Below are 43,165 nucleotides of genomic sequence, written 5' to 3'. Positions count from 1 at the left end.
ATATCTGGCGTTGACTTTTGGCACGCTGTTGAGTTCTCAAGGAACGGACGCTTCCTTTGTACTCACCCTCTCGGGCTTTCCTCCGGGCGCTTCCCTTCGTTGTTCCCAACTCTATCAGTGTTTTTCCGGCTCTCTGACCACCATCCTGCAGGCATGCAGAAGATGACCCCGAGATAGGATCTGACAAGTTGGATGCTGCCAGGCAAGGACGCTTGGTTGCGTCGCTCAGCCCCAGGCAGGGTTACGACTGTACACGGAGCCGCCGAGCGGGTGCAAATCGATTAGGGTTGGGGCCTAGACTGGTCTAGACCTCTATCGGGAGTACCCGGCGGAACCGGTACTTCCTATGACATATGGATCTCCACCCCTGGGAGGTTTCCCATGACCACCGTGACGTCCCCACTCGCAGGACGCGCCATCGGACTGGCAGCTGTGCCGGATCCGGTCTTCTCCGGGGCCATGGTCGGCCCCGGTACCGCGATCGATCCCGTGCGTGAGCCGTCCGAGGCCGTCTCGCCCGTGGACGGAGTCATCGTCTCTCTTCATCCGCACGCCTTCGTCGTCGTCGACGCGAACGGACACGGTGTACTCACCCATCTAGGCATCGACACGGTGCAGCTCAACGGCGAGGGCTTCGAGCTGCTCGTGAACAAGGGCGACACCGTGACCCGCGGCCAGGCCGTGGTGCGCTGGAACCCTGCAGCCGTCGAGGCCGCCGGAAAGTCCCCGGTGTGCCCGGTCGTGGCGCTGGAGGCCACGGCCGACGCCCTCTCCGACCTCCGCGACGACGGCGATGTGAAGGCAGGAGACAGTCTCTTCCTCTGGAAGTGACGTCAGCGCTGTCCTAGGACGGCTAGTACGACAACCACCGCGGCGGCGGGACCCGCCGCACTACCGGAGACGGGTGAGAAGGTGACAACGCTGCGAGGCGTCGGCGTGAGCCACGGTGTGGCGATCGGCGAAGTTCGGCACATGGGAACGGCGGTCCTCGAACCGCCTGCCAAGCAGATCCCGGCGGAGGACGCGGAGCGTGAACAGGGGCGCGCTCACAAGGCCGTGGAAGCGGTGGCCGCCGACCTGACAGCACGGGGCAATCTGGCGGGAGGCGAAGCACAGGCGGTGCTCGAGGCCCAGGCGATGATGGCCCAGGACCCGGAGCTGATGGCGGACGTGGAGCGCCGTATCGCGGTGGGCAGCACCGCCGAGCGCGGCGTGTACGACGCGTTCGCCGCGTACCGCGAGCTGCTGGCGGGTGCCGGAGAGTACCTCGCCGGCCGTGTGGCGGACCTGGACGATGTGCGGAACCGAATCGTCGCTCGTCTGCTCGGCGTTCCCATGCCAGGTGTCCCGGACAGTGACGAGCCGTACGTCCTTGTCGCGCGTGACCTCGCGCCGGCCGACACGGCTCTGCTGGACCCCACGCTGGTGCTCGGTTTCGTCACGGAGGAGGGTGGGCCCACCAGCCACAGCGCGATTCTGGCGCGGGCTCTCGGTGTTCCGGCCGTCGTCGCCCTGCCCGGCGCCGGTGAACTCGCCGAGGGAACGCTGATCGCCGTGGACGGCAGCACCGGTGAGATCTTCGTGGACCCGAGCGAGGAGAAGAAGGCCCAGCTGGAGGCCGCCGCCTCGGAGCGCAGGGCAGCGCTGGCCGCGTCGACGGGGCCGGGTGCCACAGCCGACGGTCACAAGGTGCCGCTGCTCGCCAACGTCGGTGGGCCGTCGGACGTCGAGGCCGCCGTCGAGGCGGGGGCGGAGGGCGTCGGACTCTTCCGTACCGAGTTCCTGTTCCTCGACGACAGCAAGAACGCGCCGTCCGAGGAGAAGCAGGTCGAGGCCTACCGGAAGGTGCTCGAGGCCTTCCCCGAGAGCCGCGTCGTCGTGCGTGTGCTGGATGCCGGTGCGGACAAGCCGCTCGATTTCCTCACCCCTGCCGACGAGCCGAACCCGGCCCTCGGCGTGCGTGGTCTGCGGACTCTGCTGGACCACCCCGATGTGCTGCGCACGCAGCTGACGGCGCTGGCGAAGGCCGCCGAGGGGTTGCCGGTCTATCTCGAGGTCATGGCCCCGATGGTCGCGGACCGTACGGACGCCAAGGCGTTCGCGGACGCCTGCCGTGAGGCGGGGCTGCGGGCGAAGTTCGGCGCGATGGTCGAGATACCGTCGGCGGCGCTGCGGGCGCGTTCGATCCTGCAGGAGGTGGAGTTCCTGTCGCTGGGCACGAACGACCTCGCTCAGTACACCTTTGCCGCCGACCGTCAGGTGGGCGCCGTGTCTCGTCTTCAGGATCCGTGGCAGCCCGCGCTGCTCGACCTGGTGGCGCTGTCCGCGGAGTCGGCAAAGGCCGAGGGCAAGAGCTGTGGTGTCTGCGGTGAGGCGGCGTCCGATCCGCTGCTCGCGTGTGTCCTGGCCGGACTCGGTGTCACCTCCCTCTCGATGGGTTCGGCGTCCATTCCCTACGTGCGAGCCACGCTGGCGAAGTACACCCTCGCCCAGTGCGAGCGTGCCGCGTCCGCCGCCAGGGCGGCGGACAGTGCGGGCGAGGCGCGGAATGCTGCTCAGGCGGTGCTGTCCGGCGAGTAGCCGTCGTGCGCCGTTGGTCCGGTGCTCCCGAGGGGCGCTCCACCTGCGGGTGGGGCGCCCCTCGCGTGTTCAGTGCCGGTGTCCGGGCAGGCGCTTGTCCTCTCCGAGGTCGGGCGGCGCGCCGTAGTCGACGTCGGACTCCGGGGAGATGAGGTCCCCGGATTCGATGTCGGTGCAGTAGGCGTCGAAGACCTCGCCGGCTGTCAGGGGTTCCAGACGGTCCCCGCGCAGGCGCCAGCCGTAGACACGGTCGGGGGTGCCGGGCGCGCTGGTGCGCATGACGAGTCCACCCGGGCTCTGCGTGGCGAGGCCGACGGCGAGGACGGTGGTGAATTCGAGGACCTCGGCCTCGTCGAGTTGTGCGATGCCGTCCGCTCCGTCGTCGGCGTGGAGGACGGCGACGAGCGCCTCCGGTGTCCCCGAGACACTGCAGACGAGGTGACTGCTGCCGGCGGGCGCGGTGTCGATGATGCGGTCGAGGAGGATCGAGGCGCGGGCCAGAGAGGCGCGTCCGATGTCCGCACCGCAGGTGGCGCAGGCGCCGCGGCGGGCCAGGAGTGTGGCGGCGTATTCCCAGGTCGCCTGTCGGATGGCTTCGTCGACGAGGGCGGGTACCAGGGCGGCGAGGGGCTGCCCCTCGTAGGGGACGCTGGGGCCGGTGGTCGCGAGTTCGGCCGTGAAGCGGGTGCGGCTGGCGGGGAGGTCGGGGTCGAGGCCCTTGTCCGCGCAGTACTCGGCGTACTCGAGTGGGTCGAAGAGGGCCACCGTCGTGTGGTTGCCCTGGGCGTCGCGGACCTTCAGAAGGGCCTCGACCTGTTGTAGGTAGGTCTCGTGGTCGTCGAAGGTGAAACTGCGGTAGCGCCGCATGGCGCGGAAGTCGTGTTCGTCTGTGAGCAGGCCGATGGTGCCGGCGATTTCGCGCCGCAGGACGCGCCGCATCGTCTGATGGTCGATGTGCGTCATGGATTCCCCCTGTGAGCGAGCAGTCGATCAATGCTCACTCACAGTAATCGGCGGCACTGACAACGGGCTCCCGGGTGGGGTGTTCCGGGGTCAGCCGCGCTTGCGGGCGAGGTCCTCGTAGAAGTGGAGCAGGCCGAGGTTGTCGATGGATCCGGGGTTGACGGCCTTTTCCAGGGGTGTGCCCTGGAGCAGGCGCTTGACCGGGACTTCGATGCGTTTTCCGGTGAGGGTGTGGGGGATGCCGGGCACCTCGATGACCTCGTCGGGGACGTGGCGTGGAGAGAGCTGTTCGCGGATGGTCTGCTTGATGCGTTTCAGGAGGGTCTCGTCGAGGGCGGCGCCGGGGGCCAGGTGCACGAAGAGGGGCATCCAGTAGCCGCCGTCGGGCTGTTCGATGCCGATGACGAGTGATTCCTTGATCTCCGGGAGCCGTTCGACGGCTTCGTAGATGTCGGCGGACCCCATGCGGACGCCCTGGCGGTTGAGCGTGGAGTCGGAGCGGCCGTGGATGACGACGGAGCCACGGGAGGTGAGGGTGATCCAGTCGCCGTGGCGCCATACGCCCGGGTAGGTGTCGAAGTAGCTGTCGTGGTAGCGGCTGCCGTCGGGGTCGTTCCAGAAGTGGATCGGCATGGACGGCATGGGGTTGGTGACGACGAGTTCGCCGACCTCGTCGACGAGTGGTTTGCCGCTGGGATCCCAGGACCGCAGGTCGGTGCCCAGCCCGGGTGCCTGCAGTTCACCGGTGTACACCGGGAGGGTCGGTACGGCGCCCGCGAAGCAGGAGCAGACGTCCGTGCCGCCGCTGACGGAGGCGATCCACAGATCGTCGCGGACCTCGTCGTGCAGCCAGCGGAAACCGTCGGGCGGCAGGGGCGAGCCGGTGGTGGCGACGCACTGGACGCGGGAGAGGTCGAAGTCGCGTGACGGGTGTACCCCTGCCTTGCGGCAGGCCATGACGTAGGCGGCGGAGGTGCCGTAGAAGGTGGCTCCGGTGCGTTCGGCGACCCGCCACTGGGCGCCGGTGTCCGGGTACCCGGGGCTGCCGTCGTAGAGGACGATCGTGGTGCCGGTCAGGAGGCCGGAGACGAGGAAGTTCCACATCATCCAGCCGGTCGAGGTGTACCAGAAGAAACGGTCCTCGGGGCCGAGGTCGCAGTGCAGGCCGAGCTGTTTGAGGTGCTCGATCAGGATGCCGCCCTGGGACTGGACGATGGCCTTGGGCAGGCCGGTGGTGCCGGAGGAGTAGAGCACCCACAGGGGATGGTCGAAGGGCACCTGCGCGAAGTCGGGTTCCTCGTCCGCGGCCGTGAGGGCCGACCATTCGAGGGCGTCCTCGGGGGCCTCGGTGCCCAGGATCGGGATGTGCACGACGGCGCGCAGGGTGGGCAGCTCGCGGCGCAGTTCGGCGACGGTCTCGCGTCGGTCGTGTTCCTTGCCGCCGTAGCGGTAGCCGTCGACGGTGAACAGGACGACGGGTTCGACCTGCTGGAAGCGGTCCAGGACGCTGCGGGCGCCGAAGTCGGGGGCGCAGGATGTCCAGACGCCTCCGACGGCGGCCGTGGCGAGGAGGGCGACGACCGCTTCGGGGATGTTCGGGAGGTAGCCGCTGACGCGGTCTCCGGGACGCACGCCCAGGGCACGCAGCTCGGCGGCGAGGGAGCCGACCTGGCGGCGCAGCTCGGCCCAGGTCATCGGGTGGGGATCGTGGGTCTCGTCGACGTGGAGGAGGGCTGGTTCGTCGGGGCGGGTCGCGGCGGCGCGCAGGGCGTGCTCGGCGTAGTTGAGGGTGGCTCCGGGGAACCACTGGGCGCCGGGCATCGCGCGATCACCCAGCACGCGCGCGTAGGGGGTGGAGAACCGTACGTCGAACCACTCCGTCACTGCTCTCCAGAACGTCTCCAGTTCGTCGACGGACCAGCGGTGGAGGGTTGGGTAGCCGCCTTCGGAGGGGGCGCCGTGGTGCTCGGCCGCCCAGGTCTGGAATGTGGTGACCTGTGCCCGGGCGATGCGTCCCGGATCGGGCTGCCAGAGCGGTTGGGGGTTCACGGTCGGCATCGGGCGGCTCCTGGACTGTGCGCGTCGTGGGCGTCGCTCGCGCACGGGCGGGGGTGTGCGCGTGACGCGGCTGACACGGACGATGCCATGTGATCGACTTGTACACCAGGGCGCGCCCTACATAGTCCGTGTCGTGAAGATGTGGTCCCGAGCTAGGTGAACGACAGTTGAACGACACGCATGTGGGGGGCGTTCGATGGCAGGGTGAGCAGCATGAACGGTCGTGACCTGGTGCGTTCGGTGAGGATGGTCGGTTCTGTGGGGGCGGCCCAGGGGTTGCGGACCGTGCGGGCCGCGTGGCGCAGGCGGCGAGCCGATGCCACCGGGTTGCCGTCGCGGAAGGGTGAGCGCGCACGGGTGCCCGGGCTCGTGCAGGACGTCGAGCCTGGCCCTGGCGGCGGGGTCATACGATTCAGCCGCTCGGAGTTGCGGATCACCGTCACCGTGAGCGGAGCCGTCTTCTGGGGCTGGGACGGAGCCGGTCCGGAGCCGTCGTACGCGCTCTCCGGCCGGAGTCCGGAGCCGGATCCGCGGGCGGTGCTGGAGCCGGACAAGGACGGGGGCTGGCGGGTCGTCGCCGAACGGGTGACGGTCGTGGTCTCGCGGCACGGGGCTGTCGAGGTGTGCACGCCCGGGGGCGTGATGCTGCGCCGCGACCTGCCGCCGCGCTGGTGGGAGCCGGACGGCGGGGGCGGTGCTCGCTGGATGCAGCGGTCCGAGGTCGCGGCGGACGCCAGGTTCTTCGGTCTTGGCGCGCGGGCGTCGGGGCCCCGGTTGCGCGACGGGACGTACCGGCTGTGGAACACGGACCCGGGTGGGGCGTTCGGTCCGGGTGACGACCCGCTGTACCTCACCATGCCGGTGCAGTTGGTCGTGGCCGACGCCGCCACGCATCTGGTGTTCCACGACACCTCGTGGGACGGGAGGGTGACGCTGCGGGAGGGCGAGGAAGGGGCCGGTTCCGGGCACGACCGGGCGGGGACCTGCGAGTTGCGCATGGATGGTGGTCCGTTGCGTTGCTGGGTCATGGTAGGCACGCCCGCGCGCGTGCTGCTCGCCTGGGCGTCGCTCACCGGTGCACCCGCGCTGCCGCCGGCGTGGGCGCTGGGGCACCATCACGCGCGGTGGGGCTTCGGCACGGAGCAGGAGGTGCGGCGGATCGTCGCCGGGTATCAGGAGCGCGGCCTGCCGCTCGACGCGGTGCACCTGGACATCGACCACTACGACGCCCATCAGGTCTTCACCGTCGACGAGGAGCGCTTCCCCAAGCTTCCGGTCCTGGCCGACGAGTTGCGACGGCACGGCATCCGGCTGGTGTCGATCGTCGACCCGGCGGTCAAGGCCTTGCCGGGCAACGCCGTGTACGACGGCGGGACGGCCGAGGACGCGTTCGTGCGGGACGCCTCGGGGCGGCTGGTGCGGGGGGTGGTGTGGCCCGGGGACGCCGTCTATCCGGACTTCACGCACGCGCGCGTGCGGCAGTGGTGGGGCGGCCTGTACGCGGAACGGCTCGCGCAGGGGTTCTCCGGGTTCTGGCACGACATGAACGAACCGACCTCGTTCGTCGCCTTCGGGGAGTCGACCCTGCCCCGTTCCGCCCGGCACGCCCTGGAAGGGCGCGGCGGTGATCACCGTGAGGCGCACAACGTGTACGCGCTGTGCATGGCCCGGGCCGGCTACGAGGGTCTGCGCGAGCTGATGCCGGAGGAGCGGCCGTTCGTCTTCTCGCGCTCGGGGTGGGCGGGCATGCAGCGTTACGGGGGCAGCTGGTCGGGTGACGTGGCCACGGGGTGGCCAGGGCTGAGGGCGTCGCTGTCGCTGGTGATGGGGCTCGGCCTGTGTGGGGTGCCCTACTCGGGGCCTGACGTGGGCGGTTTTGCGGGCAGCCCCTCGCCGGAGTTGTACCTGCGGTGGTTCCAGCTGGCCGCGTATCTGCCGCTGTTCCGCACGCACGCGAGCATACGTGCGGGGCGAAGGGAGCCGTGGGAGTTCGGCGAGGAGGTGCTCGAGCATGCGCGCGTGGCACTGCTCGAACGGCGTCGTCTGCTGCCGTACTTCCTGACGCTGGCGCATCTGGCGCGGCGTACGGGTGCTCCTTATGTGCGTCCGGTGTGGTGGGGCGCGCCCAGGGATCGTGCGCTGCGTGACTGCGAGGACGCCTTTCTGCTGGGCGACTGTCTGCTGGTGGCGCCGATCCTGGACCCGGGAGCGGACCGGCGTGCGGTGCAGCTGCCGCGGGGGTGGTGGTACGACACGGCCACGGGGAGGGCGTACGAGGGGCCGGGGCGGGTTCTCGTGGACGCTCCCTTGTCGCGCATTCCGGTGCTCGCGCGTGCGGGTGCCGTTCTTCCGGTGCGCGGCGCGGACGGTGGGCTGGAGCTGGAGGTGTGGGCGCCGGCTCATGGGCGGGCCGGGCGTGGGCTGGTGGTGGCGGAGGCGGGCGACGGCTGGGACGAGCCAGAGATCGAGCGTTACGTCGCCCGCTGGGAGGGCACGCGCGTGGTCGTCGAGCGCGAGGGTGAGGACGGCGTGTACGAGCCGTCCCACCCGGTGCGGGTACGGGGACTCGCGGAGCGCTGAGCTCAGTACCGTCCCTCGAACCACGCGCGTACGGCCACGGTGTGCAGAGGGAAGGCGAGCTCCTCCGGCCTGCGGAGCAGGTGCCAGCCCTCCGTCTCGCCGGTGGCCGTCGAGGTGGGAAGGCCCGCTGCGGGGCGTTCCGGCAGGAGGCCGAACAACAGGAGGTGGCCGTCGGGGGAGCTCATGGCGTCGACGAGCCGCACGTCCCGGCTCGCGGCGTCGATGCCGGTCTCCTCGTTCAGTTCGCGGACGACCGCGTGCCGCCAGTCCTCGCGGTCGTCGATGAAGCCGCCGGGCAGAGCGATGCCCCCGCGCGCGGGCGCGATGGTTCGGGTGATGACGACGAGGGCGGTGCCCTGTGTGTCGTACACGGGCTGGAGTGCGACCGCCACGGGCAGCGGGTTGCGGTAGGCCACGGTGTGGCAGGCCGGGCAGGTGCGGGGCCAGCCGGAGACGCCCTCTCCGTAGGGCGCGCCGCAGCTGGAACAGTGGGAGCCCGCTGCGGAGTTGGGGGTGGAGTGCTGAGTTTCGGACACGCGGCGGACTGTATCCGATCACGGGGAGGGCGTTTCGCTCAGGCGGCCGAATGACGTTTCTTCGCAGGTCAGGGGAGCTTGGGGAGGGATGAGTAGGCCACGGGGAAGTCGAAGTAGGTGTCCGGGTACGGCTCCGGTTTGAAGGTGTAGTGCCACCACTCCTCGGCGAGGTTCACGAAGCCGAGCCCCTCCAGGGTGGTCCTGAGGAGCAACCGGTTGGCGCGTTGCTGTCCCTGGATGCGCGGATCGAGGGTGTGGGCGAGGGTGTCGAAGCAGTCGAAACCGGTGCCCATGTCGACGGAGTTGTCGGGGAAGCGCTGGTCCCGGGGTGCGTAGCAGGGCACCAGGGGTTCGCCGGGAACGTAGGGCCGGGTGGGCCGGGCGGGGAGTTTCACGATGGTGAGGTCAAGGGTCGAGCCGCGGCTGTGTCCGGACTTCTCGGCGATGTATCCGTCGTCGAACAGCCGGCTCTTGTCGACGTTCGGGTAGAACTCGGGCTTCATGGCCTGGTCGTCGAGGTTCTCCGCCCAGCGGACGAAGTGGTTCACGGCGCGCTGCGGCCGGTAGCAGTCGTAGACCTTGAGGGTGAAGCCCTTGTGCGTCAACCGCGTCTGCGCCTGGTGAAGTGCTTCGGCGGCGGGGCGGGTAAGGAAGCAGAGGGGTTGCCGGTAGCCGTCGATGCGCTCCCCCACGAAGTTGTGCGGGGTGAAGTAGCGCATCTCCTGGAGGATCGTCGGGTCGACGGTTCTCAGGGCCACGAAGCCTCGGGGCGCCTTGGGGTCGGTCGTGGCCCGGGCGGTGGTGGAGGTCGCCGTCATCGCCAGCAGGGCGGTGAGGGCGGTGATCAGACCGCGTGCTGCGCGAAAGCGTCGTGTCATGTCTCCTGCCTGCCCAATTTCCTGGGCCGGTGGCACACTTCTGTCGTGGAGCAGTTCTGACGCATCGTCAGTTTCCGCTTTTCAGGAGGTGCTTTGGTGCGGATTCGCAAACCCGTGGTCACCGGATGGTTCGCCGGCGACGGGGACGACTTCAGGCTCCTCGGTACCCGCTGCTCGGCCTGCGCCTCGGTGTTCTTCCCGCGCGAGGAGGTGCACTGCCGCAACCCCGGGTGCCCGGGCGGCGCTCTGGAGGAGGTACCTCTCTCCCGGCACGGGCGTGTCTGGTCGTACACGGACAGCCGGTATCGCCCTCCGTCACCCTATGTGACCAATCCGGAACTTCCTTGGGAGCCGTACGCGTTGATCGCTGTGGAGCTGGAGTCCGAGCGGATCGTGGTGCTGGGACAGGCGGTTCCCGGGGTCACCGTCGCCGGTCTGGCGGTGGGCATGCAGGTGGAGGCCGTCCCCGGCGTGCTCTTCGAGGACGCGGAGACGGTCTGGACGACCTGGCAGTGGCGGCCGACGGGGGTGGAGGCATGACAGGTGAGGTGGCGGTGCTCGGCGCGGGCATGCATCCCTGGGGCAAATGGGGACGCGGTTTCGTCGAGTACGGAGTGGCGGCGGCCCGCGCGGCGCTCGCCGACGCCGGCCTGGACTGGCGGGACGTCGACTCGGTCGTCGGCGCGGACACCGTTCGCGGCGGCTACCCCGGGTATGTGGCCGGGGCGACATTCGCGAAGGCGCTGGGCTGGCAGGGAGCTCGCGTCGCGAGTGTCTACGCGGCGTGCGCTTCGGGCGCACAGGCGATCAACACAGCGCGGGCGCAGATCCTCGCGGGCCTGGCAGACGTGGTGCTGGTGGTGGGCGCGGACGCCGCGCCCAAGGGGTTCTTCAGGCCGGCGGGCGGGGACCGGCCCGACGATCCCGACTGGCTGCGCTTCCGAGTGCTCGGGGCGACCAATCCGGCGTATTTCGGGCTGTACGCGCGCCGGCGTATGGCGGTCCACGGGGACACTCCGGAGGACTTCGCCCAAGTGAAGGTGAAGAACTCCGCCATGGGGGCGCTGAACAGGTACGCGCGTTACCGCGCGCGGGTGACCGCCGAGGAGGTCGCCGCCTCGGCGGTGGTCGCCGATCCGCTGCGGCTCCTCGACATCTGCGCGACTTCGGACGGCGGCGCGGCGCTGGTCCTTACCGGCATGGAGTTCGCCCGCCGGCACGGCGCGGCCGATCCCGTGCGGATCCGCGCGGTGTCCACCGTGACGCCGCGCTACCCCAACACGGTGCTCGACCTGCCGGACCTGGCGACGGACTCCGCGGTGGCGGTGGAGCCCGCCCCCGAGACGTTCCGGGCCTCCATCGCGCGGGTCGCCTACGAGGAGGCCGGCATCGGGCCCGAGGACCTGTCCCTGGCGGAGGTCTACGACCTGTCCACCGCCCTGGAGCTGCAGTGGTACGAGGATCTGGGGCTGTGCGGTGAGGGCGAAGGCGCGAAGCTCCTGCGGGACGGCGCTACGGCGCCGGGAGGCCGCATACCCGTGAACATGAGCGGCGGACTGGCATCCTTCGGGGAGGCGGTGCCGGCGCAGGCGATCGCTCAGGTCTGCGAGGTGACCTGGCAGTTGCGGGGCACCGCCGGCGACCGACAGGTGGCGGGCGCGCGGGTGGGCATCACGGCGAACCAGGGGCTCTTCGGGCACGGGTCGGCGGTGATCGCCGTGCGATGAGGCCGACGGCGGACCTACGCTGTGTGACTGAGCGAGAGTGGTGCGTGAACATCCCGCGAACTGCGCCCGGGCGGCCGGCGGACGTCATGTTGTCCACGCCAGTGTTCCGTGCGCCCCCGGCAGCGTCGCGGACCACCGATAGGCGGAGGCTTGTCTGGCGCCCCTGAAGCAGGCCTGGAAGTCGCTGCCCAGGCCCGGCACCCCGTCACAGACTCGAACGATCACCGGAAAGGCCCTCGTATCGGCGGCCTCATGCTCGGCAGGCGCCCCGCCGCCGTCTGTGCGAATCTGAGAAAAAAGCGTCCGTCCTCTGCCTCTCGACCGTTGGTGTCGGCGACCTTGACGCCCTTTGGGCGCGCCGATGTCGAACGCTCCCGGTGTCAGTGGAATCGCCATCCAGATTCGGCGCATTCCGCCACTGCGCCGCACGGGCCCTCTGCTTTCGGGCCCGTCTCCCACGGGCGAATTGCGGATGCGACGGCACGCTCGTCACGGACGCCGGGCGGGATGCGAGGAACCCTGCCTTCGGCTGAAGTCGCCATGGAAAACGCACCCTGCACGAGGAATCGGGCCGATTGCCCCGGGTCGGGGCGAAGGAGCCGCCATGAGCAACGGAGACATTCGCGTCGGCGAGTCGATCGGAACAGCGATCCTGTTCCGCTTCGGTGTGCTCGCGGTTCCCGGTGCTGCCCACTCCGGCGCCGGTCGGCGACAACCGACACGTCGCGGGCATGGGCATCGTGCACACCTTCCTGCCGATTCCGAAATCCACAACGCAGCCATCTGACTCAGCCAAGGGGTAGCCATGACGGACAACGCCGAGAAGTACGTCGCCGCGATCGACCAGGGCACCACCTCGAGCCGCTGCATCGTCTTCGATCAGAACGGTGCGATCGTCGCAGTGGACCAGCGCGAGCACCGCCAGATCTTCCCCAAGCCCGGCTGGGTGGAGCACGACGCCACCGAGATCTGGGCCAAGGTGCAGGCGGTGGTCGCGGGGGCGATAGCCAAGGCCGGGCTGCGCGCCGACCAATTGAGCGCGCTCGGCATCACCAACCAGCGCGAGACGACGGTCCTGTGGGACCGTGCGACGGGCAAGCCCGTGCACAACGCGATCGTATGGCAGGACACGCGCACTGCGGCGCTGTGCAACGAACTGGGCGGATCGGACGGACAGGACCGTTTCCGCGAACAGACCGGCCTGCCGCTGGCCAGCTACTTCTCCGGGCCCAAGGCCGCGTGGCTGCTCGACAACGTGCCCGGCCTCAGGACCCGTGCGGAGAACGGCGAGATCGCCTTCGGCACCATCGACTCCTGGCTCATCTGGAACCTCACCGGCGGCACGGACGGCGGACATCACGTCACCGACGTGACCAACGCCGGCCGGACCATGCTGATGAACCTGGAGAGCCTCGAGTGGGACGAGTCCATCCTGAACGCGATGAACGTGCCCGCGGCCGTACTGCCCGAGATCAAGTCGTCCTCGGAGGTGTACGGGACGGCCGTGGGCCAGCTCGCCGGCGTCCCCGTCGCCTCGGCTCTGGGCGACCAGCAGGCGGCCGTCTTCGGGCAGGCCTGCTACGACGTGGGAACGGCGAAGAACACGTACGGCACCGGCAGCTTCCTGCTGCTGAACACCGGCAGCCGCCCGGTGCCGTCGAAGAGCGGGCTGCTGACGACGATGGGGTACAAGATCGGCACGGAACCGCCCGTCTACTGCCTGGAGGGAGCGATCGCCATCACGGGCGCGCTGGTGCAGTGGTTCCGCGACCAGCTGGGCATCATCCGTACCGCCGACGAGATCGAGCCGCTGGCGGAGAGCGTCGAGGACAACGGCGGCGCGTACATCGTGCCCGCCTTCTCGGGACTCTTCGCGCCGTACTGGCGCTCCGACGCGCGCGGCGTCATCACCGGCCTCACCCGGTACGTCACCAAGGCGCATCTCGCGCGCGCGGTGCTCGAGGCGACCAGCTGGCAGACCCGTGAGGTCGTCGACGCCATGTTCCAGGACTCCGGGGTGCACATCACCACCCTGAAGGTGGACGGCGGCATGACGAAGAACAACCTGCTCATGCAGCACCAGGCGGACGTGCTCGACGTGCCGGTGATCCGTCCGAAGGTCTCCGAGACGACGTGCCTGGGCGCCGCCTACGCCGCTGGGCTCGCCACCGGGGTGTGGAACGACCTCGACGAGCTCAAGGCGCACTGGAAGGAAGACGTCACGTGGACGCCGTCGATGGAGGCGTCGGTGCGTGACCGTGAGTACCAGAACTGGAAGAAGGCCGTGGAGAAGAGCTTCGGCTGGCTGGAGGACGGTCAGAGCTAGACACGCGCGCGGGTCGTTTCCGGGACGCGGCCCGTACCCCGGTCGTCGGGGTACGGGCCGCGGCCGTGTGGTTGTGCCGGCACGTCGGCTCAGCTCGTGACGCTCTGACGGCGCTCGGCCCCATATTCCATCGCGTGCTCGACGACGCCGATGAGCACGTCCTTGACCGACTCACGGTCGCGGGCGTCGCACAGCAGGAGCGGTACGTCGTCGTCCAGGTCGAGTGCCTGGCGGATGTCCCCCGCCGGGTAATGGGCGGCGCCCTCGAAGCAGTTGACGCCGATGACGAAGGGTATGGAGCGCCGCTCGAAGTAGTCGACCGCGGCGAAGCAGTCCTCCAGGCGGCGGGTGTCCGCGAGCACGACGGCGCCGAGCGCTCCCTCGGAGAGTTCGTCCCACATGAACCAGAAGCGCTCCTGGCCGGGGGTTCCGAAGAGGTACAGCACCAGGTCCTCGCGCAGCGTGATGCGACCGAAGTCCATGGCGACGGTGGTGGTGTGCTTGCCCTCCACGCCGCTGGTGTCGTCGACCGGGCGGCCGGCCTCGGTGAGGTACTCCTCGGTGCGCAGCGGTCTGATCTCGCTGACCGCGCCGACGAGGGTGGTCTTGCCCACTCCGAATCCGCCGGCCACCAGGATCTTGAGCGTGACGGGCTCGACCGGAGGCTTGCCGCGCTCAGAACGCCCGAAGATCATCGATCTGTTCTCCTGCTTGATGGGGGTCGTGCGGCGGTGGGCCATAGCCTCCGCCGCCGGGGGTTTCGATGACGAGTACGTCGTCGGGGCCGACGTCCGCCGAGTCGCTACCGCGCAGTTCGACCACGGTGCCGTCCGCCCGTTCCACACGGTTGGCCCCCAGGGCGCCGGGCCCACCGCCCGCCATGCCGTACGGGGGGACCCTGCGGTGCTGGGAGAGCGTGGAGACGGTCATGGGTTCGTGGAATCGGATGCGTCGGACCGCTCCGTCCCCGCCTCGCCATCGTCCATCGCCGCCGCTGCCGCACCGGAGGGCGAACTCGTCGAGCTGGACGGGCAGTCGCGACTCCAGGACTTCGGGGTCGGTGAGCCGCGAGTTGGTCATGTGGGTCTGGACGACGCTCGCGCCGGGGAAGCCGTCGCCCGCGCCGGAGCCGGAGGCGACGGTCTCGTAGTACTGGTGGTTCTGGTTGCCGAAGGTGACGTTGTTCATGGTGCCGGATCCCTCGGCCTGGACGCCGAGCGCCGCGTAGAGGGCACCGGTGATCGCCTGCGAGGTCTCGACGTTGCCTGCGACGACGGCGGCGGGTGGCTCGGGTGCCAGCAGGGAGCCGGCCGGCACGATGATCCGCAGCGGGCGCAGACAGCCGTCGTTGAGCGGGATGTCGTCGTCCACCAGGGTGCGGAAGACGTACAGGACGGCCGCGTTGACGACTGCGGAGGGCGCGTTGAAGTTGGTGTCCAGCTGTGCTGACGTGCCGGTGAAGTCGACGGTCGCCGACCGGTTCTCGCGGTCCACGCGCACGCGTACGCGGATGACGGCACCCGAGTCGGTCTCGTAGGCGTACTCACCGTCGTCCAGGGCGTCGATGACGCGGCGCACGGCCTCCTCTGCGTTGTCCTGGACGTGCTTCATGTAGGCCTGGACGACATCGAGGCCGAAGTTCTGGATCATGCGGCCGACCTCGTCGACGCCTTTCTGGTTGGCGGCGATCTGAGCCCTCAGGTCGGCGAGGTTGGTCCTGGGGTTGCGGGAGGGGTGGGGCGCCTCGCTGAGCAGGCGAAGCGTCTCCCGCTCTCGGAGGCGGCCGTTCTCGGCGAGCAGCCAGTTGTCGAAGAGCACGCCCTCCTCCTCGATGGTGCGGCTGTTCGCCGGCATCGAGCCGGGGGCGATGCCGCCGATCTCGGCGTGATGGCCGCGGGAGGCAACGTAGAAGAGGATTCGGTGACTCTTTGTGTTCGAGGAAGCTGTGGGGCTGTGCGTCTCGAACACGGGGGTGATGACGGTGACGTCCGGGAGGTGGGTGCCGCCGTGGTACGGGTCGTTGACCGCGTAGGTGTCCCCGGGCCGCATTCCGGTACTTCGGCGCCGGATGACCTCTTTGACGGTCGTGCCCATCGAGCCCAGGTGGACGGGGATGTGCGGGGCGTTGGCCACCAGGTTTCCGTCGGGGTCGAAGAGGGCGCAGGAGAAGTCCAGCCGTTCCTTGATGTTGACGGACTGGGCGGTGGACTCCAGTCGGGCACCCATCTGCTCGGCGATCGACATGAAGAGGTTGTTGAAGACCTCAAGCAGAACCGGGTCGGCTTGTGTGTCGAGACCGGAACTCTCCGTGATCGCCGCGCGTTCCATGACCAGATGCCCGTCGTCGGTCGCCGCGGCCTGCCAGCCGTCGTCGACGACGGTCGTCGCACTGGCCTCGGTGATGATCGCGGGTCCGGTGACGGTCTCGCCGGGAGGCAGTTCCTCGCGGCGGTGGAGGGGTACGTCGCGCCAGGCGCCGCCCGTGTGCAGGTGGACGGTTCCGGGCGTGGCGAAGTGGCCTTCGTACGGGGCGAGGGCGGAGAGATCGGGGGTTGGGGTGATGCCGGTGGCTTCCACGGAGAGCGCTTCGACGACGATCGGGCGGTCGAGCGTGAAGGAGTACGTGGCGCGATGACGTTCTTCGAAGGCGTGCCTCATCGGGTCGGGCTCGGTCAGCTCGACGGTGAGGGTGGTGTCGGTGCCGTCGTAGCGCAGCTGGGCGCGGCGGGTGACGTGGACGGAGCCCCCTGGGACGTCCTCGGCGAGGAGCTCGGCGCGGGCCGCGGCCTCGAGGTCGTCGGCCGTCTTGAGGACGGCGGGCATCGTGGCGGGCTCGAGGGGTGCCTCCACGGACTGTTCGCGCATGGCCGTGGTGTCGGCGAGGCCGATGCCGAGGGCGGAGAGGACACCGGCCATGGGCGGCACGAGGACGGTGCGGATGCCGAGCGAGTCGGCGACCATGCAGGCGTGCTGGCCTCCGGCTCCGCCGAAGGTGGTGAGGGCGTAGCGAGTGACGTCGTGCCCCTTCTGCACGGAGATGCGTTTCACGGCGTTGGCGATGTTGGCCACCGCGATCTGGAGAAAGCCCTCGGCGACCTGCTCGGGGGTGCGGTCGTCGCCCGTGCGGTCGCGGATCTCGCGCGCCAGGGCGGTGAAGCGGTCGCGGACGAGTCCCTCGTCGAGGCGCTGATCGCCGTCGGGGCCGAAGACCTTGGGGAAATGCGCGGGCTGGATCCGCCCGAGCATGACGTTGGCGTCGGTGACGGCGAGCGGGCCGCCGCCGCGGTAGCAGGCGGGGCCCGGGTCCGCGCCCGCCGAGTCCGGCCCCACCCGGTAACGGGAGCCGTCGAAATGGAGGACGGAGCCTCCTCCGGCCGCGACGGTGTGGATGTCCAACATGGGCGCGCGCAGCCGGACTCCCGCGATCCGCGTGGTGAAGACGCGTTCGTACTCACCCGCGAAATGGGAGACGTCGGTGGAGGTTCCGCCCATGTCGAAGCCGATGACGCGGTCGAAGCCGGCGAGCTGCGACATGCGGGCCATGCCGACGATGCCGCCCGCGGGCCCGGACAGGATGGCGTCCTTGCCGCGGAACTGCCCGGCTTCCGTGAGTCCGCCGTTGGACTGCATGAACATCAGCCGTACGCCTTCGAGCTCGTCGGCGACGTGCTGGACGTAGCGGCGCAGCACGGGCGAGAGGTAGGCATCGACGACTGCGGTGTCCCCGCGCGGGACGAGCTTCATCAGCGGGCTGACCTCGCTGGACAGCGAGATCTGCGGGAAGCCGATCCGGGCGGCCAGCGCGCCGACGGCCTTCTCGTGGGCGGGGTGGAGGTGGCTGTGGAGACAGACCACGGCGACGGCGCGGATGCCGGCGTCGTAGGCGTCTTCGAGGGGGCCGGCGAGGGCGTCCAGGTCCGGTGGACGCAGGACGGTGCCGTCGGCGGCGATGCGCTCGTCGACCTCGACGACCCGTTCGTGGAGCAGTTCGGGGAGGTCGATGCGGCGGGCGAAGATGTGGGGCCGGTTCTGGTAGGCGATGCGCAGGGCGTCGCGGAAACCGCGGGTGACGACCAGCACGGTCCGCTCGCCCTTGCGCTCCAGGAGGGCGTTGGTGGCGACGGTGGTGCCCATCCGCACCACGTCGACGGGCTCGGAGGAGCCGTCCAGGAGTGCGTGTACTCCCGCGACCGCCGCGTCGGCGTACCGCGCCGGGTTCTCCGACAACAGCTTGTGCGTCAGGAGCCGGCCGTCCGGGCGCCGCGCGACGATGTCGGTGAAGGTGCCACCCCTGTCGACCCAGAACTGCCAGCCCGTCACGTCCTCACCCCGCTTCCGCGCCGCTCACAGCGCTCGCAGGCCGTTGATCACGTCGCGCAGAATACTCTCGTCCGGCAGTTCGGCAGGGGGCACGGGCCGGTTCACATGGACGAGTTCCGCGTCCACGAGGTCCCCGACGAGGACCCGTACCACGCCGATGGGCAGGTTGAGGTCGGCCGCCAGTTCGGCGACCGACTGCGGAGTGTCACGGCACAGGTCGACGATGTCCACGTGTTCCGGGGACAGGCTGGGGTCGGCCTCCGGATCGTCCACATGAGGTTCCGCGACGACCACCGCGATCAAGTCGAGGCGGTGCTGGCCCGCACTGGTGGTGCGGCCGCGCGTCATGGCGTACGGGCGGACGACCGGTCCGGCTTCGTCGTCGAACCAGTGACTTCTTCCCTGACCGTCTGCGCTCATGCCATCCCACTACCCGCCCGAGGGCAGATCGGTACGCGGGGCGGCAGCCAGATGTACGCCGACCCGCTTGACCAGGAGGGTCATCTCGTACGCCACCTGGCCGACATCCGAGTCGGCGTCGGCCAGGACGGCGAGGCAACTGCCGTCACCGGCGGCCGTCACGAAGAGGAAGGCCTCGTCGAGTTCGACCACGGTCTGCCGGACGTTGCCCGCCTCGAAGTGGCGTCCCACGCCCTTGGCGAGGCTGTGGAAGCCGGAGGCGACGGCGGCGAGGTGCTCGCTGTCCTCCCTGGTCAGGTCCCTGGACACCCCGGTCGGCAGGCCGTCGCCGGAGAGCACGAGGGCCTTGCGGATGCTGGCGACGCGGTCGACGAGGTCGTCGAGAAGCCAGTTCAGCTCGCCCGTGTTGGTCGCGCTGTGGCCGGTCGCCTTTGGTGCGGTCATCGACCGTCCCCCTTGTTCGTTCCTTGTGGTGCTGTGCCGCTGTGGGCGTCGTCGCCCGCGGCGTTCTCTGCGCGGCCGCGCTGCCAGCCGCGCTGGAGCGAGGCCATTCGGCTGCGCACCTCGTCGGCGTCGCGCTCGACGAGCTCCGCGCTCTCCTCGGTGCGTCGTCCGGTGCCCTTCTTCAGCTGCGGGGCCAGGTTCGCCTGGCGTACGCGTCGGGGCAGCGCCCCTGGGCCGGAGCCTGCCTCGTGAGGCGCGGGCTCCCCTCCGGCCGCTTCGGTCGCGGGCCGGTGGCCGGTCCCGTACGAGCCGGATCCGTGGCCGGTCTCGTACGGCGCGCGCTCGGGGCGGTGGTTCGTTTCTTCCGAGGCGCCGGGCGCGATCGCGGGACGCCTGGTGCGACTGGGCGGGGAGGGGGCCTCCGAAGGCTCTTCCGCGCCGCGGCCGGGGTAGGCCGACTCGGCGCCCTGAGCGGTGCGGTCGGGCCCCCCGGGCCCTCGACGGAGGGACGCCTCCGCGCCGCGTCGGCGGGTCGGCAGCGGAGCGGGCATCCCCGCCCCTGTCTCCGCCTCCGGGCGTCGGGGGCCGGGATGCGTCGCGGCCTCCTCGGCCGCCTCCTCCCGGCGGGACCGCTGGTCGGTGACCGGGCGTCCGTGCGAACTGACGAGCTTGGGCGTTCGCCGTTGCGGCAGCGGTACGGGGGCACCGGCACCCGAGTCGGTGCCGGCTGCCCCGGCCGAACCACTCGTGCCGGGGAGTCGTCGACCGGGCTCGTCGGGGTGGCCGGTCGACGTCGCGTCGACGTGGGCGTCGGAGTGGCGCGGCCGGAAGAGCGCGCCGCGCTCCCCGTCCTCCTCGTCGAGGGGGTCGGGGAAGCCGGCGAGGGCGTCCAGGTCGACCGGGGCCTCCAGTTCGACGGGGCCGTCGAGGAGCGAGGCGGGCAGGCCGGGGCGCAGGCCGGGCACCTGGGTGAGTGCGGCCCTGCGGCTCTCGACGGGCTCGGCCTCCTTGGCGGGCCGGGGCCGGTCGAGGCGAAAGCCGATGCCGTTGGTGTCCGGGACGTCGTCGGTGAGCAGCGCGTCGGGAATGAAGACGACGGCGGTGGTCCCGCCGTACGGGGACGGCTGGAGCGAGACCCGGACGTTCTGTCGCTGGGCGAGCCGGCTGACGACGAACAGTCCGAGCCGGTCGGTGTCGGAGAGTTCGAACTCAGGGGTCTCGGCGAGGCGGAGGTTGGCGTCCATGAGTGCCTCGGCCGCCATGCCGAGACCACGGTCGTGGATCTCCAGGGTGAAGCCGTTGGCCACCCGCTCGCCCAGGACCTGGACTGCTGTGTGTGGCGGGGAGAACACGGTGGCGTTCTCGAGAAGTTCGGCGACGAGGTGGGTGAGGTCCGCGACGGCCGGTCCGGTGACGGCGACCCGCGGCAGACGGCGGACCTCGATGCGTTCGTAGTCCTCGACCTCGGCGACCGCGGCCCGGACGACGTCCATGAGCTGGACGGGCTTGCGCCACTGCCGGGAGGGGGCGGCGCCCGAGAGGATGACGAGACCCTCGGCGTGCCGGCGCATGCGGGTGGTCAGGTGGTCGAGGCGGAAGAGGTCGGCGAGTTCCTCGGTGTCCTCGGTCCTGCGCTCCATGGTGTCGAGCAGGGTGAGCTGCTTGTGCAGGAGGACCTGGCTGCGGCGGGCGAGGTTGACGAAGACCTCGGAGACGCCGGAGCGCAGCTCGGCCTGCTTGACGGCGGCCTCGACGGCGGCGCGTTGCAGGGTGTTGAGGGCTTGGCCGACCTCGCCGATCTCGTTCCTGTCGTACTCCAGACGCGGAACCTCGGTCTCCACGTCGACCTGTTCACCGGCGGAGAGGCGGCGCATCACGCTGGGCAGCCGGATGCCCGACGCCTCGTGTGCCTCAAGACGCAGCTGCCGCAGGTCACGGATGAGGGTGCGGCCAATACGTACGGACAGGAAGAGCGAGACCAGCAGGGCGATCAGCCCGAGGACGCCCACGGCGACCGCCTGGACGATGACGCCGATGGCAACGGGGCGGACACGGTCCTGGTAGCGGTCGTTGGCCTGGTCGTCAAGGGTGGCGAGTTCGTCGAGAACGTTTCCGGCCGTGGTGTCCCAGATCTTGGCGGTGACGCCGCGGGGCATGCTGCCGGGCTTGGCGGCGATCGCGGACTGCTCGGCCGTCCGCAGCGGGGCGGTGGTGGCGTTCTTCCAGAAGCGGTCGTACCGTTCGCGCTCCGCGGTGGGCAGTTGCGTGAGGCTGACGTCGTAGACGGCTTCTCGCTGTGCCTCGAGGTCCGAGACGTGACGGATCTCGTCGCGGGTGAGCCGGCCCACGACCAGGGCGGAGCCGAGGAGGGCGTCTTCCTGGGAGAGCAGTTCACGGGCCCGGGCGATGTTCACGAGGGCGCGGTACTGCTTGTCCATCTCCACGCTGTCGACGACGTCCAGGTTGGACAGCAGGGCGTAGCAGGGATCGATCAGACGGTTGTAGAGGTCCAGGGCCTGGGAGCGGGTGACGGTGCCCTCCTCGACGCTGCGGCGCAGGGAGTCGAGGCCGTCGAAGGCGTCCAGGACGGCGGTCAGGCTTTCGCCGTCATCCTGGTCCAGGGCGTCGCGCACATCCGAGTCCTTGGAGTTGCGGCGGATCTCGGCGACGGCTTCGTCCGTGCCGGTCCGGGTGTGACGGAGTGCGGCGAGGGCGTTGGCTGCCCTGGGGTCGGCCAGGTAGACGAGGGTCTGGCGGCGTTCCTCCTGGATGTCCCGGACGGTGTCCTCGACCGGGTAGCTGATCTTCTCCACCACGTCGGAGACGTTGAACAGCCGCCCCGCCTCTCGCCCCGTGAGTACCGTGGCGAAGCCCCAGATGGCCGTCAGGGACACCAGCGGCACGAGAAGCAGCGCCACGATCTTCCGGCGGATGGACTTCCCGCGAAAGCGCATGGCCTCCCCCAGCTCAACCCCCACCATCCAGGGGGTACACATGTGCGTCAACAAACGGCGCGAGCCTACTACCGACGCACAGGTAACTCGAAGGGCGGTCCGGAACCTGAACTTCCGCACCCGCGACAAGACATACGGAGTTGTCCCGCCATTACGGGAGATTACGGCCCCGAATCGGGCGACTGTCACGTGTCCGGAACCGAGCGGCTCGTCCGAGCAGTTGGCCAGAATTTTTCCTTCCGCGGGAATCATCAGGTCGCGTTGTTCGTCCTTCTCTACGGGAGTTGGGGGCGGAATCGGCCACAGGTGCCGTGTGCCGCACCCGGGCGGCGTAAAACAGCGCAAGCCGGGCAGCCACTGGGGAGCCGGTCCTTTCGGGCCGGGGCGAGCGGTCTGCTGGCGGTGGGGAGTGACACCTTGATGGGCACGGCGGAGCGGCACGAGGCGCCGACGCGCGGCGTGACGGCGCATGCGACGGCAGAACGGATGACCGAGGCACCGGATCGCGACATTCCAGCATCCGGCCGCGGGCAGCGGAGTGTGAGTCAGGCCAGGCCGTCCTACCGGCCGTTGTGGGTCGAGGAGCCCGCACGGCGACGTCGGCTGCCCGACCCGGTACGCACGGCGGCGGTGCGCGCGGTGCTGATCATCGCCGTGACACTGCTTCAGGCGATGGTGGCCTTCCTGTGCACGATGGCGGGCTCCTGGCTGGCGTTCCCGATGGTGATCAGCAGCGTGGTGAGCACGGTGGTGGCCACCTGGGGCGCGCTGGACGTGTGGGTGACGCGGCAGGTCTGGAAGCAGCGCAACGGCGTGGTGTCGGCGCCCAGCAGCACGGCGCGGGCCCTGCGCCGCGAGCGGCGCCGCGCCCATCGGCAGGAGCGTGCCGCCGAGCGGGCCCAGGAGCGGATACGCCGGTCCGGCGGGGCGGGACAGTTGTCACACCCCTGACGCGCTGCACCGGTTACGGGGCGCTCGGCGCCGGGCGCTTGTACATCCGCGTCGCGGTGATCTCACTGTGGCCTGCTTCACCGGCGGCAGCCTGAGGCAGCCCGGGACGGAGGTGCTCCTCGACGCTGATGTACTTCAGGCCGGCCCGCAGGTCGGCATCGTTGCGCAGCCGGATGACCAACGGGAACTCGGCCAGCGCGGTCGTGTCGAACAGGCCGGTGGTGTACAGGAGTTGCACGCCGAGTGCGTCCGAGACCGCGCGCTGGAGCTCCAGCAGGTAGGTCGCGTTGGCTCGCCCGATGGGGTTGTCCAGGAACAGCGTGCCGGCGTGACGGTGCTTGTCACGGCCCCGGTCGTTGCTCCTGAGGGCGGCCATCGTGCAGTACAGGGCGATGGCGGCGGTGAGCAGCTGACCGCCGGAGAACACGTCGCCCATCTGCCCGACGGGTACGCGCTCGGCGCGCAGTACGGCGTCCGGCTTGAGGATCTCGACGGCGACGCCCTTCGGCTGGAGCGCGGCGGCCACGCCCCGCAGCAGCATCGACATTCCGTCGCGCCGCAGGTCGGAGTTCTTCTTCACGGCCGCGCGGGTCGCCTCGTCGATGACCTCGCCGAGCCGTTCGATGAGGGTCGCCTGGTCGGGCTCCTCGAAGCGGATGCGCAGGAACTCCTGTCCGGACCACTCGCCGAGGCCTTCCGGAAGGCGGGAGAGCCGCTGGGCGGACCTGAGCGTGGCGAGTGCCGACTCGACCAGCCCTCTGAGACGGTCGACGATCGAGTCCCGGTTGCGCTCCAGCTGCGCCAACTCGTCGGTGAGGACGCGCAGTCGGGGTGCGAAGGCATCGGCCCACTTCTGGGCGTGCTCGGGCAGGGCGGAGGCGGGCAGCTCACGGATCTGCTGTCGCGCGGGGGTGCGGACCTGTTCGTAGCGCGTGGAGTTGGCGTGGCGGACGAGGACGTCACTCGCCTCGCGCACCGCCGATTCGGCGGCGGACAGGTCGGCGGCGCAGCCACGCAGGGAACGCCGGGTCTCGGCGGCCGAGTGCCGGGCCTCATCGAGGGTGCCGGGGTAGGGCTCCGGCGTCTCCTGATCCTCCTCCGGAGTGTGCTCGCGCAACAGATCGCGGAGCATCACGGCGGTCTCCTCGAAGCCGCCGACGGCGTCCTCGGCGGCGCGGTGGGCGTCGAGCAGCTCACCGTGCGCGTCCCGCGCCTGCGCCAACGCCTCGGTGCGGGAGGCGAGTTCGGCGGTCGCGGTGCGCAGGAGTGCCTGGGCGTGTTCGGCGTCGCGCGGCTGCTGGTCATCGGGGAGCTCGGTGTGGGCCTGGCCGTCCTCGGGCGCGTGCCGCTCGGCCTCGCCGCGCAGCCGCCCGAGCTGCTCGCTCGCGCTGGACATGCGGGTCTCCAGGAGCTGCACCAGTTCCTCCGCGCGTGCGGCGGCGGCCTGCCGGGACGGTCCATCGGACCCGTCGGGCGACTGGAGCAGTTGCTCGGCGCGGGTGCGGACCTTGTTGCTCAGCCGGTCCAGTTCGGCCCGCGCCGCGCTCTCGTCGCTCTCCGCGCGGGCTTGTTCGGCCCGCAGATCGGCGCCGACGCCGACCTTCTCGTAGACCTGTGAGGCGGCCCGGTAGGCCTCGCGGAGGGCGGGCAGCGACCCCTTCGGGCCGTCCGTGTCGTCTTCCGGTACGTCGTCCGGGGCACCGGCGATCTCGGAACGCTCGGCGCGCAGCGCACGCGCGGTGCGGCGGGTGTCGTCGGCGGCGCGCTGGGCGGCGCGCCGGTCCTCGTCGGCCGCGCGCGCACGCTCCAGGCAGGACTGGGCACGGGCCTCCGACTCGGTGGCCTCGTCGGCGAGTTCGCGCAGCTTGACCTGCCAGCCGGCCCGCTCACGCAGCCGGAAGGCGAGCCCTGCGAGGGCGTCGGCGGCGCGCCGGGCCTTCTGCGCGGCCTCCTGGCGCTCGTCCCGCACCTGGGCGGCCTCGGCGGCGGCTTCGTCCGCCTCGGCCCGCACGGTCCGTGCCTCGGCGAGCTCTGCCTCGGCCTCCTCCGCGAAGGCCCGCGCCTGATGGGCGGTCTCGGACAGTTCCAGCAGCCGGCCCGCGGGGCAGCCGGTGCGCCACGAGGCGAGTCGCGCCGCCAGCTCACGGTCCTTGCCGAGCCGTGCGGCCAGCGTGCGGATCTCCTCGTCGCGCTCCGTCGCCCGCGCGCGCAGCGCCTGGCGCTCCTCGTCGGCGGCGTGTTCGTCGTGCATGGCCGGGTTCGGCGGCACGAGGAAGACGTCGCCGGTGTCCGAGTCCGGTGCCGGGGTCGGTGCGAGCAGGGCTGCCGCCGTACCGACCGCCACGGCGGAGCGCGGCAGCAGCGCGGCGTCGCCCAGCGCCTCGCGGGCTCGCGCGTGCGAGTCCGGGTCGGTGATGATCACGCCGTCGACCAGCTCGGGGCGGGCGGCCAGGACGCGCGCGTGGTCGGTGGGGTCGACGGCCTGGGCGAGGTAGCGCCAGCCGGGCAATGCGGGGATGCCGTGCTCGCCGAGGAACTCGACGGTGGCCAGCACGTCCGGGCCGGGCGGCAGCAGTCCGCCGTCACCGAGGGCGCCGAGGATGCGGGCGTCGTCAGCGGCGGCGGTGCGCAGCTCGAACAGCTGGCGCTCGGCGGAGGAGACGCCGTCGTCGAGGAGTTCGCGCAGCTCGTCGGCGAAGCGGTCCAGGTCTTCGGGGGTGAGCAGGCCTTCGGCGGGGCGGGGAGTGCCTGAGGCGCCTGCCGGATGGTTGGAGCCGTCGCCGCCGATCCGCCCGGCCGTGGACCGGGTGTCGGAGTGGCGGTCGGCCGACGCGTCCTCCGCCCCTCCCGCAAATGCGGCCTGCGTCCCTTCCGCCGGGTCGCCCGGTCCGTCGGCCCCGGCACCCGTGCGGGTGCCCGTGCCGCCCCTTACGCCGTCGGCCTCGGACCTGGGGGCGGGTACTCCGCCCCGGCCCTCCCCGGAGCCGCCGGGCAGGCTCAGCAGCTCTGCCAGCCGTTCCTCGGCCGCCAGCCCCTCGGCGGTCCGCCGCTCGGCCTCGTAGGACCGTTCGGCCGCGGTCGCCGCGTCGGCCGCGCGGGCCGCCGTGAGCTCCGCGCGGGACTCGGCCGAGGCGGCCTCGCGGGCGTGCTCGGTGGCCCGGCGGGAGACCTCCCGCGCGGTGTCCCAGGCGGCGACGGCGGCCTTCTCGGCGTCACTGGCCGCGAGGGCCGCGCGCGCGGGGTCGGCGTCGGGCGCGCTGTCGTCGAGCCAGCCGGCGCGCACCGCCTCGGCGGTCTCCTGCTCGACCTCGGTCAGGCGCTGGCGCAGATGGCCGACCTCGCTGCGGGCGCGCTGGGCGTCGGTCGCGGCGGACGTGGAGTCACGGTAGGCCGAGTCGCTGACCTCCTGGAGGGAGGCGGACCGCTCCTCCTCCTCGTTGGCGTGGCTCTCGGCCCGTTCGGCAGCCGCGTGCAGGGCTCGTACGAGGTCGACGGCGGCTTTGGAGCGCGCGGCGAGCGCCGGGGCGGCGTCCCGCTCGGCCTCCTGGATCGCGGCGGACACCCGGGCGACGCGGTCGGCGGCGGCGCGATGGCGCAGGGCGGCCTCGGCGGCCTGCCAGGCGGAGTGCAGGGTGCGCGCGTCGGCGAGTTCGCGCTTCTGGGCAGCGGCGGACTTCTCGGCGGCGGCGAGCGCCAACGAGGCGTGACGGTAGGCGATTTCGGCGGCGATCAGCGCGCTGCGCTCACGGGCCCCCTCGGCCTGTGTGACGGCGTAGGCGGCGGCCGTGACCCGTTGGGCGAGGTCGGTGGCCCGCGCGCGTTCCCGTACGGCACGCGCGGACAGGCGCCGGGCCAGGGTGCGGGTGCGGCGCTCGGCGGCGGTGTGGATGTCACGCGCGCGTGAGCGGGCCTCGGCGGCCTCGACGATCCGCCCGAGCAGGTCGACGGACCCGGCGGTGAAGTCCCGTTCGGCGATCAGTTCGGCGCGTCGGCCCAGTTTGTTGCCGAAGCCGCTGACGAGGTCGGCGAGGCCATCCGTGTCGCGCGTGTCCGTCACGGCGCGCAGCAGCAGGTCGGTGAAGTCGGAGTCCTTCTTGACCGCGAAGAGGCCGGCGGCCTCGCCCTCGTCGGCGTTCATCTCGCGCTGGTAGCGGAAGAGTTCCGGGTCGAGGCCGAGATCGCCGAGGTGCTCGATCCAGCGGTCATGGATGTCCTCCCAGTGCACCTCCAGGTACGGGTACGCCTTGCCGGACTCGGTGAGGGCGTCCCGGAATCCCTTCATGGTGCGCCGGCGGCCCTGCGCACCCGACTGGCCCTCCACGGGCGGCCGTACGGTGGTGGACTCGGCGACGGGCAGGTTGTCCAGGGTCAGTCCGGGCCCGGGCCGGAACGAGTACCAGGCCTCTGCGAACTTCCGGGGATCATTGGACACCTGGCGCCCGCGCCACTCGCTCACCTTGCCGACGACCACGCACTCACCGGTCAGCACGTGCTGCCACTCCAGCGCCACGTGTCCGCAGTCGTCGGCGAGCAGGAACTTGCGCAGCACGCCGGAACTGGCGCCGCCCAGGGTGTTGCGGTGGCCCGGCAGCATCACCGAGAAGATCAGCTTGAGCAGTACGGACTTGCCGCCGCCGTTCTCCAGGAAGAGCACACCGGCGGGCGCGGGCCGGCGGGGCGGGCCGACGGGCTCATCCTCGAAGAACTCCGCCTGCATGGGGGCGGGATCGGGCACGACGTCGCCCACACCTCGCAGGTCAAGCACGGTGTCGGCGTAGCGCGCACCGGCGGGTCCGATGGAGTAGAGGCGGACCCGGGACAGCTCGTACATGGCGGACTCTCGTAAATCTTCGGCAGATCAGGGGGGTTCGGCAGCTCGGAAGCCTCAGGGCTCGGTGAGCTCGGCGAGAGCTCGGGGAGCGGCAGACGCCTCCGGGCGGTTCAGGAGTGGAACGGCAGTCCGGCGTCGGCCACCAGGTCCAGGTCGTCGGTTTCCTCGGCGGGCAGCAGTGTCGGCGTGCCGTCGGTCACCGGGACCACGCCCAGCTCGAGCAGTTCGGCCATGGCGGCGCCTCCTGCCATGTCGCGCACCTGGAGCTGGTACCGCGCCGTCGTCCGGTACGTGCCGCCGTTGTCGTCGCCGGTCCGCTGGAGGAAGCCGGAGTCGGTGAGGAACGCGACGGCCTTGCCGACGATGCCCGTGGTGGAACCCGCCAGTCTCCGGGCGTCCTTGGTGGCACCGGTGGAGCTGCGCCTGGCCCAGATCCGCCAGGCGGCCTCCAGGCCGGGCGCCTCGGTGGCGGGGTCGGTGTTCTCGCCCTGCTGTTCGGCGCGTTCCTCCAGCCGATGGCAAGCCTGCCGGACGAACGCGTCGACCCCGTTGACGCTGACCCGCCCGATGTACCCGTCGTCGGCGAGGTCCTCCGGACGCGGGAACGCCATGGCGGCGACCGCGAGGTGGGCCAGCCCGTGCAGGAACCGGTCGCCGGAGTCGGCGGAGGTACGGCGGGCGTAGTCACCCATGCGCACGGCGAACACGGAGTCCTCCGCCGCGGTCACGGCCATCCCCGCGCGGGGGGACACCTCCAGCACGACGAGGCCCAGCCCGGCCGCCACGGCGTCCGCGAGCCGCGCGAACGGCGGATCCTCCCGGTAGCGCCGCAGCAGCTCCGTGTACTCCTGGTCGCGCGCGGGCTGCAGCTTCGGCTGGAGCCCGAAGGCGACGAGCCGCGCCGCGTCAGCGGCGTCCGCGGGTGTGACGGCGGCGGACGCCGACGGCGCCGGGGCCTCCGCGTCACTCCACTCGACGTGCTCACTCACGACTGCAACTCCTTGCTCTTGAGAACGGGGCCGAGACACCGAGGGGCGCGGGGCAGTGACCGGTGCGGCTCCGCCGCGTGGGCGCGACGAGCCGCGGACGACCCGCGTCCGAACGACGGCATCACGCCGCCTCCGTCCGATCCGCCGCCATCCCCACCGCGTCCAGCAACGCCGTCCCCACGATCAGATCCGCCCCACCGAACTCGGGGTCCTCCAGCTCCGTCCCGTCGTCCACGGCGAACAACAGCTTCCCCTCGCCCTGCCGGTACGCCGTTCCCACCGGCGGACTGGCGGCGTGCACGGCCAACAGCGCCACCAGGTACGGCAGGTCGGGGTCGGACCGGCGGGCCTGTGCGAGCAACCCCGACAGTCGTCGCGGCGCGTCCGCGGGCAGGTCCAGCAGTTCCATCGCCGCCGCCAGTTGCTCCTCGCTGAAGCGGCTGTCGTCCGGCGTGGCGATGAGGTCCGGCTCGGGCATCTCCGCCCCGAGGTGCTCCCGCTCCATCGGCGGCGTCAGCAGTATGTCGACGAGATCACCCACCCGCACGGACACCGGCGTACGCAACCCGGTCCCGCGCGCGAAGAACGCGTCGGTCACCCGGAGGGCCTGCTCCAGGGGCAGTGGGAGGACGGGCGCGACGAGGTGTCCGTACAGGTCTATCCCCGACGCCGTCATGGGTGTGGCGAAGGCCTGCCGGTCCTGTTCGGCGCGGAACAGGGGGCCCGCCTCCAGCAGCCGGGACTGGAGCTGCGTGTGCCGGCGGATGCAGTCCTTGACGATGTCGACGAGCTCGGCGGCGCGCCGCTTGTTCTCCGGGTCCTCGGACTCGTCGCGGGCCTTGCGGATGTTGGTGAGGATGGCGTTCTCGTGGCGGTAGCGGTCGGCGACGTGGTCGAGTGCCTCGGCGATCATGTCGGGGACCGCGTTGAGCCAGTCCACCGCGCGGACGTTGCGCCGGGTGGCCTCCAGGGCCCTGCGCAGGGTCTCGGAGTACTGCACGGTGCGGTACCGGGCCTGCTCGGCCGCCAGTTGGGCATCGGCGAGCCGGCCGCGGCTGATCAGCACCTCCAGTTTGACCTCGGCGGCGATCTGCGCGCTGGTGACGTCGGTGTCGAGGGCGCCGACGAGGACGTTGACGGCCTCGTCCGTCGTACGGAGGTAGACACTGCCGCCGTACCCGGGCACCTCCTCGATCAGCTTGAAGTCGTAGTCACGACGCACGTAGCTGCCGTCGGGGGCGAAGGTGCCGTACACGGCGCGGAAGCCGCGGTCGACGCTGCCGACGTTGATCAGGTTCTCCAGGACCCAGCGGGCCACCCGCTCGTGCTCGGCGACGGGACGCTGCGGGGCCTGGGCGGCGATGCGCGGCAGGAGGCGGGCGACGATCTGGTCGTGGTCGGCACCCGTGTCGAAGTCCATGTTCAGGGTGACCAGGTCGATCGCGGCGAGGGCGATCTCGGCCATGCCGTACACCGAGTACTCGCCGGCGAGGTTGGCCTTGCGTGCGTCGAGGTCGTGGATCGGCGCCGTGCAGGCGAGCGCACGCAGCCGCCGCGCCAGCCCCTCGTCGGCGGCCGGTCCCGGTGCGGGGCGCGGCCCCGCGCTGAGCTGGGGCGGAACACTGTCCGTCGATGCAGGCGAAGTCACGGTGCACAGACTAGGTCCTCGGTCTGACAACGACCCAAACGACGCAGCCCGGCCCGCCTACCCCTCGTCCCCCACCCTCCGCCGGTACACCTCCACCACCCGGGCCAGCGAGTTGTCGAGGTACACCGAGAGGAGGTTCTCGGCGTCGGCCTTGTCGCCCGCCTGGAGCGCCTGGAGGATCTGCTGGTTGCGGCTGAGGTAGGGCTCGTGCAGCCGACGCGGGTCGTCGACGACGTGGAAGGCGAGGCGCAGCTCGGCGAAGACGCTGCGCATCAGTTCGTCGGTGCGTTCGCTGCCGGCGAGCGCGACGAGCTCCCGGTGGAAGTGGATGTTCGCCGTGCCCAGGCCCTTCCAGTCCTGCTGAACGGACGCCACCTGTCCTTCCGTGACCGCCGCCGCGAGGCTGTCCAACGCGTAGGGCGGTTCGCCGAGCCCCCGCACGACCGCGCACTCGACGAGGGCGCGGGTGCGGTAGATGTCCTCGACGTCCTCGACGGTCAGGACCCGCACGAAAACGCCCCGGTTCAGTTCGTGGACGAGCAGGCGTTCGTGGGTGAGCAGCCGGAACGCCTCGCGCAGCGTGTTGCGGGAGACGCCGAGCGCCCCGCCGATGCTGTCCTCGGACAGTCGTGTCCCGGGCGGGAAGTAGCCCTCGGCGATCCGGCTCCTGAGGATGTCCGCGACCCGTTCGGCCGTGCTGGTGCGGCCCAGGAGGGCGCGGTCGTCGGCCAGTCCTGCCAGCTGCTCTGCCATGACCGGAATTCAAGCGCAGATACAAGGACGAAACAACACGGGTATTGAAGGATCGTTGAACGATCCTCTACGGTGCTACGCACGGCCACGCCCCGTCCCCACCGCGGCTCCCGGCCTCCGCACGGCTTGGCTCTCTCCCAGCACCCTCCTCTTCTCTCAGCGAGGTGCCCATGAGCACGACCCCTCCACCGCAGGCCCTGCCCACCACCGCACCCCCCGAGAACGCCGAACGCGCCGCCGATGACGGCGCGTTCGGCTGGCTGCGCGCCCTCGGCCCGCGCGGCCGCCGCGCCTTCGCAGGCGCGTTCGGCGGTTATGCGCTGGACTCCTACGACTACTTCACGCTGCCGCTGAGCATGGTCGCCCTGGCCGCGTACTTCGGCCTGGACAGCGGCCAGACGGGCCTGTTCACCACGGTCACGCTGGTGGTCTCCGCGATCGGCGGCGCCGTCGCCGGCGTGCTGGCCGACCGGGTCGGCCGGGTCAGGGCGCTGATGGTCACGGTGATCACGTACGCCGTCTTCACCGTCGCCTGCGGCTTCGCGCCCAACTACGAGATGCTGCTGGTCTTCCGGGCCCTGCAGGGCCTCGGCTTCGGCGGTGAGTGGGCGGTCGGCGCGATCCTCGTCGCGGAGTACGCGAGCGCGAAGCACCGTGGCCGCACGCTCGGCGCGATCCAGAGCTCCTGGGCCGTGGGCTGGGCGCTCGCCGCGGTCGTCTACACGCTGGTCTTCTCCTTCGTCGGCGACGACCTGGCCTGGCGGGTGATGTTCTGGACCGGCGCGCTGCCCGCACTGCTCATCGTGTGGATGCGGCGCCGGGTGCAGGACGCGCCCGAGGCGGTCGCGGTCCGCGAGTCGAACACCGAGAAGGGCTCGTTCACGGCGATCTTCAAGCCGGGTCTGCTGCGCACCACCGTCTTCGCGGCGCTGCTCTCCACCGGCGTCCAGGGCGGCTACTACACCCTGGCCACGTGGGTGCCGACCTATCTCAAGACGGAACGCGGCCTGTCGGTCGTCGGCACCGGCGGCTACCTGACGTTCCTGATCACGGGCGCGTTCGCCGGCTACCTCACCGGCGGCTACCTCACCGACCGGCTGGGCCGGCGACGCAACATCTGGCTGTTCGCCCTGCTGTCGGCCCTGTGCATCCTGGCCTACGCGAACATCCCCGGCGGGGCCAACACCCTGCTGCTGGTGCTGGGCTTCCCGCTCGGGTTCTGCATGTCGGCGATCTTCAGCGGTTTCGGCTCCTACCTGAGCGAGCTGTACCCGACGGCGGTGCGCGGCACGGGGCAGGGCTTCACGTACAACACCGGCCGCGCCGTCGGCGCCGTCTTCCCCACCACGGTCGGGTTCCTGGCCGACAGCTGGGGCGTGGGCGGCGCGCTGGTCTTCGGGGCGATCGGATACGGCATCGCGGCGCTGGCACTGCTGGGACTGCCGGAGACGCGCGGGAAGGAGCTGGCGTGAACCCCACGGAGGACCTCGTCGGCCACCGCCCCCGCACGCTCATCGACGACCGCCCGCTGACCCTGGTCGACGAGCACGCGCACGCATGGAGCCCGAAGACCGCGCGGGCGCGCTTCCGGGAGGGCCTGACGGGCCCCACGGCGGGGGTCGCGGCAGGACACACCCAGGTCAACCTGATCTCGGTGCCCGCCGACTGGGCGTACGACATGCTGCTGTTCTGCCAGCGCAATCCGAAGCCGTGCCCCGTGCTGGACGTCACGGACGCGGGATCGTTCAACACGGTCCTCGCGGACGGCGCCGACCTGCGCACGGATCTGCCGCGCTACCGCGTCTGGCGGGACGGCGAGCTGGTGGAGGAGCCGACCGACGTGCTCGGCCACTGGCGCACCGACCTGGTGTCGTTCCTCATCGGGTGCAGCTTCACCTTCGAGTGGGCGCTGGCCGAGGCGGGCGTCCCGATCCGCCACGTCGAGCAGGGGCGCAACGTGCCCATGTACGTGACGAACCGCCATTGCCGCGCCGCCGGCCGGCTGCACGGCCCGATGGTGGTCTCCATGCGGCCCGTGCCACCGGACCACCTGGCGGCGGCCATCCGGGAGAGCAGTCTGCTCCCGGCGGTGCACGGCAGCCCCGTACACTGCGGCGATCCGTCCGGGCTCGGCATCGACGACCTCGGCCGCCCCGACTTCGGGGACCCGGTGGACGTCGCCCCCGACGACATCCCGGTGTTCTGGGCCTGTGGCGTGACCCCGCAGGCCGCGGTGACGGCCTCACGGCCGCCGTTCGCCATCACCCACGCACCGGGGCAGATGTTCCTCACCGACGCCCGCGACGAGCAGTACCGCGTGGCCTGACAGGAGATACGACAGTCCATGACACCGATCGACCTGAACGCCGACCTCGGCGAGGGCTTCGGCCGCTGGCAGCTCACCGACGACGAGCGGCTGCTGTCCGTCGTCACCAGCGCCAACGTGGCCTGCGGCTTCCACGCCGGGGACGCGGCCACCATGCGGCGGGTGTGCGAGCTGGCGGCCGAGCGCGGGGTACGGATCGGCGCCCAGGTCTCCTACCGGGACCTGGCGGGGTTCGGGCGGCGCGCGATGGACGTACCGCCCGCCGAACTGGCCGCCGAAGTGGCCTACCAGATCGGCGCCCTGGAGGTCTTCGCCCGCGCGGCGGGCGCGCGCGTGGCCTACGTCAAGCCGCACGGGGCGCTGTACAACCGCGTCGTACGTGACGAGGAGCAGGCCCGCGCGGTCGTCGACGGGGTGCTCCTCGCCGACGGCACCCTGCCCGTGCTCGGTCTGCCCGGCTCACGCCTGCTGGAGCTGGCCGGCAAGGCCGGGCTGCCGACCGTCACCGAGGCGTTCGCGGACCGCGCGTACACCGAGGAGGGCACGCTCGTGCCGCGCGGGCAGGAGGGCGCCGTGGTCACCGACCCGGACACCGTGGTGGAGCGCTCGGTGAGCCTCGCCCGGTCCGGGACGGTCACCGCGCACTCCGGTGCCCGCATCGAGGTACGCGCGCGTTCCCTGTGCCTGCACGGGGACACGCCCGGCGCGGTGGAACTGGCCCGCCGGGTACGGCAGCGGCTGGAGGAGTCGGGCGTCCGGGTGGAGGCGTTCGCATGAGGGCGCTGCCCGTCGGCGACAGCGCCCTGCTCGTCGAAGTCACCTCGGGTGAGGAGGCCCAGGCCCTGCACGCGGAGCTGCTGCGCCGTCGATCGGAGGGCACGCTGACCGTCCGGGAGATCGTCCCCGCGGCCCGCACCGTCCTCCTCGACGGCCTGGCCGACCCGGTCCGCTGGGCGTCCGAACTGACCACCACCGACCTTCCTCCCGTTCCTCCACGCGCGCGGGAGGTGGTCGAACTCCCCGTGCGCTACGCCGGCCCCGACCTCGCCGACGTCGCCGCCCACTGGGGTGTCTCGGAGCAGGAAGTGGCCCGTATCCACGCGTCCGCCGAGTACCGCGTGGCGTTCTGCGGCTTCGCACCCGGATTCGGCTACCTGACCGGTCTCCCCCCGCTCTACGACGTGCCCCGCCGTGCCACTCCGCGCACGGCCGTCCCGGCCGGTTCGGTGGCGCTGGCCGGTCCGTACACGGGCGTGTACCCGCGTTCGTCGCCCGGCGGCTGGCAACTCATCGGCACCACCGACACGGTCCTGTGGGACCACACGCGCGTGCCCGCCGCCCTGCTGTCACCGGGCACGCGCGTACGGTTCGTCCCGGTGGGGGCGGCATGACGGACCGTGCGCTCGCCGTCGTACGCGCCGGGGCGCTGACCACCGTGCAGGACCGGGGGCGCCCGGGGCACGCGCACCTGGGTGTGCCCCGGGCGGGGGCGCTGGACGGACCCGCTGCGGCGCTCGTCAACCGGCTGGTCGGCAATCCGGTCGAGGCGGCCGTGCTGGAGACGACGCTCAACGGCTGTGCCGTGCGGCCCCGTTCCACGGTCACCGTCGCGGTCGGCGGCGCGCCCTGCCCGGTCACCCTGGACGGACGACCGGTCGCCTGGGGCGCGCCGGTACGTGTACCCGCCGGTGCGCTGCTGGAGGTCGGCGCGGCCGTTCGAGGCGTACGCAGTTATGTGGCCGTCTCCGGCGGCGTCGCCGTCGAGCCGGTCCTGGGCAGCCGCTCCACCGATCTGCTGTCGGGTCTCGGTCCCGCGCCGCTCACGGACGGCACGGTGCTGCCCCTGGGGCCCGTCCTCGCCCCCCACGCGCGCGTGGATGTCGCCCCGCAGCCGAGCCCTCCCGCCGAACTCGTCCTGCGCGTCACCCTGGGCCCCCGCGACGACTGGTTCACGCCCGAGGCCGTACGGACCTTCACGTCGCGCCCTTACCGCGTGTCCCCGGCGAGCAACCGCATCGGCCTGCGCACGGAAGGCCCGTCCCTGGAGCGGGCCCGACCGGGTGAACTCCCCAGCGAGGGAATGGTTTTGGGCGCGGTCCAGGTCCCGCCCGACGGACGACCGGTGGTGTTCCTGGCCGACCATCCGACCACCGGGGGTTACCCGGTGATCGGAGTCGTCCGCGCGGTCGACCTCTCCGCGACGGCACAGGCGCTCCCGGGCACACCGATCCGGTTCGTGGCGGTGCGCCGCAGGTGAGGGTCATGCGGCTCTATGCAGCGTCCACCCGCCGCTCCCCCACCGACAGCGCCGCCAACGCCGCCGACACCGCCGCCGACGCCCGTAGGTCGAGGCGGGCGCTCGTGCCCCGGGCGCGGTGACGGATCTCGTCGGCGGCCAGGGTGAGCAGCTGCGGCAGCAGGTCGATGCATCTCCGGGCCACCCATCCGGTGCCGGCAGTGGCCAGCCACCGCAGGCCGGCCGATCTCGTGGGCGCCGGGAGCTCGGGCTCCGGCGACGGCGCCGTGCCCGTCGCGAGACCCGCCTCCGCCAGCAGTGCGTGGAAGCGCACGGCCAGCTGCCGGTGCCCGCCCTCGCCTGGGTGCAGCCGGTCCGCGCTCCACAGGGCGCGGTCGGTGAGCCACGCGCCCTCGGCGGCGTGCAGGTGGACGGCGCCGTACCGGTCGGACAGCGCGTGGACGACGGCGTTGACCGTGCGCTGCCGCCGGGCCGGCGGGCGGGCGAGGGCACCGGGCAGGCCCAGCATCGCGCCCGGGTCGGGCAGGCACGCGGTGAGGAGGACCGCGCCCTGCCCGGTGAAGGCGGCGTACACCGTGTCGAGCCGTTCGGCGACGGCCTGGATGTCGAAGGTGCAGCGCAGGGTGTCGTTGACTCCCACGACGACGGAGACGAGGTCAGGCCGCTGCTCCAGCCCGGCGGGGAGTTGCCGTTCGAGCACGTCGCGCGTCTGTGCCCCGCTGACCGCGAGCTTCGTGAACTCCGCGGCGTCCTCGGGTCGTTCGGTCAGCCCGAGGGCGAGCAGCGCGGCCCAGCCGCGCCACCCGTCGCCGACGGGGTCGCCCACGCCTTCGGTCAGCGAGTCCATGAGCGCCACGAAACGGAGGGTTCTCATCCGACGCCTCCGCGCGCGCGTGTCCGCACCGGCACCGTCGCATCGTGCGCCGCCAGGAACGCGTCCACCGCCGTGTCCCAGCCGAAGCCCTCCGCACGCGCGCGTGCCGCCTCCCGCCGCTCGTCCTCGGGGTGGTCGAGGAGCAGGCTCACGGCGTCCGCGAACCCCTCCCCGTGGTCGGCGGCCGTGGCGCCCGCGGATCCGATCACCTCCGGCAGCGCGGAGGAGGCGCTCACCGCCACGGGCGTGCCGCAGGCCATGGCCTCCAGGGCGGCGAGCCCGAACGTCTCGGCGGGGCCCGGCGCCAGGCAGACGTCCGCGGAGGCCTGGAGCGCGCCGAGGAGGCCGCGGTCGGCGACATGGCCGAGGAAGGTCACCGGCAGCCTCCGCTCGCGTGCCCGCAGTTCGAGTCGCGCCTTCAGCGGCCCGTCCCCTGCCACGACCAGCACCGCCCGCCGGCCGCGGCGCAGCAGCGCCTCCAGGGCGTCCAGCGCGGTACCGGGCCGCTTCTCCACGGACAACCGGGAGCACAGCACCAGCAGCGTCTCGTCCAGGCCCGCGTACCGCGCCCGCAGCGACGGATCGCGCAGCGCGGGGCGCCGCTGCACGAGGTCGACGCCGAGCGGGGCCCGTACGACGTTGCGGGCGCCGATCCGCACGAACTCGCGCTCGGCGAACTCCGTCGTGCACACCACGCGCGCGTAGGTGTGCGCCGTACGGACGTTGAGGGCGTCGGCGGCTCGCCTGGCCGCCCCCTCCGGCAGACCCCAGGTGCGCAGCACGCCGTCGGCGGTCTCGTGGGAGACCATGACGGCGGGCACCCGGGCCCGCCGAGCCCACCTGCCGGTCCAGCGCAGTGTCGTACGGTCCGACACCTCCAGCCGGTCGGGGGCGAGGTCCTCCAGGAGCCGGGCCACGCGCCGCCTGTCGGTGAGGACGCGGTAGCCACCGGTGCCCGGCACCAAGGGCCCGGGAAGCGTGATCACCCGGCCCTGCTCGGTGTCCTGGTCCGTCGCTCGCGAGCCGGGCACGATCAGCACGGGCTCGTGGCCGGCCGCCTTGAAGCCCTTGCCGAGTTCACGCAGGGCGGTGCGCAGGCCCCCCGACGAGGGGGCGACGAAGTTGGCGAGTCGCACGATCCGCAGCGAGGGTGCGCTCGGGCGGCCACCGCCCTCCCCCGGACGATCCACAGCGAACGTGCTCATGCCGCCGCCACCACCTTCCGCGCGGCCAGTACACCGGCGTAGTGCCCGATGAGCTGGTCGCCGACGGCGGCCCAGGTGCGCCCCTCGACCGTGGCCCGTCCGGCGGCTCCGTAGGCGGCCCGCCGCGTGGGGTCGGCGGCCAGCGCGGCCACGGCGTCCCGTACGGCGGCGGGGTCGCGCGGCGGTACGAGGAGCCCGGTGCGCCCGTGCGCGACCAGGTCCAGGGGGCCGCCCGCGGCGGGCGCGACGACGGGGACACCGCTCGCCATGGCCTCCTGCACGGTCTGGCAGAACGTCTCGAAGGGGCCGGTGTGGACGAAGACGTCCAGCGAGGCGAAGATCCGGGCGAGGTCGTCGCCGGTCCGGCGGCCCAGGAAGACCGCGCCGGGCAGCGCCCCGGTGAGGCCGGGTCCGCTCGGGCCGTCGCCCACCACCACGACGCGCACGCCGGGCAGTCCGCAAGCGTCGGCGAGGAGTTCGACCTGCTTCTCGGGGGCGAGCCGCCCCACGTAGCCGACGATGAGTTCGCCGTTCGGGGCGAGCTCGCGCCGCAACGCCTCGTCGCGCAGGTCGGGGCGGAAGCGGACGGTGTCCACGCCCCGGGGCCACAGCCGGACCCGGGGCACGCCGTGTGCCTCCAGGTCGTGCAGGGCGGCACTGGAGGGGGCGAGGGTGAGGTCGGCGGCGGCGTGGACGGAGCGGATGCGCCGCCAGGCGGCCGCCTCGCCGGCGTGCACGTAGGTGCGGGCGTATCCGGCCAGGTCGGTCTGGTAGACGGCCACGGCCGGGATGCCGAGCCGGGCCGCCGCGGTCATGCCGCGCACGCCGAGGACGAAGGGGCCGGCCAGGTGGACCAGGTCGGCGCGGTGCGCAGTGAGAGCGGCGGCAACGCGTCGGCTGGGGAGGGCGACGCGGACCTGGGGGTAGCCGGGGAGCGGAAGGGAGGGGACACGGACGACGGGGCACGGCGCCGAGGCGTCGGGCCCGTTACCGGCCGCGGTGGCCGGCGCGACGACGAGCGGAAGATGACCGCGATCCACGAGGTGCCGGGCGGTCTGGAGCGCGCAGTGGGCCACGCCGTTCACATCGGGGGGAAAGGATTCGGTCACGATGACGACACGCATACCGGTGTTGTCGCCGTACCGGACGTGGCCGCGCCAAAGTGGATCTTTCCGAACGACAAACGTCCTGTGAGCGTTGCGCTGCGCGACCCCGCAGGTCGGACCGCGTCCATGCCCGACCGGCCCGCCGGTCACCCCTTGTTCACCCGGCGGGCATGCCGCTACCGGGGGTTCACATCGCCGACGCGGCGTCCGGGCCGATCCGGCTGCGTACGGCGGTCTGCACCTCGGCCTCCTCGGCGGGATCGGCGGCGAGCCGGCGCAGTCGTTCGACGACGCGGACGTCACCGGTCTCGGCGTGCCGGGCGGCGACCTCGCGGGTGGTCTCCTCGCAGTCCCAGAGGCATTCGACGGCGAAGCCCGTGGCGAACGAGGGGTCGGTGGCGGCCAGCGCGCGGGCGCAGCGTCCCCGAAGGTGGGACGAGGCGGTCTCGCGGTAGATGTGCCGCAGGACCGGCGCGGCGCAGGCGATGCCGAGCCGTCCGGCTCCGTCCACGAGGGTCCACAAGGTCGGTGCGTCTGGCCCCTCGCCGCGTACGGCCTCACGCAGGGCGCCGAGGACGAGCTCGCTGTCGGCGGCCGCGCCCCGGCAGGCGAGCATGCGGCCGGCGGCGGCTCCGAGGGCGTCGGGCCGGTGGACCCAGCCGCGGGCGCGGTCCACGGCGGCGACGCTGCGCATGCGTTCGAAGGCGTCGACCGCGGCCTCCACCACGGCCGTCGTGCCGGTGGCCACAGCACCCTCGACCAGATCGAGGGCGTCGGGATCATTGCTGTCGGCGAGGTAGCGCAGCGCGGTACAGCGGGCACCGTCGGTGCCGCCCTGGGCGGCCCGCACGATCTCGGGCCGGTCCTCGGGCCCCGCCACGGCGGTGAGGCAGCGGGCGGCCGGGACATGGAGGGCGGCGCCGCGTTCGATGCCCTGCTGGGCCCACTCGAAGACGGCCTGCACGCTCCAGCCCGGGCGGGGCCCGGTGGGGCGCATCTGCCGTTGCCACCGGTCGAAGCAGCCGGCTTCCTGGGCGGCACGCACGCGCGTGGAGACGTAGTCGCGCGGGTCGTCGGCCCACAGTCGCCAAGGCCGTGGCTCGAAGGCGTCACGCACGGTGGCAGCGAGTTCGGCCTCGCCCTCGGCGTCGGTCGCGAAACGGGCCAGGACGGGCGCGGCGAGGGCACGCAGGCCCGCGTCGTCGTCGCGCAGGGCCAGCTCGTCGAGGGCCCAGGCCCAGTTGGAGCCGGAGGCGGCGTACCTGCGCAGCAGCCGCAGGGCATCGCGCCTGCCGTAGGAGGCGAGGTGGCCGAGGACGGCGAGCGCCAGGCCCGTGCGGGACTCCTCGGTGTCGAAGGCGTCCTCGACGTCGAAGAGGTGCGCCTCGATCTCGTCCAGTTCGCCGCCCAGGTCGAGGAAGAGACGGGCGTAGTACAGGGAGCGGTTCTCCACCTGCCAGTCGTGGCGGGGGTCGCGCAGCACACAGTGGTTCAGTGCCGCGAGCGCGTCGGCCCGCGGGGCGGTGAGCGCGTGCAGCGTGCCGTCGCCGCGGCCCCGCTGGAGCAGGCCGAGCAGCGTACCGCTGGGCGCTATGACCGGATCGAACATGGGAAACAGCCTCACATCAAGCGTCGACGCAACCGGGGAACACGCGTTACCTGGCCACGTGACAACACGTCGGAGTGCCCGCCGTCTCGTGCTTGCTGTAGACCATCTTCCTCTGCCTCTCGTCGGTGGCCCATGCGGACCGCATCACGGCCCGCGCGGTGCGGCAACACCTGCCCAGCCATCGCGTCCGTGAATCACGACGTCATGATGACTCGGCAGTTCAGCCTGCCGCGACCGAAATTTCCGGCGGCCCCGTACCGCCTCCCCCGTGGTCGTTGATTTACCTGGTCAGGAACTGCGTTTTACCTGGTGGTACATGTCGTGTCAGTCCGCGCCGAACAGCTTCAGCAGGTCCGCCTTGCCGAACATCCGAGCCGTGTCGACGGCCGACGGAGTGCCCGCGGACGGGTCGGCTCCCGCGTCCAGCAGAGCCCGGATCACTTCTTCCTCTCCCTTGAACACGGCCCCCGCGAGTGGGGTCTGGCCTCGGTCGTTGACGCGGTCGGCGTCGCCACCGCGTTCCAGCAGCGCCCGTACCGCCGCGGCGTGGCCGTGGTAGGCGGCGAGCATCACCAGGGAGTCGCCCCGGTCGTTGGTGAGGTTGGCCGGAACGCCCGCGTCGACGTACGCCACGAGTGCCTCGGTCGGCCCCTGCCGGGCCAGATCGAAGATCTTGGTGGCCAGCTCCACGACCTCGGGGTCGGGGGCTTCAGTCATCGGGTGGTCCGCCTCTCACTGCAACCGTTCAGGTGAATCGCCAGGGTACTGGCTTCCGGCGCACATGACCGGCCCCGTCCCAGGCAAAGATCACCACGGCCCCCGAAGGGCACGACAGCGCTGGTCACAGGGCCGGGCCGACCTCCGCCGCCCGGGTGAAATCTGACACATTCCACCCAGTTGCACCTTTTATCGTATGGATACATCCTGTGAGCCTGGAAGTACTCATGGTGACTGTCCCCACCAACCAGGAGACCTCAAATGATCTTGTCCATCTCAGGCGTGGTCCTGCTCGGCATCATCGTGTTCCTGTTCTTCCGCAAGGACGGGCTCAAGGCGTCGCACGCCCTCGTCTCGGCGCTGTTCGGGTTCTACCTGGCCAGTACGGCCATCGCCCCGAGCATCAAGGCAGGTGGCGAGAGCCTGGCGAGCCTTCTCGGCGGCATCAAGTTCTGACGCCGGCCGCCCCGCCGTCCGTCCCTTCCGTACGCACCACCAGGAGACAGCAGTGGCCCGGCGCCCCCTCCCCCGCATCCTGAGCACAGGCAGCGCGCAGATCGCCCGGAGCCGGGAGCTGGCCCGGACGGCGGCCGACAGCGCCACCGACGTCCTCCACCCGCTGATCACGATCACCCGCGGTGCGCGCCGGCTGGCCTCGGCCGGGCGGCGCAAGTGGGCCGACACCCCCAAGGACCGGCGTGGAGCGCTGCTGTTCCTGGTGGCGTCGGTGGTCCTGGTCGTGGCGCTCCTGCCGTACGGTCCGCTGCTCGCCGTCATCACCCTGATGGCGGCGGCAGCCTGGCAGGGCCGGGAGGGCAAACCGGCGGAACCCGAGGGACCGGACGAGTCCCAGACGCAGCGCCTGCAGTCGCTGTACGAGGCGCTGGTCCCTCACTTCTCGACCGCCGAGGACCCCGCTCCCCTCTACGCCCACGGCGGCGACTGGGAGAAGACCTTCCCGGCGTACGACTTCGACGACTCCGGCCGTTTCGCCCACCTGATCATCCGCTACCCGGCGTACTTCCCGGACGGGGATGCCGAAGCCCGGGCCCGCGTCGAGCTGCTGCTCACCGCGAAGTCGGGCCGCGGCCGCGAGTACCACTTCGCGTGGGACGAGGAGGGCAACGAGCTCACGGTCACCGTCCTGTCCCCGCTCCCCACCGACATCGCCGCGCAACGTTTCGTCACCGCACCCGGCGAGACGGTCCTCGGCTTGACCGACCCCACCCAGGTCCAGCGCACGCTTCCCCTCACCCACGGGGAGGCACGGCGCGACGTGCCCCCGGTCGTCTGGCGCACCGGCGTCCGCTCCACCGAGCCGCACCTGCTGGTCGTGGGCCAGCCGGGCAGCGGCGCCTCCACCCTCCTGCGCTCCATCGCCCTCCAGGCCCTCCAGTACGGCGACATCCTCGTCGTCGACGGCGGCGGCACCGGCGAATACGCGTGCCTGACGGGCCGGGACGGCGTCCTCGCGGTCGAGGTCGGCCTGGCCGGCGCCCTGGCCAGCCTGGAGTGGGCCGCGCACGAGACGGAGCGCCGGCTCATCGCGGCCAACCGCGCCCGCCAGGCGGGGCAGGCGCCCCCAGCTGACACCAAGCGCCCCCTGTGGATCCTCCTCGACCGCCCGACCGCGTTCACGCACCTCGCCGACGCCGACGGCCGCGAGGACCCGCAGTCCCTCCTTCAGGTGCCCCTGCGGCACGGCCGCGCCGCCAATGTGACGGTGGTCGTCGCCGAACAGTTCGACGGCCTGGAGGCCCTGCGCGACGCGGTACGGCAGCACACGCGCGCGCGTGTGGCGCTAGGTCCCGCGACGGCCGGGCAATTGGAGTCAGTCCTCGGTGCCCGCCCCCACACCACCCCCGTCGCCCAGGTGCCCCCCGGCCGCGGCTACGCCCGCCTGGGCACGGGCCCGGTCCACCGCCTCCAGGTCCCGACCACCCCGGACCCCTACGACGACGCGACGACGGACGTCCACCGGCAGGCGGTCCTGGATCTGCTGCCCCCGCTCAGGACCCCGGCGGACGAGGAGCCGGAGCCGGTACCGATGGAAGCGATGGTGGCCGAGACCTCGTGAGCGGCGCACTCCCGGCGCTGGGTCTGTCGATTCCCG

The 43,165-nt window shown here is 71.7% G+C and carries 33 protein-coding genes; 15 read left to right on the top strand and 18 right to left on the bottom strand.

Annotated features, from left to right (window positions below; translation table 11 throughout):
* Positions 1-381: 381 nt before the first annotated feature.
* Both IG99_RS07250 and ptsP read left to right on the top strand, forming a co-directional pair.
* The gene (locus IG99_RS07250) at positions 382-831 is read left to right on the top strand and encodes a PTS sugar transporter subunit IIA (RefSeq protein WP_037670938.1); all 450 of its coding nucleotides are present in this window, start codon (positions 382-384) and stop codon (positions 829-831) included.
* 141 nt (positions 832-972) lie between these two features.
* Positions 973-2,580 carry a phosphoenolpyruvate--protein phosphotransferase gene (gene ptsP / locus IG99_RS07245; RefSeq protein ID WP_234311762.1) on the top strand — a complete coding sequence of 536 codons (1,608 nt, stop codon included), beginning with the start codon at positions 973-975 and terminating at the stop codon, positions 2,578-2,580.
* A gap of 69 nt (positions 2,581-2,649) precedes the next feature.
* Here ptsP and IG99_RS07240 read toward each other — a convergent pair whose 3' ends face one another.
* Both IG99_RS07240 and IG99_RS07235 read right to left on the bottom strand, forming a co-directional pair.
* Entirely contained in the window at positions 2,650-3,543 is an 894-nt protein-coding gene (locus IG99_RS07240) for a hypothetical protein (protein WP_037670936.1), read from the bottom strand.
* A 90-nt stretch (positions 3,544-3,633) separates the two neighbouring features.
* Positions 3,634-5,601, bottom strand: a complete 1,968-nt coding sequence (locus IG99_RS07235) for an acetoacetate--CoA ligase (RefSeq protein ID WP_037670934.1) — start codon at positions 5,599-5,601, stop codon at positions 3,634-3,636.
* Between the two features lie 213 nt (positions 5,602-5,814).
* Here IG99_RS07235 and IG99_RS07230 point away from each other — a divergent pair, with 213 nt between their 5' ends.
* The gene (locus tag IG99_RS07230; RefSeq protein ID WP_037670932.1) at positions 5,815-8,181 is read left to right on the top strand and encodes a glycoside hydrolase family 31 protein; all 2,367 of its coding nucleotides are present in this window, start codon (positions 5,815-5,817) and stop codon (positions 8,179-8,181) included.
* Between the two features lie 2 nt (positions 8,182-8,183).
* Here the strand turns inward: IG99_RS07230 and IG99_RS07225 are convergent, their stop codons facing one another.
* Positions 8,184-8,717, bottom strand: coding sequence for an NUDIX domain-containing protein (locus IG99_RS07225; protein WP_037670929.1), 534 nt, complete (start codon positions 8,715-8,717; stop codon positions 8,184-8,186).
* 68 nt (positions 8,718-8,785) lie between these two features.
* Entirely contained in the window at positions 8,786-9,595 is an 810-nt protein-coding gene (locus IG99_RS07220) for a M15 family metallopeptidase (RefSeq protein ID WP_037670926.1), read from the bottom strand.
* A gap of 114 nt (positions 9,596-9,709) precedes the next feature.
* On the opposite strand from IG99_RS07220, the gene IG99_RS07215 reads away from it, so the two are divergent.
* The 4 genes from IG99_RS07215 to glpK all read left to right on the top strand — a co-directional run bounded on the left by IG99_RS07215 (position 9,710) and on the right by glpK (position 13,648).
* Positions 9,710-10,135, top strand: coding sequence for a Zn-ribbon domain-containing OB-fold protein (locus IG99_RS07215; RefSeq protein ID WP_037670924.1), 426 nt, complete (start codon positions 9,710-9,712; stop codon positions 10,133-10,135).
* The gene (locus IG99_RS07210; protein ID WP_037671023.1) at positions 10,132-11,322 is read left to right on the top strand and encodes a lipid-transfer protein; all 1,191 of its coding nucleotides are present in this window, start codon (positions 10,132-10,134) and stop codon (positions 11,320-11,322) included. The genes IG99_RS07215 and IG99_RS07210 overlap by 4 nt, the downstream gene beginning before the upstream one ends.
* Before the next feature lie 604 nt (positions 11,323-11,926).
* Positions 11,927-12,109: a hypothetical protein gene (locus IG99_RS48625; protein WP_158973140.1), complete on the top strand. Its 183-nt coding sequence runs from the start codon at positions 11,927-11,929 to the stop codon at positions 12,107-12,109.
* A gap of 18 nt (positions 12,110-12,127) precedes the next feature.
* Positions 12,128-13,648: a glycerol kinase GlpK gene (glpK, locus tag IG99_RS07205; RefSeq protein ID WP_037670922.1), complete on the top strand. Its 1,521-nt coding sequence runs from the start codon at positions 12,128-12,130 to the stop codon at positions 13,646-13,648.
* Between the two features lie 89 nt (positions 13,649-13,737).
* On the opposite strand, the gene IG99_RS07200 is transcribed toward glpK, so the two are convergent.
* From IG99_RS07200 to IG99_RS07180, 5 genes are read right to left on the bottom strand one after another with little or no spacing between them, the layout of a single operon-like run.
* On the bottom strand, positions 13,738-14,343 hold the full coding sequence (locus IG99_RS07200) for a GTP-binding protein (RefSeq protein WP_037670920.1): 606 nt from the start codon (positions 14,341-14,343) through the stop codon (positions 13,738-13,740).
* Complete coding sequence (locus IG99_RS07195; protein WP_037670919.1) at positions 14,324-17,968, bottom strand: hydantoinase B/oxoprolinase family protein; 3,645 nt, start codon at positions 17,966-17,968, stop codon at positions 14,324-14,326. Before IG99_RS07195 ends, IG99_RS07200 begins: the two co-directional genes overlap by 20 nt.
* 24 nt (positions 17,969-17,992) lie before the next feature.
* On the bottom strand, positions 17,993-18,388 hold the full coding sequence (locus IG99_RS07190) for a DUF742 domain-containing protein (protein WP_037670917.1): 396 nt from the start codon (positions 18,386-18,388) through the stop codon (positions 17,993-17,995).
* Between the two features lie 9 nt (positions 18,389-18,397).
* Entirely contained in the window at positions 18,398-18,832 is a 435-nt protein-coding gene (locus tag IG99_RS07185) for a roadblock/LC7 domain-containing protein (protein WP_037670916.1), read from the bottom strand.
* On the bottom strand, positions 18,829-21,786 hold the full coding sequence (locus IG99_RS07180) for a nitrate- and nitrite sensing domain-containing protein (protein ID WP_037670913.1): 2,958 nt from the start codon (positions 21,784-21,786) through the stop codon (positions 18,829-18,831). Before IG99_RS07180 ends, IG99_RS07185 begins: the two co-directional genes overlap by 4 nt.
* Before the next feature lie 420 nt (positions 21,787-22,206).
* On the opposite strand from IG99_RS07180, the gene IG99_RS07175 reads away from it, so the two are divergent.
* Positions 22,207-22,737: a hypothetical protein gene (locus tag IG99_RS07175; RefSeq protein WP_037670911.1), complete on the top strand. Its 531-nt coding sequence runs from the start codon at positions 22,207-22,209 to the stop codon at positions 22,735-22,737.
* Between the two features lie 13 nt (positions 22,738-22,750).
* On the opposite strand, the gene IG99_RS07170 is transcribed toward IG99_RS07175, so the two are convergent.
* The 4 genes from IG99_RS07170 to IG99_RS07155 all read right to left on the bottom strand — a co-directional run bounded on the left by IG99_RS07170 (position 22,751) and on the right by IG99_RS07155 (position 30,958).
* Entirely contained in the window at positions 22,751-27,568 is a 4,818-nt protein-coding gene (locus IG99_RS07170) for a hypothetical protein (protein WP_037670909.1), read from the bottom strand.
* A 110-nt stretch (positions 27,569-27,678) separates the two neighbouring features.
* A complete protein-coding gene (locus IG99_RS07165; RefSeq protein ID WP_037670908.1) occupies positions 27,679-28,557 on the bottom strand; it encodes a hypothetical protein in 879 nt (292 codons plus the stop codon).
* Between the two features lie 121 nt (positions 28,558-28,678).
* Positions 28,679-30,205: a hypothetical protein gene (locus IG99_RS07160; RefSeq protein WP_037670906.1), complete on the bottom strand. Its 1,527-nt coding sequence runs from the start codon at positions 30,203-30,205 to the stop codon at positions 28,679-28,681.
* Positions 30,206-30,262: 57 nt separating this feature from the next.
* Positions 30,263-30,958 carry a GntR family transcriptional regulator gene (locus IG99_RS07155; protein ID WP_037670904.1) on the bottom strand — a complete coding sequence of 232 codons (696 nt, stop codon included), beginning with the start codon at positions 30,956-30,958 and terminating at the stop codon, positions 30,263-30,265.
* Positions 30,959-31,128: 170 nt separating this feature from the next.
* Between IG99_RS07155 and IG99_RS07150 the strand changes: the two genes are divergently transcribed.
* From IG99_RS07150 to IG99_RS07130, 5 genes are read left to right on the top strand one after another with little or no spacing between them, the layout of a single operon-like run.
* Positions 31,129-32,430, top strand: a complete 1,302-nt coding sequence (locus IG99_RS07150; protein ID WP_037670902.1) for an MFS transporter — start codon at positions 31,129-31,131, stop codon at positions 32,428-32,430.
* Entirely contained in the window at positions 32,427-33,284 is an 858-nt protein-coding gene (locus IG99_RS07145; protein WP_051864977.1) for a putative hydro-lyase, read from the top strand. The genes IG99_RS07150 and IG99_RS07145 overlap by 4 nt, the downstream gene beginning before the upstream one ends.
* Positions 33,285-33,302: 18 nt before the next feature.
* Entirely contained in the window at positions 33,303-34,061 is a 759-nt protein-coding gene (locus tag IG99_RS07140) for a LamB/YcsF family protein (protein WP_037670901.1), read from the top strand.
* Positions 34,058-34,675, top strand: coding sequence for a 5-oxoprolinase subunit PxpB (gene pxpB / locus IG99_RS07135; protein WP_037670900.1), 618 nt, complete (start codon positions 34,058-34,060; stop codon positions 34,673-34,675). Before IG99_RS07140 ends, pxpB begins: the two co-directional genes overlap by 4 nt.
* A complete protein-coding gene (locus IG99_RS07130; RefSeq protein WP_037670899.1) occupies positions 34,672-35,541 on the top strand; it encodes a 5-oxoprolinase subunit C family protein in 870 nt (289 codons plus the stop codon). The genes pxpB and IG99_RS07130 overlap by 4 nt, the downstream gene beginning before the upstream one ends.
* Before the next feature lie 13 nt (positions 35,542-35,554).
* On the opposite strand, the gene IG99_RS07125 is transcribed toward IG99_RS07130, so the two are convergent.
* The 5 genes from IG99_RS07125 to IG99_RS07105 form a co-directional block, all read right to left on the bottom strand.
* Positions 35,555-36,415: an SGNH/GDSL hydrolase family protein gene (locus IG99_RS07125; protein WP_037670897.1), complete on the bottom strand. Its 861-nt coding sequence runs from the start codon at positions 36,413-36,415 to the stop codon at positions 35,555-35,557.
* Positions 36,412-37,620 carry a glycosyltransferase gene (locus IG99_RS07120; protein ID WP_051864976.1) on the bottom strand — a complete coding sequence of 403 codons (1,209 nt, stop codon included), beginning with the start codon at positions 37,618-37,620 and terminating at the stop codon, positions 36,412-36,414. Before IG99_RS07120 ends, IG99_RS07125 begins: the two co-directional genes overlap by 4 nt.
* Positions 37,617-38,744 (bottom strand): glycosyltransferase family 4 protein, encoded by a 1,128-nt coding sequence (locus tag IG99_RS07115; RefSeq protein WP_037670895.1) that lies wholly within the window; start codon positions 38,742-38,744, stop codon positions 37,617-37,619. Before IG99_RS07115 ends, IG99_RS07120 begins: the two co-directional genes overlap by 4 nt.
* A gap of 169 nt (positions 38,745-38,913) precedes the next feature.
* On the bottom strand, positions 38,914-40,335 hold the full coding sequence (locus IG99_RS07110; RefSeq protein WP_037670893.1) for a hypothetical protein: 1,422 nt from the start codon (positions 40,333-40,335) through the stop codon (positions 38,914-38,916).
* A 324-nt stretch (positions 40,336-40,659) separates the two neighbouring features.
* Positions 40,660-41,052: an ankyrin repeat domain-containing protein gene (locus tag IG99_RS07105; protein ID WP_037670891.1), complete on the bottom strand. Its 393-nt coding sequence runs from the start codon at positions 41,050-41,052 to the stop codon at positions 40,660-40,662.
* A gap of 261 nt (positions 41,053-41,313) precedes the next feature.
* Here IG99_RS07105 and IG99_RS07100 point away from each other — a divergent pair, with 261 nt between their 5' ends.
* Both IG99_RS07100 and IG99_RS07095 read left to right on the top strand, forming a co-directional pair.
* Complete coding sequence (locus IG99_RS07100) at positions 41,314-41,508, top strand: hypothetical protein (protein WP_016434155.1); 195 nt, start codon at positions 41,314-41,316, stop codon at positions 41,506-41,508.
* A gap of 52 nt (positions 41,509-41,560) precedes the next feature.
* The gene (locus IG99_RS07095; protein ID WP_037670890.1) at positions 41,561-43,129 is read left to right on the top strand and encodes a P-loop NTPase family protein; all 1,569 of its coding nucleotides are present in this window, start codon (positions 41,561-41,563) and stop codon (positions 43,127-43,129) included.
* Positions 43,130-43,165: the final 36 nt, after the last annotated feature.

This window comes from Streptomyces griseus subsp. griseus (assembly GCF_000720255.1).
GTDB classification, from domain to species: domain Bacteria; phylum Actinomycetota; class Actinomycetes; order Streptomycetales; family Streptomycetaceae; genus Streptomyces; species Streptomyces griseus_I.
The sequence above is the reverse complement of the archived record's forward strand: the minus strand, read 5'-3'. Positions and strand labels throughout refer to the sequence as shown.

Coding starts and splice junctions, on each gene's coding strand:
- IG99_RS07250 (WP_037670938.1), top strand. CDS start 382: ATGACCACCGTGACGTCCCCACTCGCAGGACGCGCCATCGGACTGGCA.
- ptsP (WP_234311762.1), top strand. CDS start 973: ATGGGAACGGCGGTCCTCGAACCGCCTGCCAAGCAGATCCCGGCGGAG.
- IG99_RS07240 (WP_037670936.1), bottom strand. CDS start 3,543: ATGACGCACATCGACCATCAGACGATGCGGCGCGTCCTGCGGCGCGAA.
- IG99_RS07235 (WP_037670934.1), bottom strand. CDS start 5,601: ATGCCGACCGTGAACCCCCAACCGCTCTGGCAGCCCGATCCGGGACGC.
- IG99_RS07230 (WP_037670932.1), top strand. CDS start 5,815: ATGAACGGTCGTGACCTGGTGCGTTCGGTGAGGATGGTCGGTTCTGTG.
- IG99_RS07220 (WP_037670926.1), bottom strand. CDS start 9,595: ATGACACGACGCTTTCGCGCAGCACGCGGTCTGATCACCGCCCTCACC.
- IG99_RS07210 (WP_037671023.1), top strand. CDS start 10,132: ATGACAGGTGAGGTGGCGGTGCTCGGCGCGGGCATGCATCCCTGGGGC.
- IG99_RS48625 (WP_158973140.1), top strand. CDS start 11,927: ATGAGCAACGGAGACATTCGCGTCGGCGAGTCGATCGGAACAGCGATC.
- glpK (WP_037670922.1), top strand. CDS start 12,128: ATGACGGACAACGCCGAGAAGTACGTCGCCGCGATCGACCAGGGCACC.
- IG99_RS07200 (WP_037670920.1), bottom strand. CDS start 14,343: ATGATCTTCGGGCGTTCTGAGCGCGGCAAGCCTCCGGTCGAGCCCGTC.
- IG99_RS07190 (WP_037670917.1), bottom strand. CDS start 18,388: ATGAGCGCAGACGGTCAGGGAAGAAGTCACTGGTTCGACGACGAAGCC.
- IG99_RS07185 (WP_037670916.1), bottom strand. CDS start 18,832: ATGACCGCACCAAAGGCGACCGGCCACAGCGCGACCAACACGGGCGAG.
- IG99_RS07180 (WP_037670913.1), bottom strand. CDS start 21,786: ATGCGCTTTCGCGGGAAGTCCATCCGCCGGAAGATCGTGGCGCTGCTT.
- IG99_RS07175 (WP_037670911.1), top strand. CDS start 22,207: ATGGGCACGGCGGAGCGGCACGAGGCGCCGACGCGCGGCGTGACGGCG.
- IG99_RS07170 (WP_037670909.1), bottom strand. CDS start 27,568: ATGTACGAGCTGTCCCGGGTCCGCCTCTACTCCATCGGACCCGCCGGT.
- IG99_RS07155 (WP_037670904.1), bottom strand. CDS start 30,958: ATGGCAGAGCAGCTGGCAGGACTGGCCGACGACCGCGCCCTCCTGGGC.
- IG99_RS07150 (WP_037670902.1), top strand. CDS start 31,129: ATGAGCACGACCCCTCCACCGCAGGCCCTGCCCACCACCGCACCCCCC.
- IG99_RS07140 (WP_037670901.1), top strand. CDS start 33,303: ATGACACCGATCGACCTGAACGCCGACCTCGGCGAGGGCTTCGGCCGC.
- pxpB (WP_037670900.1), top strand. CDS start 34,058: ATGAGGGCGCTGCCCGTCGGCGACAGCGCCCTGCTCGTCGAAGTCACC.
- IG99_RS07130 (WP_037670899.1), top strand. CDS start 34,672: ATGACGGACCGTGCGCTCGCCGTCGTACGCGCCGGGGCGCTGACCACC.
- IG99_RS07125 (WP_037670897.1), bottom strand. CDS start 36,415: ATGAGAACCCTCCGTTTCGTGGCGCTCATGGACTCGCTGACCGAAGGC.
- IG99_RS07120 (WP_051864976.1), bottom strand. CDS start 37,620: ATGAGCACGTTCGCTGTGGATCGTCCGGGGGAGGGCGGTGGCCGCCCG.
- IG99_RS07115 (WP_037670895.1), bottom strand. CDS start 38,744: ATGCGTGTCGTCATCGTGACCGAATCCTTTCCCCCCGATGTGAACGGC.
- IG99_RS07110 (WP_037670893.1), bottom strand. CDS start 40,335: ATGTTCGATCCGGTCATAGCGCCCAGCGGTACGCTGCTCGGCCTGCTC.
- IG99_RS07105 (WP_037670891.1), bottom strand. CDS start 41,052: ATGACTGAAGCCCCCGACCCCGAGGTCGTGGAGCTGGCCACCAAGATC.
- IG99_RS07100 (WP_016434155.1), top strand. CDS start 41,314: ATGATCTTGTCCATCTCAGGCGTGGTCCTGCTCGGCATCATCGTGTTC.